Raw genomic sequence first — 52361 nt, forward strand, 5'->3', positions numbered from 1 at the left:
GCATCCGAGGAGACCACGTCGCCGGCACCCCTCCGTCTGGATCCCGTGTTCGGACCGCTTCTTCCTCACATCGACGACGCGGTGACCGATGTGTTCGTGAACGGTGCGGGCGGGCTCTATGTCGACCGGGGGAATGGCGCCGAGCCGGCTGCCGCCTGGAGGGCCTCGGAGCGTGAGGTTCGTGACCTCGCCGTCGCACTGGTCGGGCTCGGCGGACGCCATCTCGACGACCAGGCGCCCTGCGTCGACGTCCGCCTCGACTCGGGCGTCCGTGTGCATGCCGTGCTCTCTCCGGTGTCGACGACAGGAACCGCGCTCTCGATACGCATCCCCCGGGTGCGCGCCGCGGACCTTCGATCCCTCTCTGCGCTCGGCGCGTTCGATGCGCGCCAAGAGGCCTGGCTTCTCGGCCTGGTGGCCGAGCGGGCGAACATCCTCATCACCGGGGGAACGGGAACGGGCAAGACCACGCTGCTCTCCGCTCTGCTGTCCGAGGTCGCGCCGGGGGAGCGCATCGTGACGATCGAAGACGTCGCCGAACTGCGGCCGAGGCATCCGCACCACGTCGCTCTCGAGGCGAGGCAGCCGAATCTCGAGGGCGTCGGCGGCATCACGCTGAGCCGCCTGGTCCGTGAGTCTCTGCGCATGCGGCCGGATCGCCTGGTGGTCGGCGAGTGTCGCGGAGAAGAGGTCCGCGAGCTGCTCACCGCACTCAACACCGGACACGATGGCGGCGCAGGCACCCTGCACGCCAGCGGGCTCCGTGACGTTCCTGCCCGCCTCGAAGCCCTGGGCGCCCTCGCCGGCATGGATGCGGTGGCACTCGCGCGACAGGCAGTGAGCGCATTCACCATCGTCCTCCATCTCGACCGTGCCCCCGGCGGCATCCGTCGGATCCGCCAGGCGGGCCGGCTCGTCATCGCAGCGGATCGGCTCGACATCGAGGAGGTGCAGCCGTGGCGGTGAGGCGATCTCCTCGCGCGGCGCAGCGGCGGGATGTGACCTCAGCGGACGCTGCGACGTCGGTGCAGACGCTGGCTGTGCTGCTGCAGGCCGGAGCGGTCCCCCTCGTCGCGTGGCGGCATCTCGCCGCCACCGACGACGTGCCAGCACGCGCCGTCGTCGATCGGCTCGATCGTGGCATCCCGCTCCTCGACGCCATCGAAGCAGAGGGCGGGGCCTGGGTCGATCTCGCCGCGGCCTGGGAGGTCGCGACAACGGTCGGGGCCCCGCTCGCCGAGGTTCTCCGCATGATCGCGGAGACGTTGCGGGATGCCGCCGCTGCTGCCGATGATGTGCGCATCGCTCTCGCGGAGCCGGCCGGGACGGCGCGTCTGCTGCTCTGGATGCCCATGGCCGGGCTGCTCCTCGGTTTCGCGCTCGGCTTCGACACCCTCAGTGTCATCTTCGGGAGTGTGCTCGGGGCCGCCTGCGTGATTCTCGGCCTCCTCCTCGTGGTAGCGGCGCGGCTGTGGACATCGCTGCTCCTGAGGAGAGCGGCGCCGGAACCCGGCACCCCCGGCATGCGGGCAGAACTGGTCGCGATCGCGCTCGCCGGTGGCGCCTCCATCGACCGCGCGCTGCACCTGGTCTCGCAGACATCCGTCTCCGGAGGCGGCGACGAGCGGGTCGCCGCCGTGCTCGAGCTGTCCCGCGCTGCAGGGGTGCCTGCCGCAGAGCTCCTGCGGGCAGCGGCCGCCCAGGACCGGCATGCCGCGAGGGTCCAGGGGCAGCTCCGTGCGGCGAAGCTCTCGACACGGCTCTTGTTCCCGCTCGGTATCTGCACGCTGCCCGCCTTCCTGCTCCTCGGCGTCGCGCCTCTCCTGCTCAGCGTCCTCGCATCCACTCCGATGCCCCTGTGACCGCCAACAGTCCATCAGCACCATCCGATGCCTACGCATCGCCCAGAGAGAAAGAAGGAACACCATGAAGAACATCCCTGCGCTCGACCGCCGACGCGCGGCCATGCTGTTCGGCGACGACACCGGGGCGGCCACAGCCGAATACGCGATCACCACGATGGCCGCGGTCGCCTTCGCCGGGCTCCTCGTCGTCATCATGCGCTCCGATGAAGTCCGCGGCATCCTCACGGACCTCGTGCGGCGCGCGCTCACGGTGTCGTGATGTGGGCAGGGAGACGCGCGATGACCGAGCTTGGCGGTGGCGATGCGGCGCCGACGCCGCGACATGCGGACGAGCGCGGATCCGCCGCAGCGGAGCTGGCACTCGCGCTTCCCGCCGTCGTGCTCGCGCTCCTTCTCGGGGCAGGGGCGCTCGGAGCGGCGTCTCGCCAGGTCGCGCTGCAGGACGCCTCCGCGGACGCGGCTCGTCTTCTCGGACGTGGCGAGGGACACGGTGCGGCAGAGCGGGTGGTGCATGCTGCCGTGCCAGGGGCGGGGATGTCGTCCTCGCCCCGGGGCGACCTCGTATGCGTCACCACCTCCGTCGATGTCTCCGTCGGCGCGCTGATCCGCATGCCGCTGCGGGCCTCGAGCTGCGCACTCGAGGGAGGACTCTGATGGCCGGTTCGGCGCTGGCGGCTGGCATGCTCGCGGTCGCGGCCACCATTTCCCTGGGTCTCGCCGCTGTCGGAGGTGCGGCCGTGACGGCGCAACGAGCGGCGGGTGCGGCCGATGCTGCGGCGCTCGCCGCTGCCGATGCGGCGAGCGGTGCCGTGACCACATCCGAGCAGCCCTGCGCACTCGCCGAGAGGGTCGCGCTCGCTGCCGGCGCGACCCTCACCGGCTGCGTCCTCGAGGGCTTCGTGGCGACCGTGGAGGTGCAGGCGGCGTACGCTGGACTCGCAGCCGTCTCCCGAGCCCGTGCCGGGCCACCCGAGGGATAGCGACGGCAGCGCGACCTCGCTCACTGTGAACGACCCCACACAGTGGTGTGTATGGTGTGCTTCGAAGAAAGGACGCACCCTTGGCTGAAGGCAAGAAGCTCGTCATCGTCGAGTCCCCGACGAAGATGCGGTCTATTCAGGGATACCTCGGCGACGGCTATGAGGTGCTCAGCTCCGTCGGCCACATCCGCGACCTCGCTGACAAGAAGGACATCCCGGCTGCGGACAAGCAGGCGTACGGGAAGTACTCCATCGACATCGACAACGGGTTCGACCCGTACTACGTCGTCTCCGATCGGAAGACCAAGACGGTCGCCGAGCTCAAGCGTGCGCTGAAGAGCGCCGACGAACTCCTGCTCGCCACTGATGAGGACCGCGAAGGCGAGGCGATCGCCTGGCACCTGCTGGAGACCCTCAAGCCCAAGGTCCCGGTCAAGCGCATGGTGTTCCACGAGATCACCAAGGACGCGATCCAGGCCGCCGTCGGCAACACCCGCGAACTCGACCACGACCTCGTCGACGCGCAGGAGACCCGCCGCATCCTCGACCGCCTGTACGGGTGGGATGTCTCGCCCGTGCTCTGGTACAAGGTCAAGACCGGGATCTCGGCCGGTCGTGTGCAGTCCGCCGCGACGCGCCTCATCGTCGACCGCGAGCGCGAGCGCATGGCGTTCACCTCTGCCGAGTACTGGGACGTCGATGCGGCAGCCGCGGCGACGGGTACCTCGTTCAAGATCCGACTCGTCCGCGTTGACGGCGGCCAGCTGGCACGCGGCTCGGACTTCGACGACGACGGCAAGCTCAAGAAGGCCGTCGTCATCCTCGACGAGGCCGCGGCCACCGCGCTCGCCGCGGCTGTGGACGCCGTCGGCACCGGGAACGTCACCAAGGTCGAGGCCAAGCCGGGAACGCGCAGCCCCTACGCGCCGTTCACGACCTCCACGATGCAGCAGGAGGCGGGCCGCAAGCTGTCGATGGGAGCCAAGCAGGCCATGGGTGTAGCCCAGCGTCTGTACGAGAAGGGCTACATCACCTATATGCGTACCGACTCCACGTCGCTGAGCACCCAGGCGGTGCAGGCGGCACGGAGCCAGGCGGTCTCGCTCTACGGCGATGCAGCGGTGCCGCTGAAGCCGCGCGTCTACAAGTCGAAGAGCAAGAACGCCCAGGAGGCCCACGAGGCCATCCGCCCCTCGGGCGACAACTTCCGCACGCCGGCTTCCCTGTCATCCGAGCTGGATCGCGATGAGCAGCGCCTCTACGACCTCATCTGGAAGCGCACCGTCGCCAGCCAGATGTCCGACGCCAAGTACGAGACCACGACGGTCACCATCGCCGTCGACGCGGGGGAGAGGAAGGCCGAGTTCACGGCATCCGGAACCGTCTACACGTTCAAGGGCTTCCTGGAGGCGTACGAGGAGGGTCGCGACGAGAAGCGCGGAGATGCCGACGCCGCGGAGAACCAGTCGTTGCCTGCCGTCGCGGTCGGCGACCAGCTCGCCGTGTCGGATGCCGAGGCCAAGGGCCACCGCACCACGCCGAAGCCGCGCTACACCGAGGCCTCGCTCGTGAAGGTCCTCGAGGAGAAGGGCATCGGACGTCCTTCGACGTTCGCCTCGATCCCCGAGACGATCCTCGACCGTGGATACGCGGTCAAGCGCGGGCAGGCGCTCGTGCCGACCTGGCTCGCGTTCAGCGTGGTGCGTCTGCTCGAAGAGCATTTCGCCGACCTCGTCGACTACGACTTCACGGCTGCGCTCGAAGACGACCTCGACACGATCGCCCGTGGCGAGCAGAACCGCGTCGAGTGGCTCAAGTCGTTCTACTTCGGCTCTGACGCCCACGTCGGGCTGCGCCAGGTCGTCGACAACCTCGGCGAGATCGATGCCCGCGCGCTGAACTCCACGCGCATCACCGACACCGCCACGCTGCGCTTCGGCAAGTACGGCCCGTACCTCGAGGTGGCCGACCCGGCGAATCCCGAGGCAAAGCCGCGCATCGTCAACGTTCCGGAAGACCTGGCGCCGGACGAGCTGACCGCCGAGAAGGCGCAGGAGCTCATCGACGCTCCCGTCGCCGGTGACCGCGTTCTCGGGGAGAATCCCGAGAACGGCAAGATCATCGTCGTGAAGGACGGCCGGTTCGGGCCGTACGTTCAGGAGAACGATCCCGTGTCGGAGGATGCCGCTGTCGATGAGGCGACCGGCGAGGTCGTCGACAAGCCGAAGCCGAAGCGGGGCGCGAAGAAGGAAGCGGCTCCCAAGCCGCGCACCGCGTCGCTGTTCCGTTCGATGTCCGTCGACGAGATCGACCTCGAGACGGCGCTGCAGCTGCTGAGCCTCCCGCGCGTCGTGGGCGTCGACCCCGAATCCGGCGATGAGATCACGGCGCAGAACGGGCGGTTCGGACCGTACCTGAAGAAGGGCACCGATTCGCGATCGCTCGAGTCGGAGTCGCAGATCTTCGACGTGACGCTCGAGCAGGCGCTGGAGATCTACTCCCAGCCGAAGTACGGCGCCGGACGCAGGGCCTCCAGCGCGCTCGCCGAGTTCGAGGCCGACCCGGTCAGTGGCAAGCCGATCCGGATCCGTGACGGCCGCTTCGGTGCGTACGTGACCGACGGCGAGACGAACGTCACGATTCCGCGTGGGCAGAAGGTCGAGGACATCACCTTCGAGATCGCAGTGCAGATGCTCGCCGACAAGCGCGCCAAGGGCCCCGCCCCCAAGCGCGGTGCCGCCAAGAAGGCACCCGCGAAGAAGGCACCCGCGAAGAAGCCCGCAGCTAAGAAGCCCGCAGCGAAGAAGACACCGGCCAAGAAGCCTGCAGCGAAGAAGACGACGGCCGCCACGTCCGCTGCGCGTTCCGCGGCGGCGAAGAAGGCCGCCGCGACGCGTGCCGCGAACGCCGCGGCGAAGGCAGCGGAGAAGGCGGACTCGTGACCTCAGGCCGCGGGGTGTGGATCACTCTCGAGGGCGGCGACGGCTCGGGCAAGACCACACAGTCGAACCTGCTCGCGGACTGGCTCGAAGGGGCCGGACGTACGGTCGTCCGCACCCGTGAGCCCGGCGGCTCGGAGGTCGGTCAGCTCATCCGCGACATCGTCCTGCACCATCGCGGCGACATCGCACCGCGCGCGGAGGCTCTGCTGTACGCCGCGGACCGGGCGCACCATGTCGCCACCGTCGTACGCCCGGCGCTCGGTCGGGGCGACATCGTGCTGCAGGATCGCTACCTCGATTCGTCCGTGGCGTATCAGGGCGCTGGCCGGGTGCTCGATGCGGCGGAGATCCGCGACCTCTCGCTCTGGGCCGCCGAGGGTGCGCTGCCCGACCTGACGATCCTGCTCGACCTCGCCCCCAGTGAGGCGCGGGCTCGGCTGGACTCCGCCGACAAGCCGTTCGACCGGCTCGAGGCGGAGCAGTCGGACTTCCACGGACGCGTCCGCGACGCCTTCCTCGACCTTGCGAGAGCCGAGCCGGACAGGTTCCTCGTCGTCGACGCCGCAGCGGCCCCGGATGCGATCGCGGAGCAGATCAGGGCGAGAATCGGCGCCCTTCTCGACTGACCAGCGCGGCGGCACCTCTCCGTGCTTCCGACGTCGGTGGTCACGATTAGGCTGAGTGCATGCCCCAGACCGTTCCGGCCCCTTTCCCGTGGGCGGATGTGTGGGGGCAGGACGCTGCCGTCGACACGCTCCGTGCCGCGGCAGCCGATCCGTCGGCGCTCTCGCACGCCTGGCTGATCACGGGACCGCCCGGCTCCGGCCGTTCGACTCTGGCGTACGCCTTCGCAGCCGCACTCATCGCGGATCGGCCGGACGACGAGACCGTCATGCGGCAGGTGCTCGCAGGTACCCATCCGGATGTCACCGCCTTGCGCACCGACAAGGTCATCATCACGATCGCCGAGGCGCGTGGTCTCGTCGAGCGCTCTTACTTCGCCCCCTCCGCCGGCCGCTATCGGGTCATCGTCGTCGAAGACGCCGACCGCATGGTCGAGCGCACCTCCAACGTGCTCCTGAAGGCGCTCGAAGAGCCTCCGGAGCAGACGGTGTGGATCCTGTGCGCGCCGAGCGAGGCCGATCTGCTGCCCACGATCCGATCGCGCGTGCGATCGCTGCGGTTGCGGGAGCCCGATGTCGCCGACGTGGCCAGGCTCATCAGCCTTCGCACGGGGGTGGATGAAGCCGTCGCCGAGCAGGCGGCACGGCATGCGCAGCGCCACATCGGCATGGCCCAGCGGCTCGCCACCGACGATGCGGCCAGGCGCCGGCGAGACGAGACGCTCCGCTCGGTCCTCGGCGTCAGAGGAGTGGGCGATGCGGTCGAGGTCGCCGGACGGATCATCCAGGCGGCCACGGAGGACGCGAAGGCTCTCACCGCCGAGCGCGACGCTCAGGAGCGCGCTTCGCTGCTGCGCACGATCGGCATCGCCGAGGGCCAGGCGGTGCCGCCGGCGCTGCGGACACAGCTCTCGGCGCTCGAAGAGGATCAGAAGAAGCGGGCCACGCGGAGCCTGCGCGACGGGATCGACCGCGTGCTCACCGACCTTCAGTCGCTGTACCGCGACGTCGTGATGCTGCAGTTCGGGCAGAGCGAAGGTCTCATCAACAGCGAGTTGCGCACCGAGCTGTCCGACCTCGCTTCCGCCTGGCCCGAGACCCGTACTCTTGTCGTACTTGACCACCTTGCCGAGACGCGGCAGTCGCTGGAGCGCAACGTCGCCCCGCTGCTCGCCCTGGAGAGCTTGCTCGTGACGATCACGAGCGGGAGGAAACCGTGAACAATCGATCGACTTCCCGCCTGCGCCGCGCCGCCGCGGTCATCGCAGGGCTCGCCGCCGCTTCCGTCGCCCTGTCGGGTTGTCTGTACGCGATGATTCCCGAGCAGTCGTCACGGCCGTCGACGACGAGTGCGCCGGACACCGAGGGCGTCGCCGAGGACCTGCTGCCCTTCTACTCGCAAGAACTGACCTGGACGGAGTGCGGTGTCGGCTTCGACTGCACCGATGTCACCGCTCCACTCGACTGGGAAAACCCGGGGAAGGGTGAGATCACCCTCTCGGTCGTCCGACACCGCGCCGAGGGCACCCCCGTCGGCTCGTTGCTCACGAACCCGGGCGGTCCGGGGGCCAGCGGTGTCGACCTGATCCTGAACAGCCTCGACTTCGCGGTCGGCGCCGACCTCATCGAGAACTTCGACGTGATCGGGTTCGACCCGCGCGGCGTCGGAGATTCCACCGCGGTCACCTGCTACGACGCGCCGCAGATGGACGACTACCTGTACGGCATTCCCTCGGCAGCACGAGGCACGGCCGAGTGGGAGGCCGAGCTGCTCGACTCGCACAAGAAGTTCGCCGAGGCGTGCGATGCCAACAGCGGGGGGATCCTTCCGTACATCACCACGGTCAACGCCGCCAGGGACATGGATCTGATCCGCGCGCTGCTGGGCGACAAGCAGCTGAACTACCTCGGCTACTCGTACGGCACGTTCCTCGGTGCGACCTACGCGAAGCTGTACCCCGAGAAGGCCGGCCGCCTGGTGCTCGACGGCGCGATCGATCCCGCTGTCCCCGGGCTCGAGGTCGGCGCGACGCAGGCGCTCGGGTTCGAGTCCGCGCTGCGCGCCTACATGCAGGACTGCCTCGACTCGGGGGAGTGCCCGTTCAACGGCAGCGTGGATGAGGCCATGGCCGATCTGGGGGCGCTGCTGGCGAGTGTCGACAGCACCCCTTTGAAGAGCGGAGACGGCCGCATGTTGGGTGCGGACTCCCTGATGACCGCCATCATCGCCGCGCTCTACTCGCAGGACAGCTGGGGCTACCTCACGCAGGCGCTCGATGAGGCACTGCAGGGCGACCCGACCTCGGCTCTGTTCCTCGCCGACTTCTACAACGGACGCGAGAACGGCACCTACACCGACAACTCCACCGAGGCCTTCCGCGCCTACAACTGCATGGACTACCCGGTCGAGGATGACCCGGCGGCTGAAGCCGCGACGAACGCGAAGATCGCCGAAGGCGCGCCCACGATCGCGCCCTACTGGGCGGGGCCTGACTCCTGCTCGGTCTGGCCCTACCCGCCCACGGGCACGCGAGGTGAGATCAAGGCTGAAGGCGCCGGCCCCATCCTGGTGATCGGCACGACGAACGACCCGGCGACCCCCTACGAGTGGTCGGAGTCGCTCGCGAACCAGCTCGAGGAAGGTGTTCTCATCACGCGTGTCGGCGAGGGGCACACCGGATACAACAAGGGCAACGCCTGCGTGGACGACGCGGTCGAGGCGTTCCTGCTCGACGATGTCGTACCGGAAGACGGGCTCCGCTGCGAATGAGGAGGCCTCGATTCGCGAGTGAGCGCGAGACAGGGTAATATCGGTGATCGCGCCGCTCACACGTCGCACGCCGCTTTAGCTCAGTCGGCAGAGCATTTCACTCGTAATGAAAAGGTCGTCAGTTCGATTCTGACAAGCGGCTCCATCAAACCCCCGGAATCCATTGAGATTCCGGGGGTTTTGGCGTTTCTGTCGGTAGCACCTGCAAACATACGTTTTGCAGGTGCATGTGTGCATCCATGTGTGCACCGTTCCGAGGAGAGATGATGCCAAAGGTTCGCAGCAACGGCGACGGCGGTCTGTACGAGATCAAGTCGCGGGGCCACTGGCGTGGCGTGATCGACGTCGGCTTCCACCCAGACGGACGCCGCAAGCAGAAGTACGTCACGGGGCGCACGAAGAAGGAGGCGCGGGACAAGCTCGACGCCCTTCGGGCAGAAGTGAACGAGCACGGCGCCCCGCTCGACAAGACGATGACCGTCGAGAAGTGGGCCGAGCACTGGCTCAGGACGATCTGCGAACCGAAGATGAAGCCCGCAGCTCTCGCCGGGTACGAGTCGGCCGTGAACAAGTGGATCGTGCCGCCGCTGAGGAAGAAGCGGATCTCCGCACTCAGGCCATCTGACATCCGTGCCGTCACGCTTGCCGTGACCGACGCAGGCAGGGCGATCTCATCCGCACAGAAGGTACACGCGGTCATGTCGTCGATGCTCGATGCCGCTCGCTTGGATGGCGTCTGCTCCAAGAATGTCGCCGCCGACGTCACGCCGCCTGGGGTTGGAGACGGGGCGCGTGGCGCTCTGGACACAGATGTGGCTCTACGGGTGCTGCAAGCCGCCCTGCGGCGCCCGGATGGTGTGCGCTGGTGGTTCGCTGTCCTGACCGGAATGCGGCAGGGAGAGCGGCTAGGGGCGACGCTGGACAGCATCGATCTTGTGCGACACGAGTTCACCGTCCAGTGGTCGCTCTCGGAGGTGCGGTTCAAACACGGGTGCGCGGGGACGTGCAGCAAGGAGCGCGCCGGCTCATGCCCCAGTAGACGGCTGATGGTCGGCGCCGGGCTCACGCACCGTCAGCTCGACGGTCGGCTCTGCATCGTCCGTCCGAAGTCCGGCAGGCCGAGGACGTTCCCCCTGATCCCCGCACTGGAAGCGGAGCTGACGAAGTACCTCGCCGCCGACGCCCGCCCGAACCCTCACGGACTCGTCTGGCACAACGACGATGGCTCTCCCATCACGGCCGAGCAAGACCAGGTTGAGTGGAGGTCGATTCTTCTCGAGGCTGGTGTGATCACCGCAGAGCAGGCGTTGCCACCGAAGGACCGGCCGAACGGGACTCCACCAACGCCCACGACGCACTTCGCGCGCCACACCACAGCCACAGTGCTGATGGAACTCGGTGTCGACGCGAAAGTCATCGGCGAGATCGTCGGCCACGTCAACGTGCGAACCACCCGCGGATACCAGCACGTATCGTCCGCAGAGGCACGCAAGGCGCTCGAAGCGATCGGAGCCCACTTCCAGGCCGCGTTCGACAAGTAGGCAGACGAAGCCCCCGACACGTATATGTCGGGGGCTTTTCTGCGTCAACGGGTCAGGCCGAGACCTTGGCGGCCCACTGGCCCTCACCCATCCGTGGGCCGACATAGACAGTCTCCCCGATCCGCAGGAGCACTCGCTGATACGCGGTCAAAATGTCATCGACGACGTCGAGAGTCTGCGCCATGAGCTGCACGTTTCCATCGTGGTGATCCTCGGCCAAGCGGTAGTCGTCGTGATCGATGAGTCGGAGCGCTGCCCATTCGTCTGCCCGCCGCTCTTGCTTAGCGTTCACCGGGCCGAACTTCGACGTGACGTCACCGAACACCGCGTGGCAAAGCTCGTGTGCGAATACGCACCGTAGAAGGCGGGACGCCATCCCTTCCTGAAGTCGGATCGTGTTCGTCTTCAGGTCGTAGTCACCGTCACGTCCCAGGTGGGAGAGGTCTGTGTGCTCGACGGCGACGCCGAGCATGTCAGCCATCTCGTACAGTTGCTCGACCTTCACAGCAGGTCCTCCCCCCGATCCCTTGAACGTGCGCGTGCCGCTCTGGCGTACTCAGCCTGCTGCCTCTCGCGCTCCTCCACATCATCGGCGGAGTCACCGACATCACCGGCAGGTTGGCCGACATCGGTCCGGTAGCGGCTGCGAAGAGCACGCTCTGCAAGGTACTGAAGGATCAGATAGTCCGGGTGTTGATCGAGCTCACGGAAAAGCTCAAGCCGAGTAAGCGACGGGGTTCGCTCCTGCCGATGGGCAAGGGTCATGGTTCCGCCCGCCCCGAACTGGCGATCGATCTGAGCGAGCGCTTCATCGAGATCCTTCTCGCGTTTCGAAGACTCCGCAGTGAAGCCGGCGGCTTCAAGAGCCTCCTCATGCGGCAGGTCGAGGGTGTTTGCAACGACAATGGCGAGCCTATGGCTCGGGCGCTCGTTCCCGCTGAGCCATTTGCTAGCGCGATCGCGCTTGATCAGGCCTCCTGACTCGCGGACGAGGTCGGCCTGTCGCCACTCGCGCTCATCGAGCTTTGTGGCGAGCCATGCTCCCCAGCTGTTTGCCTGATCGGTTTCGGTCATGCACCAAGTGTTGCGCGCACGCAACGTAAAGTCAAGCCGCGTGACTGTTGCGAGCAACAGACAAGGTGTGTATGTTGGACGCAACAGGTTGTATCGAACGGAAGACAAAGGAGGTTCCGATGCTTCGCATCAGCCCCGTGGTCCTTGAACGGATCGCATCAGAGAACGGCTGGATGCACGAACGGGGTCGCCTCAAGGGGACGCTCAATGCAACCGCGATGGCAGAGCATCTGCAGGTTGCTGTCTCGACCGTAACCCGCGCCTATGACACGGGTGCACTCGGCACCGTGTTGCTCTCGAAGCTGGCGCTTCTTACCGGATGGTCTCTGGATATCCTCGCGACGGTCGAGGCGGAAGCGGCATGAGCTCCGTCGACATCGCGATCATGAGCGAAGCCGATGCCCTTCGCATCACTGAGAGGATCCGCTACACGGCGATGTCTGTCCGTGATGGCGTAGACAAGTTGCAACGACTGGTCGCCGAGGCGCAGGACGGCAAGGCGCACGTCGCTCTGGGGTATGCATCCTGGACCGCATACCTCGCTGACGTCATGGGGGAGGAGCCGCTGAGGCTAGCCCGAGGCGACCGCCGCGAGGTCGTGCAGTGGCTTTCCGGCCAGGGCATGACCACCCGCGCCATCGCCAGCGTCACGGGGGCGTCGAAGAACACGGTCACGAGCGACCTTCGTCAGGTGTCCCAAATTGGGACACCTGACGCGCCGCCTCGGGTACCCGTGCGGTCCGCCGAGGATATCCAGCGGGAGATGATCACCGCGGGAACCCTTGACCCTGAAACCGGAGAGATACTGCCGCTCCATGTCGACGCGGTTCGCGATGCTCTTGGCGACGAGATCGCGGACGGTTACCAGAGGTTCGCTGAACAGTTCGAATCGGCTACGCCCAAGCCTCATGCGCGCACGGGCCTTGATGGCAAGACCTATAGCAAGGCGGCCCCAAGCGCTCCCCGACGCAAGCCGCTCACTGACAGCGCCCGCAACGTGGGATGGGACCTGCGCAAGATCGCTCAGCGTCTGCAGAACATTCGTGAAGACGACCGTTTCAGCCGCAACAAAGAAGAGGTGGCCGGGCTGATCCGTGGCCACCTCATGTTCACCGTCGAGGTCTGCCAGGACCTGCTCGACGAAATCAACCAGGAAGAGAGCTGATCGAAATGAACACTGCCATCGTATCCGAGCTTAAGTCGCCGCGCACTGCAACCGGCCCCACCCTCGAGATCATCGACGTCAGCCCAGACCTCGCACAGCGTTGGCTCGGTCTCAACGTCGCCAACCGTGATCTCAAGCCACACGCGATCGCTGCGTACGCCCGCGACATGCTCGCCGGCCGATGGGCTCTCAACGGCGATGCGATCCGCTTCTCTGGTGACCCGACCGGACCCGAGAAGCTGCTCGACGGTCAGAACCGGCTGCACGCGATCCTCCGGGCGAACATCACCGTGAAGATGCTGGTGATGTTCGGCATCAATGAGTCGGCGCAGATGACGATGGACTCTGGCGCCAAGCGAAGCGTCGCGGACAACCTCAAGATCCAGGGACACAAGAACAACGTCATCACAGCGGCTGCTGCGAACATCGCAATGCACGTCACGACCGGGCGCACCGCAGGCGGGGGGAAGTTCACAAACGCAACCCTCCAGGCCTGGATCGATGCCCACCCTGAGGTGGAGGCATCCGCGTCGGTGGCCTCCAAGTTCGCGAGGCGCACCGACGTGGCACCATCGATGGTCGCCTACACTCACTGGGTCTTCGCGCAGCTGAGCCCCGAGGACGCCGACGCTTTCTGGCGTGACGCTGCTGAGAAGATCGGACTCCGTTTCGGGGACCCCGTGATCGCCCTCACTAACCTCTTCTCCGACGCGCGGCGGAACCGTCGAACCATCGATCGTCGAGCACAACTGTCCGCCATTTACCGCGCGTGGAACTCGCGTCGAGCGGGCAAATCCATGACCGTGGTCAAGCTCAACTCGCCCAAGGGCGGGCTCATCGAGATCCCGGAGCCGAAGTAATGAGCGCCGGCGTTGTGCAACGGATCGAGTTCGCACCCGCGCTGTTCACCCGCGAGCTTGCGGCCTACTACCTGTCTCGTTCGGTGAGGGACATCGATGACCTTCGCAAGACCGGGGAGCTCATCCCCGTGGGCAAGGGCAAGAGGGTCTTCTTTCTGAAGGCCGATCTCGACCGGTACGTCGACAAGCTCCCCGAGCGGGACCAGGCGGTGGCGTCATGATCCGCTGGATTGTGAAGCGCGTTATCGACGCGATCGAAGCAGAGGGTGTCCATGTGCGGCCGATCAGGTACGACATGGGGCACATCGACTGGGAGCGCACCGAAGACCAGGAGGTTTCGTCATGAGCGTGTCGGAGGAGCGTATCCGCGAGATCGTGCGTGAAGAGATCGCGGCGGCGTCTGCCTCTCAGTCGTCAGTCTTTCGCGGACGACGCGTCGATGTGGTCGGCGATGGCGGTGATGGCATCCCAGACGGCATCCATCTCGTCTCTGACCATCTGGACGAACTCGAGGGAGGGGTCAGCGTTGCGAACGTCGACGTTGGCGTTGTAGATGGCGAGGATTCGCGCTCTGAGAGTGTCCATAACCCGATCGTAGGGGGTGCGTCATGATCGACTCCCTGCCTCTCTGGTTCGCGATCGGTGGCGCCGTGTTCGCACTGATCGGCTGGCTCGTTCTGGAGTTCCGTGCGTCGGCCCAGTACTGGGCTGAGCGTGATGCAACCGATCCGGTCGTGGTGACTGGTTCTGGTCACCGTCGTGACAGTCGTCCGTGCGCATGCAAGAGCGCAGGAGGTGCGCGATGAGCAACGCCGCACGCAAGGCCAGGAAGCGCGCGGGCGTCAAGTTCGAGCACAAGGCGAAGATTCCGACCGGACGTTCGGGCAAGCCGTACTACGGGCTTCCCGTTCTCCCGCTGGGCGTTCTGGACTTCGCGCGCGAGATCTGGGAGTCGAGGTCTTTCCGATGACTCAGTTCGCTTCCACCCTGTACCCGCAGACCAACCCCACCAACCCGATCCTGATGCAGATCCGCGACGATGCCGCTGGCGATCCGATCGACTACCGCGACGAGGTTCTGCTTCTGGTGGTCGATGAAGCCGCCGGCATTCCCCTGCCTCAGATCGATCATGCGCGTCGTGTGCTGAATCGTTTGGCGAACTTCACCGGCTGATCCCCGAAACAGGATCCGGCTCTACTCCCGTCGCTGGGGGTAGCGCTACTCGGCGTACCCGGAAACAGGTGCGCGCTGATAACTCAACACACACAACCGGTGAAGATATGCCGGCCCCACGCCAACGGGGTCGGACACCCCCAGATGGGGGCTACGGGATCAGGGAGAACCCACGACAAGACGTGTGGGGGACCGGTGAACCTGTGGTGCACGAGGACGGATGGACCGTAGGGCAGGCAGCCCAGGCCCCTCAGGAACGCAACCGGGTGGAGTCGAAGGAAACAACATCGACAGTTCGCCGCCATAGCTGTACGGGCGGAACCAAGGCGCGGGGTGATGCGTCGACTTGGCCGGGGTTTGGTCGCCCGGAACCATGCCACAGGGTTAGTGGCCGTCCCCGAGCCGTATGGGGTTGCGTGCGTTCGAATCGCACCGGGGACTCAGGAGGCTGGCATGGAATCAGATCCCTTCTGCGCTGTGACGGGCTGCACTCGTCGCCGCTATCAAAGAGGTTGGTGCAGGGCGCACCTTGGCAGATACAGACGGCATGGGGATGTCCAAGCATCGATCCCCATCTTGGAGCGACTCCCAAGAGAGAGACCTTGCAGCGTCGATAGGTGCGATCGGCCGAGCTACAAGGGCGGCGTGTGCTCTGGTCATCGGCAGAGGATGAGGAAGCACGGGTCGTACCGCGAGGATGAGCCGATTCGTGATCAAACACCACATCGCTCGCCGGTCGTTGACCTGCCAGGCGGGTTGAGAGTGTGCCCAGGATGCTCGACGCCCAAGCCGTTGGACAGCTTCCCGCTTCGGACTGATGTAGAGGGCGGACGCAAGACGCGCTGCGACCAGTGCAGGGCGGAGTACGCCGCGCGGTGGCAGGCAAGCAACCCTCAGAGAGTCCAGGCCTACATGGCGCGGACGCGTGCGCGTAGGCAGGGCTACGCGTGTCGCCCTCATGACAGCACTGTGACCAAAGCGGCGCTGAGGAGCGTGGATGGGGACCTCTGTTGCTACTGCGGGGTTGAGATGTACTTCACCAAGATCGGGCAGCGGGACACCCGCCCTCGCAACATGGCGACCCTGGAGCACATCCTTCCCGTTTCGCGAGGAGGCCTGCACGAGTGGGGAAACTGCGCATTGGCCTGTTGGAGATGCAACACGTCCAAGGGAGCGCGCCAAGGCCCGAAGTGGGTCATTCGAGAGGGGCATCGCCTAGCTCGAAAGCCCTCCTAGTTCTTCCCACTCCTGGGGGTGTGGGAACGGTGGACAGTCCTGGGGGACTGCCACCACCAAACCGGCATGTGGGGTGCCGGACCAGTGCAGGGCCGGGCGATCTGGGGATCAGCCCGGCCCTCACCCATTTCTAGAGGGGGAGCGATGAACCGAAGACCGAACCCGGCCATCCATGACTACTGCCGTTCCTGCTTCGGATACGGCTTCCACACGGTCCGCAAGGGGACCGACTACCAGGACGAAATCGAATGCCTCGACTGCAACGGCAGCGGGGTTCGAACGAAGGAGACGACATGATGATCATTCACGGCGAAAGCCTCACCCTCGATTCCCGATCGATGCTCCCGGTCGCGTCGGGTACCTGTGATGGTGGTGACTGCGACCGCCGCGCAGTCACTTTCGCGTACTGCTCGACTGGCTACGCCGAAGGTCGAGACGGACTGATCCCGGTCTGTCGCCGCCATCTGCTCGTGTATCGCATCGGCAAGGGCGGCACGGGGCCTTGGCAGGCGGAGGATGAGTTCGCGCAGCTGCGCTTCTGCCGCCGCTCGCGGTGGCGTTGGCTTGCGCAGTGGCGCATTCTGCTCGACCAGCGCGCGGCCGTGGCTGGTCGCGAGTCTCGCGGTCAGCGTCGGTTGAGGATCGCCCGCGACACGGGGGCGGCATGACCATGAATAGCATCCCTCCTGTCCTGGTGGAGCGTGCCGACACCAGACCCATCCGCCTCGTACCCCTCCGTGACATTTATGACATCGATCGCACCGACTGATCCCGACTGCCCCATGTGCGCGAACCCGATTCCAGGGCAGCCACCACACACCCCCACACCGGCGTGCACGCGTCGGCCCATCACCGTCCCCCACTGCGCCTGCACGGCCTGCTATGGGTGAAAGGAACCAGACATGACATCGATCGCCGAGCTCGAGCACAGACTCCAGGTCGCACAGGAAGAGAAGTTCGCCGCCGAGCTCCACTACCGGTACGTGGAAGCGAAGGAGACGGCAGCGCTCAACGCGCTCACCATCGCCCGCCTTCAGCAGGGAGAGATGTGATGGCCGGAACCGCGCACCTCGCCGGGCGCGAGCGCTGGCCCGGAATGCCGACATCTGGACGCTACGTCTACAAGACAGCGAGCGGGTGGTACTGGCAATGCGACCTCTGCGGGGATTCGCAACCGGGGTCGAGTGACGCCATGACCGACGCCTTCAGCCTCGCCGTCGTTCACGCGCGCGCGTGCGTCGGCTACTACTCCGAGGATGCCTCGTGACCCCCTGCCAGCTCTGCCATGACCACGGAGAAGTGGTCATCACCCACAACCCGACCGTGTGGATGGACTGCCCCCACACCTACTGGAAGGACCAGACATGACCGTGTTCGACGCAAGCAACGGGATCGGCATCCTCATTGATGAAGACGGAGATCTCGATTTCCGAAACAGAATCGGCTGGTCGGGGCTATGCGGCGGGACGGTCGTTCATGCTCTCCGCGAGTTCTTCCAGCACGAGCGTGACAAGGAGCTCGGACGGTGGCGGTGGCCGGAGAACCCCGACTACGTCGTCTACTCGAACCCGGACGAAGCGTTCGAGCGCATGTTCGGCCCGAACCTCGATCTTGTGATCCTCCGTGATTCAGACGGCATGACCAAGGGGTATGTCCGCGAGGAAGACCAGGGCGGACCCCCGATGGATCATCGCATCGACCACATTCTCGCGGCCCGCGCCTACTTCGAGGCTCACCCGGAGCGAAAGCCCTGGGAAGACGCAACCTACAAAGACGTGTGGGTCTGGACCACCGCCGACAACACGCAAGAAGCACTCGGATGGGTCGCAGGAGACGGAACCTGGGACATCATCACCCCCAAGGGTGACGGCATCAAGGCCGCCGAGAAACCGATGGTGGCACTCGTCGACGCGGGGTTCGAGAAGTTCTCCGGCACCGTCACGGGCGTCCGACGCACACCGGAGGACGCATCGTGACGGACTACAACGGCTTGGTCTACGGACTCGACGAGCAGATCTACCACCGCCAACCGGGGCTGAGCTCGACCGGGGCGAAGAAGATCCTCCAGTCCCCAGCCCACTACCGCCACTACGTCGAGCACCCGGAAGAGCCCAAGGCCGGTTTCGACCTTGGGTCCGCGGTCCACTCGAAGGTGCTCGGTGTGGGCGCACAGATCGCGGTCTACCCGGACGGGAACGGCCCCGAACGGTTCGAGTACGACGGCAAGGAGCTCGACAACGTGCTCGACAAGACGGGCGGCCTCCGCACCGCGGCTTCGAAGGCGTTCGAGGCCGACGCGCGCGACCGTGGACTTATCCCCGTGAAGCGTGTCACGGCCCGGGTGGTGGACATCATGGCCGAATCGGTCCTGTCGAATCCGACCGTGAAGGCGCTCCTCGCATCGGGCGACCCGGAGGTGTCGATGTTCGCCACCGACCCCGACACAGGGGTCGCGCTGCGGGGTCGACTGGATTGGCTGGGACCGCGGATCGTGGACCTGAAAACCACGGCAGGGGACGCGTCCGAATCGGAGTTCGCGATCCACGCGTTCCGGTTCGGATACGACATCCAGCAAGCCATGTACGAGCACACGTACAACATCATCACCGGCGACAACCTCCCATACCTGTTCGCCGTGGTTGAGGCGCACGCGCCCTATCTCACCGCCGTGCACGTCCTCGGTGCCGACGAACTCCTCATGGCCCGCAGACGGGCACGTGAGGCCCGCGAACGGTACGCCCGTGCGATCGAGACGGGGGAGTGGCCCGGGTACAAGACCCGCAGTGGTGGGCCTATCGGCATCCTCCAGGCACCCGTCTGGAACGTGAACCAGTACATCGACGAATTCGAAGGAGCAACAGCCTGATGTGGACATGGACCTGCACCGCCTGCGGCGAGACTTTCGACCGCGAAGACAAGGCGGAAGCGCAAGCCGCATTCAACGAGCACGCCACCGTCAAGCACAACGCCAAGATCGTGCTCTCAGTCGAAGGAGACACTGGTGACTGACCACATCGACATCCCTGAGGACAAGAGGAGATCGCGTCTCCCGAAACCTCACACCCAGGTCATGGATGAAGAGTTCGTGACCGCTGCGGAACGGTTCGCCGCATTCCGAGAGGCGTACCCGAACGGGTATGTGGAGGCGACGATCGACCGGGTGATCGAACACCCAGACGGTCATGTCACCTACGTGATGAACGCCGCCGCCTACCTCGTCAGACCCAGCCTCAGCGTCCCCGCGCGACCGGATGCGACCGCGTGGGCGCAAGGGTCCACGAAAGACGACAACGCGATCATCGCCGGGGCACCCCTCGAATCAGCCGACACCATCGCGAGGTCAAGGGCACTCCGCAACCTCGGCATCCTCGACGGCGCCAAGCCAGCCAAGATCCGCACTCCTCAGACCGAGGAACAGATCGGGGCCGACGTCGCCACCGCACGCGAACGTGCAGGGCTGTCGCAGAAGGAGCTCGCGGCCGCGATGACGGATCGCGGGTTCAAATGGGCGCAGGCCACCGTCTCCCAGATCGAGAAGGGCGAACGGCCGCTGCGCCTCACGGAGTCCGACCACCTGGCCGAGCTCATCAGGTTCCGGACGTGAACGCGGCGTCACGGAGAGCCTATGAGGCTGTTGCGGAGCGTGCCGGTGGGCGCTGTGAAGGCTGCGGAGAACGCGTAGCCACACAGATGCACCACCGGCAGTTTCGTTCACGGGGCGGGAAGGACACGCCCGCGAACCTCGTGCACCTGTGCCTCTGGTGCCACGCGACCGCTCACTCCGCCGAACCACCACAGGGCTGGGCCGTCCACTCGTGGGACGACCCCGCCGAAGAACTGTTCCTGCACCACTGGGGACTCATCTACCTGAAGGACTGACCATGAGAATCCTGACTGTTCGCCAGCCCTGGGCTTGGGCGATCATCCACGGCGGCAAGACCGTCGAGAATCGGAGCACGAACATCGCGGGTGACTACCGCGGCCCCGTCCTCATCCACGCGGCGATCGGCAAGACCGCCACGCTCAACGAGAGGCAGGAGCGCCTTCTGCTCGACGCCGACGAGGACGGTCGTGGGGGCATCGGTGACTGGCTCGACGGGGAACCGATCGTCGGCGGCGTCATCCTCGGCGTTGTCGACCTCGTAGACGTGCACCGCGCCGAGGGCAACGAGAACGGGATCACCGCCGACATGATCCGCGGCGATGGTCGGTACGCGCTCAACGGCTCGTGCTCGCCGTGGGCGGAGGCGAACACGCACCATCTCGTCCTGGCGAACCCGCGGCCACTGAGCGAACTGATCCGCTACCGCGGCGCGCTCGGACTCCGACGTCTGGACGACGACATGATCACTCGGATCAACCAGGGGCTGTCGTGACTCCCGGTCAGGTGTTCCCGGCCCGCTACGACGGGACCTGCGCCGCGGAGTGCGGGTCTCGCATCCATCCCGGAGACGCGGTGAGGTACGACGATGACGACGAACTCCGGCACGACCAGTGCACCCCGAAGCGGTCCAAGTTCGATATCGGACCCCGTGAGGTTGTTTGCCCGGACTGCTTCTGCATCAGGCCATGCCGATGCCTCGACTGAAAGGAGGGTGAAGCGTGGCACGCGATAGAGCGAACATCAGCATCGACATCTGGTCGGATGCTGACTTCCGCGACCTGACACCCCAGGCGCAGGCGCTGTACTTCAAGCTCGTCTCACACCCCAAGCTCGACTACTGCGGGTGCGTCGAGTTTCATCCTGGTCGCCTCGCTGCGATGTCTCGAGAGATGACATCTGGTGACGTGATGGTCGCCGCTCAGGAGCTCGCCGACAAGTGGTTCTGCGTCTTCGACCAGACCACCGACGAAGTGCTCGTCCGGTCATGGGTGAGACACGACGGACTGATGAGACAGCCCCGCCTCGCTGTGTCGATGGCGAAGGCTTACGGGGCGATCGCGTCCAACAAGATCCGGGCCGTCGTGGTGCATGAGCTGCAGCGCTACAAGAAGGCGAACAAGGATCTCCCGGCGTGGGAGAAACCACAGGTGATGACCGTCCTCAAGCAACCGGCGGTCGCCGTGCGCGAGACGAAGACGGAACTCACGTGGGACTTCCCAGGGTTCCTGCCCTTCGCCGACATGGCTACGACCGACGCTACGGGCAACGTTTAGCCCAAACGTCGGGCAAGCCTACGACCGGCGCTACTACATCTACATCTACATCTACATCTACAGCTACATCTTCTATCGAAGATGCGCTCTGCGGAGCGAAGAGTTATCCACAGGCCACTACCTCCCAGCAACACGGGTAGTGGCCTTTTCCCATTGAGAGGAGAAGTCTTCGATGATCCCCGTGACCATCAACCTCCCACCAGCCACGTTCAACCGGCTCGAGAAGATCGCCGCAACTCGAGGCATCAGCATGCGCGAACTGATCGTCGCAGGTCTGGAGCCGAAACCCATCACGAAGGTAACCGGGAGCATCCCGTCAGCACACCCGAATGGCTACACGCAGCTCTCCGATGACCAGTGGGCCGAGATCCTGCGTCTACGTGCCGCGAAGTGGACCGTCCCGCAGCTCGCCGTGAAGTTCGGGTGCTCGAGCTCCACCATCTACAAGCGACTCCAGAAAAGAGCAAACTCATGAACGCCGATGTGATCACGAACCTCGACTACCCGCACAGCACCGTCGAGGGCTTCCATGGCGGCTGCAACACCGCCCACTGCCCTGCAGAGGTGTCCTGCCGCACCGTCCACACCCGCTACGTCGGCGACTGGGCGTTCAGGAGACAGGTCAACGCAGGGCAGACTCCTGCCGAGATCGTCGCCGCCGAAGAGGAACAGGCACGGGAAGCCGCACGCGCCGATCTGGCAGCCAAACGAGCCCGCCCAGGTGTACGCGCCGGGGCAAGCCGAGAAGACCGCCGTGCAGCCGCCAACAGGGCACGCTCAGACGGCCTCGCACTCATCCCACGCCACACACTCCGCGAACTCCTCAACGCGGGACTCACGGACCGGGAGATCGCCGAAAAGCTCGGACTCCACCGTCGTCAGGTCACCGGGTCGCGCCGCAACGCCGGGTACGAACGCAACCCCGACCGCAACCGCCGCCCAGCCCCCGCAACCACGGGGGCTTCTTCAATGGAGGCCGGGTGAACGTCCTCTCCCTGTTCTCGGGGATCGGAGGCATTGAGCTCGGGCTTGAACGCGCGGGGATGCGCACAGTTGGCCAGGTCGAGCTCAACGCATGGTGCCGAAGTGTCCTTGCGAAGCACTGGCCAAACGTGCCACAGCACGACGACGTCCTAACGGCGCCGGAGTGGTGGGCAAGCGAAGAACGACCTTGCGTCGATGTGGTCGCGGGTGGCTTCCCGTGCCAGCCGTTCAGCCAAGGCGGGCTGCAGAAGGGAATGGATGATGAACGCTGGATGTGGCCAGCAATGGCCGATGTCGTACGCGCAACTCGACCCCGCTACGTCGTGGTGGAGAATGTCGCAGCTCTCGTTCGAGATGGATGGGCTTGGGGAACTGTCCTCGCCGACCTTCACAGCCTCGGGTTCGATGCGGAATGGGCGACTCTATCCGCGAACCAGTTCGGCGCACCGCACATTCGCGAACGGGTCTACCTCGTGGCCTACGCCCCGCGCGGTGATGGCCAGGATCAGGACGAATCCACAACGCCCTGGACGCTCGAACTTGAACCTGGAGGAGGCCGTGGGGAACACGGGGGAAGGGATTGGATACCTGAACCCTCGATGGATCGAGTGGCTCATGGGGTTCCCCGTCGGCTGGTGCATGACGAGCTCCACGCTCTCGGCAACTCCGTTGTCCCGCCGATCTTCGAGCACATCGGACGCCAGATCATGAAGCATGCGAAAGCGGTAGCGGCATGACCTGGACTCTCGAGCTCCCATACGAACGCCCACCCAAGGGGTTGCACGCGAACGACCGATGCCACTGGCGGGTGAGGGCACGGTCGACGGTAGAGCTCCGTGAACGTGTCGCTGTGCTGTGTCGGGTGGCGAAGATCCCGAAGCTGCAGCGCATCTCCGTGCAGGTGGTGTGGGTGGTCCCCACCCGTCACAAGCGGGATGAGGACGGCCCAGACCCGTTCTGCAAGGTCATCTACGACGCGATCGGTTCAGACCGCGGCGTGTCCGCACGCATCGTCCAGGACGACACGAAGGAGTTCATGGACAAACCCCGACTGGTCATCGAACACCAGCCCGGTGAGACCGCCCACTTCCGCGTCGAAATCACCGACGTATCCCACCCGTTCCGGCCCGAACAGGTCGATCAACTCACGAAGGAAAGACTCACATGAGCACCCAGACCTACCACCACGTCGAACTCAAGATCGAGAGCGGGGAACTGCACCACGGGTTCACCTGCACCGCACCCGAAGATGCCCCGTGCCGGCGCCGACCGAAGGACCACGAACAGCGCGACTCGTGGAGCTGCGACGAATCGACCGAGATCGGGTTCCCGTGCTGGGCCGTCGACTGGGTGAACGCCGTTGGCATCGAGGACGCCATCTTCGGCTACCCCGATCAAGTCCTCGCAAGAGTCCCGGTCACGATCAGCTACGAGGAATGCGTGAGCATCGAGCCCATCACCCCTGAGCTGTCCGGACCCGAGCTGGGCGAGGTCACCCGTTTCGGCATTCACGAAGAAGACCAGGAGGACGAACAGTGACCGAGCAGACCGGCAACAGCAAGCCAAACGAGGCCGAGGGTTTGGCTTTCCCCCTCTCCGGCAACGAGAAGCTGATCGAGTCGGTGCGGGACTGGCCGACGATCACGCGCATGTCGCACAGCACCCAGCTGGAGAAGCTGGTGGAACTTCGCGATGCACTCGAAGCCGCCGAGAAGGCTCTCACCCCTACAGACGACGAGGTGGAAGCGCTGAGGATCGCGCATCTTGACGCTCGACAGGCCGCGTACCGGAAAGAACGCGAGGACTGGTACGTCGATCATGAGGCGGAGCCTGAGATCGCGAGCAACGCGTTCTTCCGGGGCTGGGATGCGGCTGTGGATGGTGGCTTCCGCCGTTCCGAGGTCACCCCGACCGACGACGAGCGGAAGGCGATCGCACAGGTGATCCTTCCGGTATTCGACCAGTTGGCATCTGCGGTGTATGGCGATGGTCCGTACTCCGAAGCTGAGTCAGCCCTCGAAGCTGCTGACCTCCTGAGCGCTGCTGGCTTCCGTCGTTCCGTGGTTCCGGAGCCGAGCGCCGAGGTGCTGAGCGACTGGTTCACGTCGTCTCACGGTGTCGCTGTTGCGGCGGTGAAGCCGATGACGGATCGCGGCCCGTCCGTGATGGTCGACGGGCGAGTGATCTCACCCAACGACGTCGCAGCGCTCATCGAGTTCAAGGCGCAGCCCGAACCGTCCGACGCGCAGGTAGAGGCGGCATGGTCTGTTCTTGAGCAGAACGGGCTGACTGTGCTGGAGCGTTCGAACGTTCGCGCGGCTCTGCGTGCTGCTGGTGTCGTCACACAGGAAGGGGAGCCGAATCGTGCCTAGGCCGCTCAGTACCTCCTACGTCGCAGTGCACCAGAGGGTCGCCGCGCAGCGAGGGAGCGCAAGCAACTACGAGTGCGTTGCTCCCGGATGTGCGAAGTGCGCCGCCTGTACGGGCGACGCATGGAACGACACCACCGATCGACCATGTGCCTGTGAGTGCGCATGCCACGACACGAAGGAGGGGGATTGATGGCGATCGTTACGCACTACACCGACGAGCAACGCAAGAACATCGCTGAACGAATCGGTGCACTGTTCGAGCTTCCCAACGCGGGCATGAAGATGACCCGCGAAGGATGGCGCATGGAGGGCTGGGGCGACGAAGTGCAGCTGACCGTCGAACTCGTGACGTTCATCACCCCGGAGGAAGCCGAAGCCATCCTCAACGCCAAACCGATCGAGGGAGCCGCAAAATGAGCGATCATGCACACGTCGGCTACCTCACCTGGGAAGAGTTCGACCGGTTCCAGAAAGCCGTGCACAACTCACAGAAAGTCGTCCCATGGTTCCGCGTCGCCGGGTACATCAAGGGCGGAGTCGAGGAAGTGCGCGCCCCGTCATCGAACCACCCAGTCGGCATTCCGCCGACGTGGCTCGCGGCCGAAGAGATCACCAGGCTCTCCCGCGAGCTCCGATACTGGGCGAACCTCGAAGACATCGCCAACGACGACATCGGCGCCATGACCGCACGAGACTTCACCCGTGAGGTCGAAACCGCGATGGCACGCTGGCCGATCGAGGACAAGCCTCGCAAGGTCCGCCACGTTCGCTGCCAAGGCTGCGCCGGCGAGACCATCCGCTACACACCACCCGTAGGCATCTGGCAGCCCGTCAAGATCGCGTGCACCGAATGCGCACGCACCTACACCGAGGACGAGTTCAAGACCCTCGTCGAACTCGTCAACGCCGAGATCAAACGAACGGAGGAAGCCATTGGGCGCACTAGACGACTGGGTGCAGCTTGACGAAGCCACCACAATCACCGGCAGATCCACCCACACCATCTACCGGTGGGCCAGAGAAGGAACCGTCCGCACCGTCAGACCCGGTGACGTCATCTGGTACAACATCCGAGACCTCCGAAACGCATCCAAGAAAACACCGGGACGCCCACGAAAGTAATCTGCAAAACCTGCTACAGTAGCCGCGAGGCTCAAGAACTATGTTCCCAGCCCACCACTAGCCGCCACTCACGCGAGGGCGGCTTTCTTCGTACTCCCGGTCAGCTCAGTGAACACTCCTGGCGAGCATCGGTGAGAAGCCGCTAGGCAAAGCGGCGCCAGGCCCGTGTTCAAGGGCCGCCAACTCCACACGCCCGAGCCAGTTCGGCTGCGGCGGGCACACCGGGAACTACGCTCAACGGCAGAGCGGCAGGGTCGCGCCCTGAGTTGGTGGTTCGAGTCCACCCGTCCCGACCATTCCTTTCCTTCGACTCCACCCCACTTCAACGGGGAACGCTGATCGGCGTACACGAATAGCCAATACGGCTATTAATCCCGACTCATGCAGGGAGAGAGCATGAAACTCACGCTCGGCATCGTCGCCGGCATCAGCCTTTCGATCCTCGCCCACATCATCTGGAAACCCGCCCTCGGATGGGCACTCTCGAGAGGCGACTAATGCGAGAGGGCTGCTCCTGCAACGCCTGGGTGCGCGGCAGCACACGCCAAGTCCTCCGATGGCGAGCAGAGCACCGCTGTCCCGACCGCCCCGAACCCGAAGGCGCAGACCACATCGTCACTGGTGCCTACATCGAGAACTCTGCACGCCGCGAATACGACGGCATGGAAGCGCGCATCGGATTCCAGAGGGAGACATCGTGACGGAGCTATGGTCTTGGGCGCTGACTCTCGTCGGAGTCGCATGCTTTTGGCTGGCGGGACGCAAGGTCTGGTGGGCGTGGTATGTCGGGCTCGCAGGTCAGATCACTTGGGCCGCATACTCACTCCTCACCCAACAGTGGGGATTCCTCGTTGGAGTAGTTCTCTACACGGTCGTCTACTCGAAGAACGCCACGGCCTGGACGCGCGAGCATCTGCGCACGAAGCAGATGGAGACGGATGAGCATGTCTGACATTCGCGAAGTGCACGACGCAGTGCGCACCAACCTCCAGCGCCGCCGCGAACTCACCGCCATGACCAAACCCGAACTCATCGACTACATCGTGAACATCGAGGACAACCTCGCTGCCCTCACCACACGCATCGAGCACGCCTACGGGAACGAACCATGACCGGGTATGTCTGCGAGCTCTGCGGAATCGACCGGGGCACCTACTCTGCCATGATGGCCTGCGAGACCGAATGCGAAGCCGAGAACACCGCAGCCCGCAAGAACCACGTCAGCCCCCGAGTCATGCGCCCCATGCGCAACTGGGAAGACGACTAGGGGGAGAGATGGCCTGGGAGAACAACCGGCCTACCCACGTACCCACCGCCGTACGGGAAGCATGCCTCGCACGCGACGGCAACCAATGCACACAGACCCAACGCAACGGTCAACGATGCCCCGAAACCACACGCCTCGAAGCCGCACACATCGGCCAATGGCGAGAGGGCGAAGTAACCACAGTGCACATGGTCCGCACTCTCTGCCACTGGCACCACAACAGAGAGACCCAAGCTCAAGCCGCAACAGCACGAGCCAACACACCAAAACCCAACCTCGAACACCCACGCGAACAACACCCAGCACTCCGATAACCCCCGGCCGGACCCCCACCCACCCCCTCGCCACCGCGGGGAGGAGCTGTGGAAAATCCCGCGTACGAGTCTGGGGGATTTCGTGCTCCTGCCCGGAACGGGCATCCCGAAACGGGCTGGAGGCTCACATGGCTGGCAACGGTCCTGCCCCGAAGAATCCGAGCAAGCGGGCGCGCAAGAACGCTGATGTTGCGCCTGTCCGGTACATCACGCCGGCGCGTGCGGTCACTCAGCCGGATCTTCCGGAGTTCGAGGTGGAGATCCGGCCGAAGGATGGCGAGCCGTACATGGTGCCGTTCAACTGGCCGGATGCGACTCGTGGCTGGTGGGACATGCTCCAGCATCACCCGCTGGTGAACGAGTTCTTCGACACGGACTGGGCGTACCTGCTGGACACCGCGATGATCCATGCGGCGTTCTGGAAGGGCAACCTTTCGATGGCGGGCGAGCTGCGGTTGCGTGAGGCGAAGTACGGGTTCACGCCGGAAGATCGGGCCAAGCTTCGGATCTTCTCTGCTGCTGCGGTTGAGGGTGAGTCGAAGGCTACCCTCGGCGCGGTGAAGGTGTTGTCGGCGCGTGACCGCTATGGGGCGACGAAGCGACTGGAGGCGTAATGCCTTGGGTTGTCCGCGGTGAGCGTTAGAATGAGATAAACCCCGGCGAGGACGGCAATCCTCCCGGGGCATGACCGAGTTGTTAGGAGCAACCCGATATGTCTCATCGTACCTGTCGCGCGTGCGGCGCTGATATAGCCCACCGGCATAGCAAGGCCATCTTCTGCTCCCTCGCGTGCAGGAAGTGGGCGGCGAACGGGAACACCGAACCGCGCATCCGTGCGGTGGAATCGTGCCAGGTCTGCGGCGGATCACTTGATGGCAAGGTCATCACGGCAATCTACTGCTCGCGTAAGTGCAAGAACCGCGCGGTGCAAATGCGGCGCGTGCGAGATGATTCGGCGCGCTACCGCAGGGAGCGTGATCGCCGGATCGCCTATGCGACGGCGTACGCGAAAGCCAACCCGCACGTCGGGCAGGCCACGAAGCGCAAGAGGCGTGCTCTCTTGGCCGATGCTGGTATGTTTCAGTTCACGTCTAGGGACTGGATGCGGATGCAGCGTCGGTTCGGCGGGCGGTGCGCCTACTGTGGCGTGGTCGCCGTCGCTCTAACGATGGACCACGTTGTTCCTATCGTCCGCGGCGGAACACATTCAGCCGGAAACATCGTTCCCGCGTGCATGAGTTGCAACGTGCATAAGCAGGGGCGATTCATAACCGAATGGAAGTACGGCAGGAGCCGTCGAGTCGCGTAGGGGGTGATTTCCATCCCTTGGGCACCAGCATACGAAGGTGACTTTCCTACGCTTGGTTGGCACGTTGCCGATCAGATGGCGGAATATCTGGGTCGGCCTGATGCGGGCGACGACGAACAAGCAGATCCGTTTGTCGTGGTCCGTGAGCAGCAGGACTATCTCAATGAGCTCTACCGGCTCGACCCCGTGACTGGCAAGCGCGTGATCCACCGATCCGTGCTGATGCGCCCCCGTGGATGGGGTTAGCAAGTCTCCGTTCGTGGGCGGCATCATGATCGCCGAGGGGCTGTTTGACGTCGTTCCCGATGGTTGGGATGCGGACGGGCAGCCTGTTGGCAAGCCGTGGTCGTCCGTACGGACTCCGTATGTGGCGATTGCTGCGGTCACGGAGGAGCAGACCAAGAACACATGGGAGCCTCTGCTCGAGATGCTGCGCAACGGCAGCGCTCCCGACGAGTTCAACTGTGACCCGATGGACTCGTTCGTCGCGCTCGAGCGTGGACGCATCGCCCCCATCACCGCCTCGCCTCTATCGATCAAGGGATTCAAGGCCGTCGCGGCTTCGATGGATCAGACCGAGACGTGGCTGCGGTCGAACAGTGGCGTGAAGCTTGCGCAGACGCTCCGCAACAACGCGACGAAGCTTGGCGGGGTCACGATCGAGACACCGAACGCCTACACGCTCGGTGAACGGTCAGTGGCCGAGGCGTCGTTCGAGTTCTGGGACAAGATCAAGTCGGGCAAGCACCCGGCGTTGGAAGACGTGCAGTCGATCTACTTCGATCACCGCGTCACTCCCACGACGGACATCGGGGATCGGGAGTCACTGATCAAGGGCTTGCGCGTCGCCTACGGCGACTCGTCCAAGGATCCGCGTGGGTGCGTCCTGCACGACCCGCCGTGCGAACCAGGGTGGTCCGATCTCGAACGCATCGCTGACGACTTCCTGGACACGTCGAATGATCCGGCGCAGATGCGGGCAGACTTCCTCAACCAGGTCGACGCCGCTCGTGACGCATTCGTCACCGACCCCGAGCTGCGTGGTGTCATCGCCGACAAGGTGATCACGAAGAGCGAGCCGGTCACGCTCGGCTTCGACGGTTCCTCCGGTCGCAAACGCGGCATCGCTGACTCGACGGTCCTCGTCGGCTACTCGGTTACGCAGAAGCACCTGTTCAAGGTGGGCCTGTGGGAGCAGCCTGAGGGCCCGAAGGGCGACGGGTGGAAGCCATCCAAGCTCGAGATCGAGCAGGCAGTCGCTCAGGCGTTCAAGGACTACAACGTCGTCGGTTTCTACGCTGACCCCTCCGATGGGTGGGCCGGCGAGGTCAAGCAGTGGGAAGCCACGTACCATAAGCGGCTCAAGGCGAAGATGACCACGGCGGAGCCGATCCGGTGGGCACAGAAGAACGTGACACGCACCTGCGAGGTGTTCGAGCAGATGTACCAGTCGATTTCCAATAGGGAAATCACGTTCGATGGTCACCCCGACATGGTTCGCCACTTCCTCAATGCGCGACGCGATCCGCGGCGTGCTGGGTATGTGTTGAAGAAGCCGGATGACGACCAGGACTTCTCGAAGATCGACCTCACATGGGGGTCGATGATGGCTCTCGCCGCTGGGCTTGATGCTGTGGGCAAGGGCGTGAGCGGTGCGCGGAAGCGGGCTGCCCGTCGAATCAGGTAGGAGGTGGTCAAGTGACACCCGAGGAGTATCTACCGGTTCTGTTGGCGGCTCTTGGTGAGCGTCTGCCGGAAGTGAAGCTGTCACGGCGGTACGTGGACGGGGATGCGCCGCTGCCCGAGATGGGTGCGAACCTCCGCGAGTCGTGGGTTGCATTCCAGCGCAAGTCGCGCACGAACTTCGGTGGCCGAACCTGCGAGTCGCTCGCTGGCCGCATCATCCCGCTGGGAGTGCGGGTCGGTGACAACACTGGAGCCGCCGCTGAAGCAGCGCGACGTTACTACCGGGACAACCGTCTGGGGATCGTGTTCGCGGACGCCGCCTGGAATGCCCTGACGACGGGCTTCGGGTATCTGCTCACACAGGATGTCGGTAGGCGCGCTGTCACGACGAGCGAGCGTCCCGAGCAGATGATCACCATCGCTGACCCGCTGCAGCCCTGGCGTGCGATCGCCGGCGTGAAGGCATGGCGCGACAAGATCAAGGGCATCGACTATGCGACTGTCTGGGTTCCTGGGCTGGAGCAGCGCTTCACGCGCGGCGCCAAGACCGAATACGGTTCGTACCGCCGTCTCAACGCAGACGGGTGGGATCCGGGCGATCTCGTCGAGTACGAAGGCGGCGTCCCGATTCAGGTGCTCGAGAACCCGCATGGCGTCGGCGAGGTCACGCCTCACCGTGACGTGATTGATCGCATCAACCTTGGGAAGCTTCAGAGGTTGGTCACCGTCGCCATGCAGGCGTACAAGCAGCGTGTTGTCGAAGGTCTCCCTGAGCCCGATGAGGAAGATCCTGTCGACTACGGCAAGGTGTTCGACCCGGCGCCGGGTGCGATCTGGGATCTTCCCGAAGGCGCGAAGCTCACTGAGCTCTCTGACGGGTCTGCGGGCATCCAGGCGATGCTCCAGGGTGAAGAAGCGGACGTCCGCGAGTACTGCGGCGTCACCGGCACTCCGATGTCGAACTTCCTGTCCGACTCTCAGAATCAGTCGGCCGAGGGGGCGATGAACGCGAAGGAAGCGGAAATCTCGAAGGCGGAGAAGCGCATCGAGTTGTTCCGCCCCGCGTTCGAGGGATCGATTCTGGACGCCATGCGGGTCCAGAATGTCGATGCCGGCGAGACGATCGAAGTGGAGTTCGCTCCGACTGCTTTCGTCTCGTTCGGCGAACGGGCGCAGGCGGCAAACCTCGCCAAGACGGCGGGAATGCCCACGCGCTGGATCGCGCGCAACATCTGGGGCCAGTCGGCGGATCAGATCCGTGAGATCGAGACCGATATCGCGTTCGAGCAGCTGACGTTGTTCGGAGCAGCCGATGGTAACGCAGCGTAGCTATCAGCAGGCGGTCGAGCAGGTCAGGAACCGCCTGCTGGTGGCGTCCAATCGGCTCTGGTCCAACCTGGGTTCGTATCGGGACTCGGACATCGACCGTCTCGTGGCTCTCGTCGTCCCGCATGTGCAGGCCGGACAGATCCATATCGCCAACCTCACCGAGGCCTACTTCCAGGCGGTCGGTGCGCGGGCGGGGATCGACGTCCGGTATGTGACCGGCGGACGCGGTGTCCCCGCCGAAGAGGTCTATCGGCGTCCAGCCGCCACAGTGTATTCGGCCCTGGCCGACGACAAGCCGATGGCACTCGCGGTCGAAGAGGGAGCGACGCGGCTCGCGTCCCTGATCTCCACGGACATGCAGATGGCGAAGGTCAGGCAGGCGCAACGCTCGCTGGAGTCCGCCGGCATCACAGCGTTCGTCCGAGTGCTGACCGGGAACGAGAACTGTGCCCTGTGCGTCATCGCATCAACCCAGCGGTACCTCACCAGCGAACTGAGCCCGATACATCCTGGGTGTGATTGCTCCGTCGACCGCCTACCGCCTGGGTTCGACCCCGACCGGCAGATCGTCAACAGTGACCTGCTCGAGCTGACCCACGCGACCATCGAGCAGAAGCTCGGCGCCACCGATCGGGGAGCGCGCGATCTCGGCCTGGGCAAGACCATCCGAGACACACCGATCTCCGACTACACGGACCTGATCGTCACGCGCACCCACGGCGAGTACGGTCCGACTCTCGCATGGCGGGACGAGAAGTTCACCAGCAAGGCGCAGATCGAGGCGCTCCAGTAAACGACCGCACCGAGCGGTTCTGAGCCCTGCCGAACGGTGGGGCTATTTCTATACCCCGAAACGGGAGAGGAAGAGATGTCAGACATCACCGATGAGGAACTGGAACAGCAGCGTCCGGCCGACGACGCCCCCGAGTCTGAGTGGAAGAAGTACGCCCAGACGTGGGAGAAGCGCGCCAAGGCGAATGCCAAGGCCGCGCAGGGCGTGACTGCCGATGAGCTCGCAGAGCTTCGCGCGAAGGCGCAGAAGGCTCAGGACCTCGAAGACGCCCAGAAGTCCGACCTCGAGAAGGCGCAGGCTCGCGCCGAAGCTGCAGAAGCCAAGATCGCGGAACGCGAGAAGGCCGACGCGGCACGCGCTCTCGCGGATGAGGTGGCGAAGGAGAAGAGCGAGGGGCGCCAGACGCCGATCTCCGCTTCGATTCTTCGCGGCTCGACCCGCGAAGAGCTCGAAGCGCACGCCGACGAGATCTTGGCACTCCTCCCGGAGAAGCCGAAGGCCGCCACCGATGGAACCGGTGGACCCCGCGGCAGCGACATCGAAGAAGAAGAGGCCGACGCGAAGGACATCGCGGCCAACGTTCGCCTCTAGCTCTCCCGCCTCAACGTCCGTTGGTGGCGGCTATCCATACACAGAAAGGTGCTACCAATGGCACACATCTTTGAGAAGGCGGAGAAGATCGCGGGCGTCGCCCTCGGCATCCTCCAGCGGACCATCGTCCTCCCGAACCTGTTCTCGAACCGGTACGGGATCGCAGACTTCAAGGGAGCGAAGGGCGACGTCGTGAACGTCAAGCGCCCGGCGATCCTCGTCGCACAGGACGCGGGATTCCGTGACCGCAACCCGATCGTCTACCAGGATCTCGTGCAGTCGCGCATCCAGGTGAAGCTCTCCCGCTACCCGATCGTGCCTGTGCAGCTCTCCGACGAAGAGCTCACGCTCGACATCGAGAACTACTCGCAGGACGTCACCGTCCCGCAGGTGCGCGCACTCGTCGAAGACTTCGAGAACACGATCGCCGACACCCTCGGTGCGGCCAACTTCGTGCACGAGGTGAACTACACGCCCGGCGCCGATCCCCGAAAGATCGCGATCCAGGCGCGCAAGCTCCTCAACGACTCCAATGTCCCGGCGAGCGGCCGCTACTGGATCGTCGGATCCGAGGTGTCGGCAGAGATCGCGTCGTTCGACAAGCTCCTTGACGTTGACACCGCCGGCCTCCCCGAGGCCGTCCGCGAAGGTGTCGTCGGACGCCTGTCCAGTTTCACCATCGTGGAGTCGAACGCCCTGGACGGCGACGAGTCCTACTTCGTGCACAACTCGGCGCTGGCCCTCGCGTACGTCGCCCCGGCCGCACCGAAGGGCGCAACGTCCTCGGCCATCGCGATCGAAGGCGGACTCTCCGTCCGTCAGCTCTTCGACTACGACAGCGACACGCTGCACGACCGGTCGATCCTGGGCGTCTTCACCGGCGGATCGGTGGTCACGGACCCGCAGATCGGCGATGACGGTCTGGTCGTCCAGTCCGGCGGCGAGGTGCAGATGGAGTTCATCCGCGCGGTCAAGGTCAACTTCGGAGCCGCGAACACGGCCGAGTCGGACACCTGGACGCTGGCGAACACCGGAAGCGTCACGGGCGGAACGTTCACCCTCTCCGTTGACGGCGAGGCCACCGAACCGATCGCATTCGACGCGACCAACCCGGTGATCCGCGATGCGGTCAACGACCTGGATGGTGTGGCCGGCGCCAACGTCACCGGCACCACTACCAAGACGATCAACTTCCAGAAGACCGTCATCGTGACGGCCAACTCGGCGGCGATCACCGGCGGCGGTTCCAAGACCGTCACCAAGGTCTAAGTAACTCGCGAAGGGGTGAGGTCATGGCAGTAGTGCAGCTCGCATCCCAAGAGGATGTGGAGGCCGCGTTTGGTCGCGACCTCACCCCCGAAGAGGAAGAGCGAGTCGGGGCAATTCTGGACAAGGCGTCAGAGTTGTTCCGGCTCGCCTCCGGTCAGCAGTTCACACCCGGTCGATCCACGTCACGAATCAAGGTCAACGGCGGACGGGCATTCCTCCGACAGAAGCCGGTGACCGTGATCCACACGGTGACAGATGATCGCGGAGATGACGTCCCCTTCGAGCTCTCGCCGCGGTGGCTCACAGTCCCGCGGATCTCTCACGAATTCGTGAACGTGGACTACTCGCACGGCGGGGATGTTCCCGATCTCGTACGGCTCACGATCGCGGACGTCACACGCCAGGTGCTGAGCATCAACCCGAACGCTGCCGAAGGCGTGACCCAGTACTCGGCCACAACCGGTCCGTTCACCGACCAGTACACGTACGCGACGTGGGCACAGGGCGGCGCGACACGCCTCGCGCCGGACGACCTTGCCGTCGCACATTCCTTCCGCCTTCGCGTGCCGAACGTGTGGGTGCCATCATGAGGCCCATCAGCGAGTTCGTCGACCACGAGGCCTTCGAAGCAGGAGCGGTAGATGCGACGGGCAACGCTGTTGAAGCGTGGCTTCCCGCAGTAACAGTGGGCGTGTACGCCTTCGATCCCGGCTCGTCTTCTGAGCCGCGCGAAGGTAACGATCGAGTGATCGTCGAGCCCACGCTCTATATGCCCTTCTCCGTGGTGCTGGGTCATCGTGATGTCGTCTGGGCGCGAGGCAAGCGCTACGAGGTTGAGGGAGAGACCCGTGAATGGGTTCACCCGACCGATCCGACGCGTCGCGCGAACGTAGCAACTCTCCGAAGGGTGGACGGCTGATGGCTGACGTCCGGGTACAGATCAAGCTCCGTGGACTCAACACGCTGATGACTTCACCTGAAGCGATCGCGAAAGTCGTCGGTGCCGCGAACAAAATCCAGGCTGCTGTCGGCGAAGACTTCGAGGTCAAGGTGGTCCCGCACCGTTGGACAGCTCGAGCATACGTTCAACCCAAGAATGCCCGCGGAATGCGTGAGGAAGCTCGGAACAAGGTGCTTACTCGCGCGTTGAACGCCGCGAAGGAGTCCTGATGCCTGCCGTGGAGCTCCCCGACCTGCCCGTGATAGCTATCAACTTCATTCGTACGAAGACGTCCTGGACGGACGTGTCCACGAAGGTGAAGAACCCGCGGCCGGCGAAGTACGTTCAGGTCATCGACGGGGGTGGGCCAGCGAATCGTGTGTTCGTCGAAGCGCTTCTGACCGTCACAGTCGGTGCGATGTCAGCAGGCGGGGAGAACGGGGACACGATCGCTCGTCGTGAGGCGCGTCAGCTGCATCACGCGTTCCTCAATGACTCGTCTGAGATGCGACTAGTGCGCGGGGTGAAGTCGGTGTCGTCACCGTACTTCGATCCTGACCCCGATGACGGCTCCGATCGGTACTCGTTCACCATCCGGTGGAGGGTGCGAGGTGCCCGCGTCTGACCTGACCAACATTCGAGCCTCTGACAGCCCGTCAGGGGCTTTTTCTATGCCCTCTCGGGCGGAAGGAGGCCGTTCATGACGGTCAACAGCGAGCTGGCCCGGATCTGGGGCAGCGACAACAACTCAATCAGCCTCGCACCGATCGGTACGACCCTGCCGGCTGACCTCACCACCGCACTCAACGCGGCATTCGAGGATGTCGGCTGGATCCATTCGGACGGTCTCACCGAGGCGCTCACGGGATCCCCGGAGAAGATCCGCGGATGGCAGGGCAACGGCGTTGTCCGCACCCGCATGAACGAGCCCGGCACGACCGTGTCGTTCACCGCGCTCGAGACGAAGGGCCAGACGCAGGCACTCCGCTACCACGAGAAGAGCTTTTCGACCACGGCAGGCGTTCGCACTGCGAACCGTGGTGCTGGTCAGCGGATCTCGGCACGTGCCGCGGTGATCGACCTGTTCGACAGCGACGACGACGAGATCCGGATGCGCATCGTCATCCCGCGTCTCGAGATCGCGCCCAACGGTGATCTCGTCTACGCGAACTCGGACATTGCCGGCTACCCGTTCATCGGAGAGATCATCGGCGACTACACCGCGATCTCCACCGACCTCGAGGCCGAGTGATGGCGGGCCTCGAAGAAGGCGTGCTGTACCGGACTGACCGGAACGGGAATGTGAAGCGCGTGGAAGACACCAATTCGTCGAAGAAGTCTCGGAAGAAGTCGACGGCTGACGACAAGTCGGAGCCGGTCGCTTCCGACTGAAAAACCGGTGGCGGGTTCTGACCCCAGGCCCGCCACCCCTCAATCCATGGGGTCAATTCGTTTCACAGAATGGGGTCAACCATGGCAGCACCGAAGAAGCCGCAGGATCACAAGCCGAAGTCGCCGAAGGCGGAGAAGATCAAGATCTCCATCGGCGAAGGTGACGATGCTCGCGAGGTCGAGGGATTTCGCATCACCGTCAACGAGATCACGGTCGAGGTCGAGAAGGACGCTCTGAACGACTGGGAGTTCCTCGAGGACGTCGCCGACCTGCAGAACGGCGACGGTGCGAAGTCAGTATCGATGTCTCGCCGACTGTTCGGCGACCAGTACAACACCGTCAAGGAGAACTTCCGGGATGAGAAGACTGGGCGAGTGAGCTCGGCAGACTTCCAGGAGTTCGTGCAGGCGGTGCTCGAGGCCGTCCCAAACTCGTAACCCTTGTAGGGGCGCTCAACGAGCACGAAGATGCTCTGCGAGCGTCCCTGCAGGCCGTGTACGGGATTCGGCTATCCCAACACGACTACGGGGTACTCGAGCTAGCCGACTACGTGGCACACCTTCCTCCGGGCTGTGCACTATGGCGTGCTTCGGGCGGCCCGCTCGCATGGTCCGACGAAGTGCACATGCTCGCCCGTGTCGACTACGGCGTACGGGTGCTCGCATGGATGAAGACCGAGGACGGGTCCAAGGGGCGGAATGCTCCCAAGCCGGAAGAGCCTCCGACACCCGGTAATCAGGTCAAGGCAGAGGAAGCCCGTATGAACGCCCGCGCAGAAGCGTGGGCTGCGCGTCAAGAGCAGGTCAGAGCTCGGCCAGAGCCGACTTAATCGCGGCGCCGAGCGCGATGAACTCGGGCTCCTGCTTCTTGAGGAACAACACAGCATTCTCGTCGGCTGCGGCATCCAGTCCGCGGCCGCCCTTCTGGGTCTTGGACGAGATCTCACCGGGAACGGTGAACTGGATGAAGCCCGTCGTCATCAATGACACGGGCTTCATCTGCACCGCCGCAATCTGACGCAGCGGGATCGACTTCTCTCCGCGGCCGTGGCTGATGCGCGCCGCGAATCCCTCGCGCGTGATCGTGACGGTCTTGCCATCGAACGAAACGTGCCCATTGCGACCTTGAGCCGCGATCACCTCTGCCATGCCTTCATGATGACAGGCCGCAGCGGATCGCTCCACCTTTCTGGAGGTTCCCATGGCGAACGCAACCGAGATCGCCAACGCATATGTCGCACTCACTGTGCGCGCACCTGGGATCAAGCGAGAGACCGAGCAGATGCTTGGTTCGTCCGGCGTTGGCGGCGTCTTCGACCGGGCAGGAACTGATTTCGGGCAGCGGATGACGAGCTCGATCAACAAGGTGTTCAAGGTCGGGGCTCTCGCTCTCGGCGGCGCCCTTGCTGCCGGCATTGGAACGGCGCTCGTGAAGGGCTTTCAGCGCCTCGATGCCATTGACACTGCCCAGGCGAAGCTTCGAGGGCTTGGCCACGATGCGGGAAGCGTCACGACGATCATGCAGAACGCCCTTGCCTCCGTGAAGGGGACGGCGTTCGGTCTTGGCGACGCCGCGACTGTAGCCGCTCAGGCAGTAGCAGCTGGCATCAAGCCAGGTCAGAATCTCGAGGGAGTCCTGAAGACCGTTGCCAACGCTGCTGCGGCTGCGGGCACGGATCTTGGCGACATGGGTTCGATCTTCTCGAAGGCCATGACTCAGGCGAACGGCATCCAGAACGACGTGATCGGTCAGCTTGCCGACAAGGGCATCCCGATCTATCAGGAACTTGCGAAGGTGCTCGGCGTCACAGCCGGCGAGGTCTTCAAGCTGGCGTCAGACGGAAAGATCAATTTCGACCAGTTCGCACAGGCCGCGCAGGCCGCCACGGGCACTGTCGCATCCGAGATGGGTACGACGTGGTCGGGCATGTGGAACAACGCTCTAGCTGCGGCTGGTCGGTTCGGGGAGAAGCTCCTGAGCGGGGTGTTCCCACAGCTGAAAGGCGGACTTGGCAACCTGACGGGATGGCTCGATTCAGTCGGGCCTGCCGCCGAGGAGATGGGCGCCAAGCTGGGCGCTGTCATTTCCGCAGTGTTCCCGAAGCTCATCGACGGCTTCATGCTCGCGGGCGAGGTTGTCAGGGACGTCTTCGGATGGATGAAGGCGAATAGCGACTGGCTGGTTCCTGTAGCCGTTGCGCTTGGCACCTTCGTTGCCGGAATCTACGCATGGGTGACGGCCACGAACATCGCGAAAGCAGCCCAGATAGGACTCAACGCGGTCATGAGCGCGAACCCGATCATGCTCATCGTGACTGCGATCGCGGCTCTTGTTGCTGGGCTCGTGTGGTTCTTCACGCAGACAGAGCTGGGCAAGGACATCTGGGCGAACTTCACCCAGTTCCTCGGCGAGGCGTGGACGAACATCACTGGTTTCTTCACCTCTGCGTGGGAAGACGTGATCCAGCCTGTGTTCAAGGCGATCGGTGATATCGCGACGTGGCTCTACGAGAACGTGCTGAAGCCCGTCTTTGACGGCATCAGCACCGTTGTCGGTTTCGTCGCGGGCATGTTCAAGCTGCAGTTCGACCTGATCGTGAATGCGTTCCGTCTCGTGGGCGCGATCGCGAACTGGCTCTGGGTCAACGCCATCCAGCCGGCGTTCCAGGCTATCGGCGCAGTTGTGTCGTGGCTGTGGACGACGATCATCCAGCCGTACATCAACGGGTGGGCCACACTGTTCAAGTGGCTCTGGGAGACGGTCCTGTCGCCCGTCTTCGGCTTCATAGGTTCTGCCGTACAGGCGATCGGAGCCGCCTTCGACTGGCTTTTCAAGAACGTCGTGCAGCCCGTGTGGAGCGGCATCTCGAACGCGATCAAGTCCGCCTGGGACTGGATCAACACGTACGTGTTCACGCCATTCAAGATCGGCATCGATCTGATCGGCCAAGCGTTCGCGAACACGGCGAAGGCGATCGGGACCGCTTGGGAGGGCATCAAGAAGGCCGCCGCTGTTCCGATCAACTTCGTGCTCGACACAGTTTGGAACAACGGCCTTCGGTCCTTCTGGAACGACATGGTGGGCACGCTTGGGCTGAGTGACATGAAGCTCCCGAAGGCGCCGTTGGTGAAGTTCGCCTCTGGTGGTGTCATGCCTGGGTACACGCCCGGTCGTGACGTTCATCAGTTCTGGTCTCCGACTGCTGGTGGGCTCGCGCTCTCCGGTGGTGAGGCGATCATGCGCCCGGAGTTCACTCGACTCGTCGGTGGGCCTGCTGGGGTCGATGCCCTGAACACTGCCGCCCGCAACGGCAGGCTCCCGATCGGCGACGGGGAGGGGAACTTCTTCGGCGACGCTTGGGATGCGATCTCGAAGGCTGCGTCCGTGGCTTGGGAGTTCCTGAGCAACCCTGCGCAGGCGATCAAGTCGCACGTCATCGACGGGATCATCCGCCCGATGATGGGCGATCAGAACATCTTCGGCAAGACCGTTGGCGGGCTGGCTGAGAAGACCGTGATGGGCTTCGTGGACCTGTTCAAGCAGGCCGCTCCGAAGGGCGTCGGCACCAAGGGCATGGGCTGGGAAGCGATGTGGAACGTCGTCCGCAGCCAGGTTCCTGGTGCGGTGAAGACGTCCGACTTCCGTCCTGGCGCGAAAACCGTCAACGGCGGTCAGTCGTACCACTCCCTCGGGCGGGCGATCGATATCGTGCCGGCGTCTATGGCGACGTTCGATGCGGTCGCGAAGCTCTTCCCTAACGCGTCGGAGCTCATCTACACCCCTGCTGGAAACCGGCAGTTGCAGAACGGGAAGCCGTTCGCCGGGTGGTCCGATGCGGTGAAGAAGCAGCACTACAACCACGTGCACCTGGCGATGGCTTCGGGCGGTGTCGTTCCGAAGCTGTACGACCAGGGCGGGTGGCTCCCTCACGGGGGCATGGGGTTGAACCTCACCGGAAAGCCCGAGGCGGTACTGACTCCGGATGAGTCGGCCGCGTTGCGGGGTGGGCTCTCGGGCATCCGCCCGGGGGATCGCGTCGTGTTCGAAATTGAGGGGATGCCGCTCACGGCGGTGGCGAAGCGCGTGATAGGCGCGAAGTCGACTGCTGATGCTGTGGCGTTCTCGAGTGGAAGGACTTCGGCATGACTGTGGTTCTGACGCCTCGTTTCGACATGACGCCTGTTCCTCGTGTGGAGATGGTGGTTGAGTCGGCTGACATTCCTGCGGGGACGAACCGGGTCACGTTGTGGCGGGTAGCTGATGGGCGTGAGTTCAAGGTGCGCGGCGGGGTCGACCGCACGTTTACGGGTGGGTCTCCTCTGGAGGTCCGACGGAACGTGGATGTCGACCCCGCCGGCACCGGGACCTCGGCGCATTCGGCGTCGCAGTCGGGGGCTGGTTCTCCGACGTTTACGGCGACGTCAACGCTGGGAATGAACGTTGGCGGGATGGGCATAGACACGTTCGTGCGCGTGGAGGCGACGACGGCTTCGACCTACTTGGATGTTCGTGGCACCGCGACGAACAACGTGCTGAAGACCCCTCTGGGGCCAGACATCGCGGCATCCGCGTGGGTGCGCCCATCCTCGATCGCCGATCCCATCGGCAGGGTCTATATCCAGCAGTACAACTCGTCGAACACGTTGCTGGGCACGTCGGATATCGTCACCGGCTCGATCAGTAGTGGATGGAACCGGGTAGGTTTCTCCGTCCCACGTCTTGCCGGGGCTGTCCGTGCTGTTGCGATCTTCCGCATCGCCGGAACGGTGCCGGTGGGGGCGCGACTGGATGTCACGGGGTTCCTCACGGAGTCGGCAAACAGTGTCGGCCGGTGGTTCTCTGGCTCGTCCACGCCCTACCTGGGGTACGCGCCGTCATGGTTGAGTGCGGTGAACGCGAGCGCGTCGATCGAGTCGGCCGGCACCGGGTCGCTGTCGCTGATCGACTACGAACCTCCTCTGCGTGGATCGTTCACGTACGAGGCCGAGTGCTGGGCAGGGTCAGAGTCGAAGGGACGCGTCAGCATCGGCACGGTGACATCACCGTGGGTCGATGGCCCTGAGGTGGTGCTCGTGCAGCAGCCACTAGACCCCAACCTTTCGTTGGAAGTGCTGAACCTCTCCGGATCCTGGCCGTCATTGAGCCAGGAAGCTCCGGGCGAGCTCGTGTTCGCTGAGGGAGCCGCGCGGGGGACGTTCGTTGGGTTCGGGCCGCGCCGAGGGCTTTCAGGTGTGCAGATCGACTTCGGTGTCTCAAGTCGCGAGCAGGCGGCATCGTTGCGGGCCACCCTTGGAACGGAACGGCAACCGCAGCTCCCGATCTGGCTGATCCGGAGCACGGGGGAGTTCTTCCCGAAGGTGGTCTTCTGCGTCGTGAAGACCCTCGTCGAGGTAGATATCGACACCGCGATGGGTGACGGATGGTCGCGCTTCCAAGCGACTGTGACGGAGTGCGAACCACCCGCGCCGGCGCTCGTGATCGCAACGCTGTCCTACTCCGACCTCGATGCGGGGTATGCCTCGTACACGGCTCGAGATGCCGCCTACGCGTCGTATGACGCACAGGATCGCGACTACTCCCTGGCGGGGCTTGCTGGGTGAAACGGGGGTGCGGGATGCGTGATGTTTCCGCCCGCACCCTCGATCTCATCCGCAGCGGTGGTTTCTCTCGCGTCTGGGTCGCAGACCTGATGTATGACGGTCAACGTCGGCTCGCGAACCTGAACATCTCCGACCCGGACCTGTCCTGGGATGGGAACCAGTTCGTCGCGGGGTCTGGCTCCTGCACCGTGGTGTGGGCGGACGATCATGCTACGTCGATGATTCCGAAACAGGTGGGGGACTGGTTCTCGCCCTTCGGGTCCGAGCTCCAGATCGACTGTCTTGTGGGAGCGGGAGAGTTCTCCGAGCGCATTCCGATGGGTCGGTTCGTGATCGACTCCGTGCCGACGTCGGTCGAGTCGCAGATGCCGTGGGAAGGCCGGGTCATCCACCCGGGGGAGTCGTTCGAGCTGACGTTGAAAGACGGCTTGCAGCGGGTCATCCGTGACCGGTTCGCGGTGCCTACCCAGTCGGTGTCGACATCGGTATGGGGCGAGATCCAGGCAGTCACGGGTCTTCCCGTGGTCCGGAACATCGCAGACGCCGCGATCGCGACCCCCGTCACGCACGACGAGCAGAAGGATGCTGCCGTGTCGAAGCTGTTCGACCGGTTGGGCGCATGGCCGGCGTTGAACCCTTCCGGTGTTCTGACAGCCCGCCCGAAGGCATGGCCTGCTCCCGTCGACGACCTGACCGGGTATGTGTCCGCACCGCGCACGCTCACCGCAGAGAAGACGTACAACCGGGTCGTCGTCACCGGCAAGAGCCCCACCGGAGAACCGGTCTACGGCGTCGCCAGCGTCACGGATGGTTTCCTGCGGGTCGGGAACGCTGACGGGTCCGCGTCCCCGTTCGGTGTCGCCACATACACGTACTCGTCAGACTTCCTCACCACGACAAAGCAGTGCTACGACTACGCGGCCGAACTGCTCCCGCGGGTATCTCGAGTGCGCGGTGTGACGCGTGAGGTGACGGAGCGGTTCAACCCCTTGCGGGAGGTCGGCGACGTGTTGCGCTTCGAGGGATCACGAGTCCGGGTGCTCAAGGTGTCCCACGGCGATGCGACCACCCAGCTGACGGTGGAGGTGGCCGATGAATGACACCGATCGGCTCCTCGACCTGATCGCGAAGAAGTCGAAGGTCATCACCCGGGTGGGAACGTTCGCGGGTATCTCGGCCGGTCAAGCGCTCATCGACATCGACCAGTCCCGTTTCCCCGCCGCGTTCCTCACCGCCTACGTGCCGTCCGTGAACGAACCCGTCCACGTGTGGTCGGTCGATGGTTCCTGGTTTCTGCTCGGTCCCACGACGGGCCGGCCGGGAGTGGGGGTTGTGACGACGGTCGGTTCCGGGGTCGTGAACGTGACGACCGACTTCGGCGAGTTCTCGATGCCTTCGGTCGGCACGGCTCCCACCTCGGGGCAGACGGTCGGGATCTCGTGGCCCGGTCCGGTGTGCCTTGGTGCGCTGTCGGTTCAACCGGCGTCCCCGACGCCTCCTCCCACCCCTGGCGGGGGTGGCGCGACGGTGAAGGAAGCCACCTTCCGAGCCATCGATGCAGGCTCCACCGACAGGGGATCGACACGATGGTGGACCGCGCAGCCGTGGGCGTCGAACTCGACCTACGGGGCATGGTTCTACGGCACGCAGATCAAGGACACGATCCCTGCCGGTTCTCAGCTCGTGTCGATGGAGATGTTCGTCAACCGGGTGCAGGACCAAGGCTCCTCACCGAACTTCGCGCTCCACACCTCACCGGGGAAGGCGGGCGTTCCGGCGATGGGAAGCCTGTTCCCCTGGGATCCGCCGAACGGGTGGAACCCGGTACCGAACAATGCATGGTTCGCCGCGCTCATCGCGGGCGGCTCCTTCTACGGTGTCGGGCTCAACCAGGGCGGGTACTCGAAGTTCGCTTCCCTCGCTCAAGACGGCCTCTCTGGTGCGCTGCGCATCAAGTGGCGTTGAGCCTCCCTCTTCCGACGACTCTCGCGTGAGCTCAGCCGCGCGCCAACAGAAACGAGGTAGCTCATGGGCTACACCCTTGACGCTTACGGCAAGCCGGTTGTCTCCCCGACACCCACCCAGACCGTGGTCGACCTGCAGGCAATCGCCGACTTCGCGGCGTCGTTCGCCAACGTGCGAGTGGGCACAAGCACGGAACGTCAAACTCTGCCCGCCGCGAAGCACCGCAACGGCATGCTGTGGGTGGAGACGGACACCGGCCGCATCTATCGGTCGAAGGACGCCGCCTGGGTTCTCGCAGCGCCCGGAACTGACTGGGTGACCCTGACTCCCGCATCCGGGTGGGCGGTCAGCAGCGGGGCGATCCGCTACCGGCTCACGCCGGGCAGTGCGGAGATCTCCGCGTTCGAGGTCACCCGCACAGGATCCAACCTCGCTGTGAACGCCGGCGCCGCAGTCGTCGTCGGAGTCCTCCCCGCAGGTGTGCGCCCACCCGGCAACGCACCCCTGGGCTCCGGGACGATCGGTGTCGGCGGGAACCTCGGCGCGTCCCGCTGGTACGTCGGCTCAGACGGAAGCATCTTCTTCCAGTCGATGGTCGTCAACGGCACCATGACGACCGCTGGCGGTGTCGCCAACCACGCCTTCTTCGGCACCGGCCGATTCGAGTTCTAGGAGTCGACATGGGCGGCACATTCAGCACGACCGACATCGGTCACGGCCGTGGATGGCTCGAGGCCGAAGCAGCGAAGAGTCAGGCGCGGATCGACCGTGTTCTCGGGCATCCGCAGCAGATCACCGAAGCCGGTCGATCGTGGGAGCAGCAGAACGCGCACTGGCTCACGTTCCTGAAGTACGGGAAGCCGATCGCGCTGCACCCGGACACCCCGAGCGTGCACCAGAAGGGGCGCGCGAAGGACACCGACGAGCGCAACGTCGCCCTGATGAACGAGCACGGGTGGTTCCAGACGGTCTATCGCACCGTCAACGGTCGCCGAACGCTCGTCGAACCTTGGCACTTCGAGTACTTCCCGGAGCGCGACAAGCACCGCAACGACCCGACGCCAGCCGGCGAATCGACCAGAACACCTATGGAGGAGGACGACATGCTCGCACTCAGGATCAATGCCGGTACGCGGGGAGAGCATCTGTGCACTCTCGCGCCCGGCGTGTTCAGCCACATGATCGGGGCTGACAACCCCGAGTGGATCAAGAACGTCGTCCGCGCTGACGACGCGTGGGCGGATGTACCCCTCGACAGGCTCCCCGCGCTCCTGCACCGCTTCGGATGCGACCTGCACATCTGGGACATTCGCAACGGAAAGTTCGTCGTCCTCAACCCGCTGACCGGCCAGGCGACAGAAGGCGGCATGTGGTCCGCCGTCAACGCGGGCCGCGCCGGCATCGAGCAGGTCAGGATCACGTCGGAGGAGACGGCCGCATACATCGCAGGCTTGCCGAGCTGATGTCTGAGGAGCTGCCGCCCTCCCTGTTCAACATCCTGCGCGGCGACCTCCGCGACACCCGGTCAGAGATCAACGGACGGCTCGACGGCCTCGCACGCGACATGGTCACCTCGGCGATGCTCGCGCAGGTGCAGGCGAACCAGAAAGAACGCGACGACCGGCAGGACGCTCGCATTCGTGCCCTCGAGACGGATGCCGACGACCGCGAGAAGGAACAACGCCGCATCGCGGAGGAACAGCGCAAGGGCAAGGCCCAGCAGTTCTTCTCGATCGGTCTCGCCGCTTTCGGTTCCGTGCTCGCGATCATCGGCGGCGTTGTCACGTGGACCGTCACATCTGGACTGCAACAGCTTGTAGGAGGCTCCCCGTGAACATCTCTACCAAGGCGTGGACGGTCGCGTACAAGATCATGGGCGCAGCGATCGTCCTCATGGTGCTCGGAGCGATCGTGCTGGTGTCGCTGAACAACGCGCAGCTCCGTGCTGAGAACCAAGACATGTATGCCGATCTGCAGGCGTCGCAGGAGAACGCGCAGAGCCTGTACGAGCAACTGCTCGCGGAAGGCGTCGAGCCGGAAGGCGAACCGCCCGCCGAGGTCGCGCCCGGCCCAGCAGGACAGAAGGGCGACCGCGGTCTACCCGGTCAGGACGGCGAGGACGGCACCGACTCGACAGTGCCAGGGCCAACGGGTGCGCCCGGCCGCGACGGACAGGACTCGACCGTCCCTGGCCCAGCCGGCGCCCAAGGCCGCGACGGGAAGGACTCCACGGTCCCCGGCCCTGCCGGGCCTGCTGGACCCGCTGGCAAGGACGGCGCAGATTCAACCACCCCCGGCCCGCAAGGCGAACAAGGTCCAGCCGGACCTGCTGGCGCTGATGGTCGCGGTATCGAGTCGCTGTACTGCGACGACACCACGGGCCGCTGGACCGTCACCTACACCGATTCCACGACCGCAGATGCGGGCGTGTGCAGGACACCACTCATCGAAGGAGTAACCCCATGACTGACCCCATCATCCCCGCCGCGACGAAGCTCGCCGCGAAGCGAGGTTTCATCCGCACCGCCACCCAGTCGCTCGCGTCGGTGATCCCGATCGCAGCGATCACGATCCCCACAACTGGTGATGCCCTTCTCGGTGTCGGCCTCGCTGCGGCTGGCGCGGTCGCCACGGCGGTTCTCGCTGGTGCCGCGTCCGCGCTTTCGATCGTGTCGAACGGCATCCCGAAGGACTACGCCGACGTGACGCTGGTGCGCCAGGCCGTACTGGACGCCCCCGAAGCTGAGGCCTCCGTCGAGATGGCCGTGCAGCGAGTCACTCTCCGCCGCGACCGGAAGCGAGGCTGACCATGGCTTTCACGAACGACTCGAAGGAAGCGGCGGCCCTCGCCGTCACTGCGCGCGGTAACTGGATCAGCCTGCACACGGCTGACCCGGGCGTCACGGGCGCTTCGGAGGCCACCGGGGGTACTCCCGCGTACTCGCGGAAGCAGACCGCATGGGCTGGCGGCGCGGTCGACGGTGTGGTGTCCGGATCCAGCGTGGCCGTGGATGTCGCCAGCGGCAACTACTCGCATGGGGGCATTTGGACGGCTGCTACCGGCGGCACGTTCGTTGGCGGCTTCGCGCTCTCGTCCCCGACCGGGCCGCTTCCCAGTCAGACAGTGGTGAACGTGGTTCCCATGGTCAACGTCACCTCGGTCGGCTGATCGATCTTCCTGGGCATCGGAGGTAGTCATGGCTGATGCCGCAGTGCTGGGAACCGCGTACACCCGTGTGAATGACTCTCTGAGTCCCGCGGTGAGCATCGCTGACGTGCCGGTGGGGGCATGGGTGATCGTGTCACTCATGTCCGCATCGTCCACGGCGACGTTCACCGCACCTGCCGGGTGGGAGGTGCTGAAGGCTGTCGAGACGACGGGCACGCGCCGCAACCAGATGTGGGGGCGGGTCAAGCAACTCGGTGACGGCAACACGGCCACGTTCACCACGTCGGTGTTAAACGCGATGACGTTCGGTGTGGTCTGGGGGACTGGCGACTGGGCGAACCGTGTCGTCGGTGCCTCACGCAGCCGATCCACGGTTGGCGCGTCGCCACGCAGCCAGAACATCGCCCCGTCACTTACGGCGCCGGCGAGCTCGGTCGTCGTCGCGATCACGCAAGAGGCGACGAGCGCACAGGTCGCCACCGATGAGATCACCGGCACGTCACCGGCAGGGTGGACGCGGGCACGGTGGGTGGAGCAGATCCCCAACTACCTCGAGACCATCGGTATCTACCAGAAGTCGATGACGACGGCGGGCGCATCGGGTGACCTGACGGTCACCTACTCGTCGGCACAAGACTCGAACGGCTGGGCGATGCAGGTCGCCATCCCGAGCACCGCACCTGTCGTCACCCCTCCGGGCTTCTCGTCGGTGTCGCAGATGCTCGCCACGCCCGGAGCAACCTGGGCGCACCGCGGCGGATCGACCAACTGGCCCGAGATGAGCAAGTACGCCTACGAACAGGCCGCGCTGGCTGGATATGGCGCGTTGGAGTTCTCCGCGAATCACACCAGTGACGGCGTGTGGGTGGGCGTGCACGACGCATCCCTGAACCGCACGTCGCAGACCACGGGCCTCCCGGACATCTCGACGATGACGTGGGCTCAGGTGCAGACGTACCAGAACTCGTTGAACGCGGCTGGGACACCCCGCCCGTACTATCGGCTCGATCAGTTCCTGGACGACTTCACTGGCACGCATGTGGTGATCGTTGATCCGAAGCACGCGATCGGCACCTACAACACCGAGTTCCTGAACCTGCTCGACGCGCACGGTGGCAACACGAAGATCGTCGTCAAGTTCTACGGTGTCGGCGCAGGTGCCACAGGACTCGCGGACGCCGCCACCGCCCGCGGGTATCAGACGTGGGGGTACTTCTACGACACGGACGTGACGAGCGGTGGACTCGCGGCGGATCAGTCCCACTGGTCGATCCTCGGCATGAACTACGACGCCGCACAGTCGGCGTGGGATGCGGTCCTCTCCTACGGGAAACCCGTGGTCGGGCACATCGCCGCATCGCAGGCGAACTACAACACGGCGATCAGTCGTGGCGCCCGCATGGTGCAGTGCGCCAACGTGGCAGGGATCGCCGCTGTCGGCGCGTCCACGCTCACCGGAACGGGCACCCTGCAGCTCTCCGGAACGGCTACCCGCACTCTGTCCATCACGCGGACAGGAGTGGGAACGCTCGGCATCGACGGCTCAGCCACCCGCACCGTTTCCGTGACACGTGCCGGCGCCGGCGAACTCGCAGTCACCGGCACCGCGGTCGCCGGTCTCGAGGTCAACACGCACGGCGCGGGGGACCTGGGCCTATCCGGCTCGGCAACAACAACGGTCGAGGTGCAGCGAACCGGGGAAGCCGTCGTGGTGCTCGACGGCGCCGCGTCTGTCTCTGCAGAGATCACGCGCACAGGCGTCGGCGAACTCAACATCACCGGACAGGGTGTCATCGATGCCCCGCCCGTCGACTGGCCTGCACGCCTGACCTTGGAAGCGTCGATCGACGCGCTCAACCTGACGGCCACCGTGCCGGAACTCACATTGGAGGCCACATGGTGAAGCAGGGCGACAAGTTCCCGGTGACGTTCACCGTGAACCATGACATCACAGGGGCGACCGTACGACTCCTCGTGCGCCACCTCTCCCGTGAGGGCGTGTTCGAGGAGCTCGACCACACGGTGACCGACGCGACGAACGGGGAAGTGACGCACACCCTCGACGGGACGTGGGCCGAGGGAAGACACTACCTCGAACTCGAGATCACCCAGGCGGGAGAGACGCGCACGGCGCCGACGAAAGGCCAGTGCCTGATCCGCATCGAACCCGACCTCGACCAGAACTGACAGAAGCCCCCACTCGGACTCGCGCCGGGTGGGGGTTCTTTGTCGTTGGCTCCCCTCATCATGGGGGCATGACCCAGTGGCACCCGATCTTCTGGACCGACGAGCCGCAACCTGCCCTGTGGGTGATGAAAGCACCGCACGAGGTGGAAGCGTTTGGCCGGATAGAGCTGCGGCGTGTGTCAGGCGTCGTCCGCTACAAGGTCACACTGCGAGGCGAACTCATCGGATGGTCAAACACCCTGTCCCACGCCTGTGAACGGCTGTATGCCGCTCACAAGAAGCAGCAGGACGAGGTTCACAGCGGGCCACCAAACGGGCGACGCTAGTCCTCGTCCTCGTCGGGTTCGCGCTTCCGAACGGACGATGTGACGGTGGCGCCGATGACTTTGAAGACAGGCAGAGACAGGAAGGCTATCGACAGCAGGGGGTACTGGAACAGCGCGTAACTGCCGAGTGCACCCGCGAATGCTCCGAAATACATCAAGAGAGTGACCCATTGCGACCTCTGGGCTACCTTGGTCGAAGACTCCACGATTGCGTCACGTCGCCGCGACTCATCGGACGAACCAGCCTCTGCCATCCGCAAGATGCGTTCGCGCGTGTCGGCGTCGTACGCAGCGAAGAGCTCGGGCGATGGGATAGGGCCGCGGACTGAACGGCTCAACGTACGCGTGACCCTAGACGTTACCTCGTCTACGATCTCTGCGGTCAGTGGTTCGTCGCCACCATGTTCGAGTTGATTACCGGGTTCTCTGGGATCGACCGGTTCATCTCGCGGAGCAAGTGCTGAAACTGCTCCTCCGGTTCCATCACGATCAGCTCGTCGGGCGTGAGCATCCTCGGGGTGTGGGGGAGGCCCACTCGGGTACGATGTTGCTTGCGACGCAGCATGTTCATCATCTCCCTCTTGTTCGTGCATACGTGCCACTGTAGTGGTCAACAGTCGCGAGTCTACGCGTATTTCTTATGAGCGGTATGGGGTTTTCTAATCGCTAGCTGAGGTTTGGATCTTCTACAGCCCGGCCCCCTTTTCGCGGTCGCGCGGCGTTCCAGGTGTCGATCGTCTCGGCGGTCCATCCGCGCGTGCTCCCGATCATGGCGTCGGGTTCGGGGAGCTTGTAGCGGGAGAGGGTGCCGGTGAGCACCCCGATGCGTTCGGCGAACTCAGCGCGTGACAGGTAGCGCTCCATCAGTCTTCCCGATCGCGGATGATGGACACGACGATGAGCCCGGCCGCAATGACTGCGAGCAGTCCGGGCCAGAAATTGCCGCTGGCGAATGACCAGGTGGCGGAGGCGAGAGCGAAGACGCCGGCGCCGTATTTGAGTGTGTTGGTGTTCATGATGATCCATGGATACTGGAAGGTGGGGGATCGGAGCTACTAGTTCTAGTTCCGATCCCCTCCTCTTACTTCTTCGGTCTTCGTTTCCTCTTCTTTCGCTTCCGGTCTGTGAGGGCCGTGATTGCGAGGATGAGGGCTGCGAGTCCTGTGAAGAAGGTTCCGAGGGCTTCCAGCAGGTGATCCATGTGTCACCTCCTCTCTCTGTGTTGTTGTGATTCCAGTATACATACAATGTATGTATAGGGCAAGGGTGGATGTCTGAACCCGGGTGCATCATGACCCCATGCACCAGATCACCGACCTCAGCGCGGACTACGACCGCAACGACCGCCTCCGGGTCAGCTGGGCGTGCGAGTGCGGGAGCAAAGGGTCAGGTCTGACCCGGCAAGCCGCGCAGACCGCCTACAAGCGACACGTGCGCACCGCGAACCGGAAAGAGGACGGACGATGACACCCGCCGTGCTCCTCGCCTTCGAAGCGAGACACCCGCGCCACACGCCCACCAAGGCAGCGCGCATCCGCCACGAGCTCGGGATCACCGAGGTCAGGTACTACGTGCTCCTCGCCAGGGCCGCACGATCGACTGAGGGGATCGCGGCCGACCCCACGACCGCACGCATGATCAGGGAACGCGCCACCCGGCGCGCTGGTGAACGTGAGCGCCGAGCGGCCTGATCTGAATGTGTGCACCTCTGTGTGCACTTCGTCACAGCCTTCGAGGTATGCTGGCTAGAAATCAAGGGTTTGTGGGTGCGATTTGGGCTACACCATTTCACTCGTAATGAAAAGGTCGTCAGTTCGATTCTGACAAGCGGCTCCGAAGGCCCCGTGATGCGAAGAACATCACGGGGCCTTTCCCGTTCCTCACCGCGTACTCTCGAAACATGAGCAGAGCGCTTCTCATCGTCGATGTGCAGAACGATTTCACCGAGCACGGCGCCCTTGCCGTCGCGGGCGGTGATGCGGTGGCTGCTGCCGTCACCGAGTTCCTTGCCCTCCACGCGGCCGACTACGACGTGATCGTCGCGTCGAGGGATTGGCACGATGCCGATGGCGACAACGGCGGGCACTTCGCGGAGGACCCCGACTATGTCGACTCCTGGCCTGTGCACTGTGTCGCGGGGACCGAGGGTGCCGAGTACGACCCTCTGTTCGTGACCGATGCCGTCACGCACCATGTCCGCAAGGGGCAGGGGATACCGGCTTACTCGATGTTCGAGGGGCGGACGGAGGCGGGGGAGACGGTCGGCGCGATACTTGCGGAAGCAGGCGCGTCGAGCGCCGACGTGGTCGGCCTCGCGACCGATCATTGCGTGCGGGCGAGCGCCCTCGATGCGATCGCT

General features: G+C 64.6%; 74 protein-coding genes and 2 tRNA genes (2 of these 76 running past the window's edge). 69 read left to right on the forward strand and 7 right to left on the reverse strand.

From position 1 onward, the window contains the following. From ILP86_RS04440 to ILP86_RS04490, 11 genes are all read left to right on the forward strand, one after another. Window positions 1-966: the 3' portion of a TadA family conjugal transfer-associated ATPase gene (locus ILP86_RS04440; protein ID WP_227750907.1), read on the forward strand. Its footprint begins 45 nt before the window's first position; only the last 966 of its 1011 coding nucleotides appear in the window; its start codon lies off the left edge, out of view; its stop codon occupies window positions 964-966. Window positions 967-998: 32 nt separating this feature from the next. After that, window positions 999-1862 carry a type II secretion system F family protein gene (locus tag ILP86_RS04445; RefSeq protein WP_308431884.1) on the forward strand — a complete coding sequence of 288 codons (864 nt, stop codon included), beginning with the start codon at window positions 999-1001 and terminating at the stop codon, window positions 1860-1862. A 64-nt stretch (window positions 1863-1926) separates the two neighbouring features. Further along, complete coding sequence (locus ILP86_RS04450; RefSeq protein ID WP_046746461.1) at window positions 1927-2124, forward strand: DUF4244 domain-containing protein; 198 nt, start codon at window positions 1927-1929, stop codon at window positions 2122-2124. Between the two features lie 20 nt (window positions 2125-2144). Beyond that, window positions 2145-2519 carry a TadE family type IV pilus minor pilin gene (locus tag ILP86_RS04455; RefSeq protein ID WP_058632085.1) on the forward strand — a complete coding sequence of 125 codons (375 nt, stop codon included), beginning with the start codon at window positions 2145-2147 and terminating at the stop codon, window positions 2517-2519. Then, window positions 2519-2845: a hypothetical protein gene (locus tag ILP86_RS04460; protein WP_046746463.1), complete on the forward strand. Its 327-nt coding sequence runs from the start codon at window positions 2519-2521 to the stop codon at window positions 2843-2845. Before ILP86_RS04455 ends, ILP86_RS04460 begins: the two co-directional genes overlap by 1 nt. 80 nt (window positions 2846-2925) lie before the next feature. Continuing rightward, a complete protein-coding gene (topA, locus tag ILP86_RS04465; RefSeq protein WP_193761435.1) occupies window positions 2926-5787 on the forward strand; it encodes a type I DNA topoisomerase in 2862 nt (953 codons plus the stop codon). Beyond that, window positions 5784-6413, forward strand: coding sequence for a dTMP kinase (gene tmk, locus ILP86_RS04470; protein ID WP_193761436.1), 630 nt, complete (start codon window positions 5784-5786; stop codon window positions 6411-6413). The genes topA and tmk overlap by 4 nt, the downstream gene beginning before the upstream one ends. Before the next feature lie 59 nt (window positions 6414-6472). After that, window positions 6473-7630, forward strand: coding sequence for a DNA polymerase III subunit delta' (locus ILP86_RS04475; RefSeq protein WP_193761437.1), 1158 nt, complete (start codon window positions 6473-6475; stop codon window positions 7628-7630). Continuing rightward, window positions 7627-9180, forward strand: a complete 1554-nt coding sequence (locus ILP86_RS04480; protein WP_193761438.1) for an alpha/beta hydrolase — start codon at window positions 7627-7629, stop codon at window positions 9178-9180. Before ILP86_RS04475 ends, ILP86_RS04480 begins: the two co-directional genes overlap by 4 nt. Before the next feature lie 69 nt (window positions 9181-9249). Further along, window positions 9250-9325 (forward strand) — tRNA-Thr (locus ILP86_RS04485). Window positions 9326-9446: 121 nt separating this feature from the next. Further along, entirely contained in the window at window positions 9447-10721 is a 1275-nt protein-coding gene (locus tag ILP86_RS04490; protein WP_193761439.1) for a tyrosine-type recombinase/integrase, read from the forward strand. 52 nt (window positions 10722-10773) lie between these two features. On the opposite strand, the gene ILP86_RS04495 is transcribed toward ILP86_RS04490, so the two are convergent. Beyond that, window positions 10774-11226 (reverse strand): ImmA/IrrE family metallo-endopeptidase, encoded by a 453-nt coding sequence (locus ILP86_RS04495; RefSeq protein ID WP_193761440.1) that lies wholly within the window; start codon window positions 11224-11226, stop codon window positions 10774-10776. After that, a complete protein-coding gene (locus ILP86_RS04500; protein ID WP_193761441.1) occupies window positions 11223-11795 on the reverse strand; it encodes a hypothetical protein in 573 nt (190 codons plus the stop codon). The genes ILP86_RS04495 and ILP86_RS04500 overlap by 4 nt, the downstream gene beginning before the upstream one ends. Window positions 11796-11914: 119 nt before the next feature. On the opposite strand from ILP86_RS04500, the gene ILP86_RS04505 reads away from it, so the two are divergent. Genes ILP86_RS04505 through ILP86_RS04520 form a run of 4 tightly spaced genes read left to right on the forward strand, consistent with a single transcriptional unit; the run spans window position 11915 to window position 14041 of the window. Beyond that, window positions 11915-12160: a hypothetical protein gene (locus tag ILP86_RS04505; RefSeq protein ID WP_193761442.1), complete on the forward strand. Its 246-nt coding sequence runs from the start codon at window positions 11915-11917 to the stop codon at window positions 12158-12160. Then, the gene (locus ILP86_RS04510; protein WP_193761443.1) at window positions 12157-12960 is read left to right on the forward strand and encodes a hypothetical protein; all 804 of its coding nucleotides are present in this window, start codon (window positions 12157-12159) and stop codon (window positions 12958-12960) included. Before ILP86_RS04505 ends, ILP86_RS04510 begins: the two co-directional genes overlap by 4 nt. A 5-nt stretch (window positions 12961-12965) precedes the next feature. Continuing rightward, entirely contained in the window at window positions 12966-13820 is an 855-nt protein-coding gene (locus ILP86_RS04515) for a hypothetical protein (protein WP_193761444.1), read from the forward strand. Then, a complete protein-coding gene (locus tag ILP86_RS04520) occupies window positions 13820-14041 on the forward strand; it encodes a helix-turn-helix domain-containing protein (RefSeq protein ID WP_193761445.1) in 222 nt (73 codons plus the stop codon). The genes ILP86_RS04515 and ILP86_RS04520 overlap by 1 nt, the downstream gene beginning before the upstream one ends. Window positions 14042-14234: 193 nt before the next feature. On the opposite strand, the gene ILP86_RS04525 is transcribed toward ILP86_RS04520, so the two are convergent. Beyond that, window positions 14235-14405, reverse strand: coding sequence for a hypothetical protein (locus ILP86_RS04525; RefSeq protein ID WP_170224227.1), 171 nt, complete (start codon window positions 14403-14405; stop codon window positions 14235-14237). 217 nt (window positions 14406-14622) lie between these two features. On the opposite strand from ILP86_RS04525, the gene ILP86_RS04530 reads away from it, so the two are divergent. The 38 genes from ILP86_RS04530 to ILP86_RS20005 all read left to right on the forward strand — a co-directional run bounded on the left by ILP86_RS04530 (window position 14623) and on the right by ILP86_RS20005 (window position 37584). Then, window positions 14623-14790 (forward strand): hypothetical protein, encoded by a 168-nt coding sequence (locus ILP86_RS04530; RefSeq protein WP_193761446.1) that lies wholly within the window; start codon window positions 14623-14625, stop codon window positions 14788-14790. Further along, a complete protein-coding gene (locus ILP86_RS04535; protein WP_193761447.1) occupies window positions 14787-14993 on the forward strand; it encodes a hypothetical protein in 207 nt (68 codons plus the stop codon). The genes ILP86_RS04530 and ILP86_RS04535 overlap by 4 nt, the downstream gene beginning before the upstream one ends. Window positions 14994-16022: 1029 nt before the next feature. After that, entirely contained in the window at window positions 16023-16229 is a 207-nt protein-coding gene (locus ILP86_RS19990; RefSeq protein WP_193761448.1) for an HNH endonuclease signature motif containing protein, read from the forward strand. 293 nt (window positions 16230-16522) lie between these two features. Continuing rightward, on the forward strand, window positions 16523-16897 hold the full coding sequence (locus tag ILP86_RS04545) for a hypothetical protein (protein ID WP_193761449.1): 375 nt from the start codon (window positions 16523-16525) through the stop codon (window positions 16895-16897). A 234-nt stretch (window positions 16898-17131) separates the two neighbouring features. Then, window positions 17132-17281, forward strand: a complete 150-nt coding sequence (locus ILP86_RS04550; RefSeq protein ID WP_193761450.1) for a hypothetical protein — start codon at window positions 17132-17134, stop codon at window positions 17279-17281. Next, the gene (locus ILP86_RS04555; RefSeq protein WP_193761451.1) at window positions 17281-17496 is read left to right on the forward strand and encodes a hypothetical protein; all 216 of its coding nucleotides are present in this window, start codon (window positions 17281-17283) and stop codon (window positions 17494-17496) included. Before ILP86_RS04550 ends, ILP86_RS04555 begins: the two co-directional genes overlap by 1 nt. Before the next feature lie 97 nt (window positions 17497-17593). Next, window positions 17594-18205, forward strand: a complete 612-nt coding sequence (locus ILP86_RS04560) for a hypothetical protein (RefSeq protein WP_193761452.1) — start codon at window positions 17594-17596, stop codon at window positions 18203-18205. Next, window positions 18202-19095, forward strand: coding sequence for a PD-(D/E)XK nuclease-like domain-containing protein (locus tag ILP86_RS04565; protein WP_193761453.1), 894 nt, complete (start codon window positions 18202-18204; stop codon window positions 19093-19095). The genes ILP86_RS04560 and ILP86_RS04565 overlap by 4 nt, the downstream gene beginning before the upstream one ends. Beyond that, window positions 19095-19238 (forward strand): hypothetical protein, encoded by a 144-nt coding sequence (locus ILP86_RS04570; RefSeq protein WP_193761454.1) that lies wholly within the window; start codon window positions 19095-19097, stop codon window positions 19236-19238. Before ILP86_RS04565 ends, ILP86_RS04570 begins: the two co-directional genes overlap by 1 nt. After that, window positions 19231-19833: a helix-turn-helix domain-containing protein gene (locus ILP86_RS04575; RefSeq protein WP_193761455.1), complete on the forward strand. Its 603-nt coding sequence runs from the start codon at window positions 19231-19233 to the stop codon at window positions 19831-19833. Before ILP86_RS04570 ends, ILP86_RS04575 begins: the two co-directional genes overlap by 8 nt. Continuing rightward, window positions 19734-20108 (forward strand): HNH endonuclease, encoded by a 375-nt coding sequence (locus ILP86_RS19995; RefSeq protein WP_227750908.1) that lies wholly within the window; start codon window positions 19734-19736, stop codon window positions 20106-20108. The genes ILP86_RS04575 and ILP86_RS19995 overlap by 100 nt, the downstream gene beginning before the upstream one ends. Window positions 20109-20110: 2 nt before the next feature. Beyond that, complete coding sequence (locus ILP86_RS04585; protein ID WP_193761457.1) at window positions 20111-20605, forward strand: ASCH domain-containing protein; 495 nt, start codon at window positions 20111-20113, stop codon at window positions 20603-20605. A 226-nt stretch (window positions 20606-20831) separates the two neighbouring features. Beyond that, window positions 20832-21386 (forward strand): hypothetical protein, encoded by a 555-nt coding sequence (locus tag ILP86_RS04590; RefSeq protein WP_193761458.1) that lies wholly within the window; start codon window positions 20832-20834, stop codon window positions 21384-21386. Between the two features lie 172 nt (window positions 21387-21558). After that, on the forward strand, window positions 21559-21861 hold the full coding sequence (locus ILP86_RS04595; protein WP_193761459.1) for a helix-turn-helix domain-containing protein: 303 nt from the start codon (window positions 21559-21561) through the stop codon (window positions 21859-21861). Next, the gene (locus tag ILP86_RS04600) at window positions 21858-22370 is read left to right on the forward strand and encodes a hypothetical protein (RefSeq protein ID WP_193761460.1); all 513 of its coding nucleotides are present in this window, start codon (window positions 21858-21860) and stop codon (window positions 22368-22370) included. Before ILP86_RS04595 ends, ILP86_RS04600 begins: the two co-directional genes overlap by 4 nt. Continuing rightward, on the forward strand, window positions 22367-23107 hold the full coding sequence (locus tag ILP86_RS04605) for a DNA cytosine methyltransferase (RefSeq protein WP_193761461.1): 741 nt from the start codon (window positions 22367-22369) through the stop codon (window positions 23105-23107). Before ILP86_RS04600 ends, ILP86_RS04605 begins: the two co-directional genes overlap by 4 nt. Before the next feature lie 125 nt (window positions 23108-23232). Continuing rightward, window positions 23233-23538, forward strand: coding sequence for a hypothetical protein (locus tag ILP86_RS04610; protein ID WP_193761462.1), 306 nt, complete (start codon window positions 23233-23235; stop codon window positions 23536-23538). Next, the gene (locus ILP86_RS04615) at window positions 23535-23909 is read left to right on the forward strand and encodes a hypothetical protein (RefSeq protein ID WP_193761463.1); all 375 of its coding nucleotides are present in this window, start codon (window positions 23535-23537) and stop codon (window positions 23907-23909) included. Before ILP86_RS04610 ends, ILP86_RS04615 begins: the two co-directional genes overlap by 4 nt. Beyond that, entirely contained in the window at window positions 23906-24742 is an 837-nt protein-coding gene (locus ILP86_RS04620) for a hypothetical protein (protein ID WP_193761464.1), read from the forward strand. The genes ILP86_RS04615 and ILP86_RS04620 overlap by 4 nt, the downstream gene beginning before the upstream one ends. A gap of 189 nt (window positions 24743-24931) precedes the next feature. After that, window positions 24932-25159 carry a hypothetical protein gene (locus tag ILP86_RS04625; protein ID WP_193761465.1) on the forward strand — a complete coding sequence of 76 codons (228 nt, stop codon included), beginning with the start codon at window positions 24932-24934 and terminating at the stop codon, window positions 25157-25159. Then, complete coding sequence (locus tag ILP86_RS04630) at window positions 25156-25707, forward strand: hypothetical protein (RefSeq protein WP_193761466.1); 552 nt, start codon at window positions 25156-25158, stop codon at window positions 25705-25707. The genes ILP86_RS04625 and ILP86_RS04630 overlap by 4 nt, the downstream gene beginning before the upstream one ends. Window positions 25708-26086: 379 nt before the next feature. Continuing rightward, window positions 26087-26160 (forward strand) — tRNA-Ala (locus ILP86_RS04635). Between the two features lie 401 nt (window positions 26161-26561). Further along, window positions 26562-26816, forward strand: coding sequence for a hypothetical protein (locus tag ILP86_RS04640; protein WP_193761467.1), 255 nt, complete (start codon window positions 26562-26564; stop codon window positions 26814-26816). Further along, window positions 26809-26976: a hypothetical protein gene (locus ILP86_RS04645; RefSeq protein WP_193761468.1), complete on the forward strand. Its 168-nt coding sequence runs from the start codon at window positions 26809-26811 to the stop codon at window positions 26974-26976. The genes ILP86_RS04640 and ILP86_RS04645 overlap by 8 nt, the downstream gene beginning before the upstream one ends. A 597-nt stretch (window positions 26977-27573) precedes the next feature. Next, window positions 27574-28059, forward strand: coding sequence for a hypothetical protein (locus tag ILP86_RS04650; protein ID WP_193761469.1), 486 nt, complete (start codon window positions 27574-27576; stop codon window positions 28057-28059). A 494-nt stretch (window positions 28060-28553) separates the two neighbouring features. Next, on the forward strand, window positions 28554-28754 hold the full coding sequence (locus ILP86_RS20000) for an HNH endonuclease signature motif containing protein (RefSeq protein WP_227751056.1): 201 nt from the start codon (window positions 28554-28556) through the stop codon (window positions 28752-28754). Window positions 28755-29013: 259 nt separating this feature from the next. Next, window positions 29014-30441 (forward strand): hypothetical protein, encoded by a 1428-nt coding sequence (locus ILP86_RS04660; RefSeq protein ID WP_227750909.1) that lies wholly within the window; start codon window positions 29014-29016, stop codon window positions 30439-30441. Window positions 30442-30452: 11 nt separating this feature from the next. Then, on the forward strand, window positions 30453-31769 hold the full coding sequence (locus tag ILP86_RS04665; protein WP_193761471.1) for a phage portal protein: 1317 nt from the start codon (window positions 30453-30455) through the stop codon (window positions 31767-31769). After that, window positions 31753-32562, forward strand: a complete 810-nt coding sequence (locus ILP86_RS04670; protein ID WP_193761472.1) for a hypothetical protein — start codon at window positions 31753-31755, stop codon at window positions 32560-32562. Before ILP86_RS04665 ends, ILP86_RS04670 begins: the two co-directional genes overlap by 17 nt. Window positions 32563-32637: 75 nt before the next feature. Further along, the gene (locus ILP86_RS04675; protein ID WP_193761473.1) at window positions 32638-33153 is read left to right on the forward strand and encodes a hypothetical protein; all 516 of its coding nucleotides are present in this window, start codon (window positions 32638-32640) and stop codon (window positions 33151-33153) included. A gap of 57 nt (window positions 33154-33210) precedes the next feature. Further along, window positions 33211-34422 (forward strand): P22 phage major capsid protein family protein, encoded by a 1212-nt coding sequence (locus tag ILP86_RS04680; protein ID WP_193761474.1) that lies wholly within the window; start codon window positions 33211-33213, stop codon window positions 34420-34422. Between the two features lie 23 nt (window positions 34423-34445). After that, window positions 34446-35012 (forward strand): hypothetical protein, encoded by a 567-nt coding sequence (locus ILP86_RS04685; protein WP_193761475.1) that lies wholly within the window; start codon window positions 34446-34448, stop codon window positions 35010-35012. Continuing rightward, window positions 35009-35341 carry a hypothetical protein gene (locus ILP86_RS04690; RefSeq protein ID WP_193761476.1) on the forward strand — a complete coding sequence of 111 codons (333 nt, stop codon included), beginning with the start codon at window positions 35009-35011 and terminating at the stop codon, window positions 35339-35341. The genes ILP86_RS04685 and ILP86_RS04690 overlap by 4 nt, the downstream gene beginning before the upstream one ends. Next, a complete protein-coding gene (locus tag ILP86_RS04695; RefSeq protein ID WP_193761477.1) occupies window positions 35341-35592 on the forward strand; it encodes a hypothetical protein in 252 nt (83 codons plus the stop codon). The genes ILP86_RS04690 and ILP86_RS04695 overlap by 1 nt, the downstream gene beginning before the upstream one ends. Continuing rightward, on the forward strand, window positions 35592-35987 hold the full coding sequence (locus tag ILP86_RS04700) for a hypothetical protein (RefSeq protein ID WP_193761478.1): 396 nt from the start codon (window positions 35592-35594) through the stop codon (window positions 35985-35987). The genes ILP86_RS04695 and ILP86_RS04700 overlap by 1 nt, the downstream gene beginning before the upstream one ends. A gap of 75 nt (window positions 35988-36062) precedes the next feature. Further along, window positions 36063-36614, forward strand: a complete 552-nt coding sequence (locus tag ILP86_RS04705) for a hypothetical protein (protein ID WP_193761479.1) — start codon at window positions 36063-36065, stop codon at window positions 36612-36614. A 221-nt stretch (window positions 36615-36835) separates the two neighbouring features. Next, complete coding sequence (locus ILP86_RS04710; RefSeq protein ID WP_193761480.1) at window positions 36836-37192, forward strand: hypothetical protein; 357 nt, start codon at window positions 36836-36838, stop codon at window positions 37190-37192. A 182-nt stretch (window positions 37193-37374) separates the two neighbouring features. Continuing rightward, window positions 37375-37584, forward strand: coding sequence for a DUF5361 domain-containing protein (locus tag ILP86_RS20005; RefSeq protein WP_374706392.1), 210 nt, complete (start codon window positions 37375-37377; stop codon window positions 37582-37584). Here ILP86_RS20005 and ILP86_RS04715 read toward each other — a convergent pair. Continuing rightward, window positions 37559-37903: a DUF4429 domain-containing protein gene (locus ILP86_RS04715; protein ID WP_193761481.1), complete on the reverse strand. Its 345-nt coding sequence runs from the start codon at window positions 37901-37903 to the stop codon at window positions 37559-37561. The genes ILP86_RS20005 and ILP86_RS04715 overlap by 26 nt on opposite strands. Before the next feature lie 52 nt (window positions 37904-37955). Here ILP86_RS04715 and ILP86_RS04720 point away from each other — a divergent pair, with 52 nt between their 5' ends. The 13 genes from ILP86_RS04720 (at window position 37956) to ILP86_RS04780 (ending at window position 50002) form a co-directional block, all read left to right on the forward strand. Then, window positions 37956-40901: a tape measure protein gene (locus tag ILP86_RS04720; RefSeq protein WP_193761482.1), complete on the forward strand. Its 2946-nt coding sequence runs from the start codon at window positions 37956-37958 to the stop codon at window positions 40899-40901. A gap of 302 nt (window positions 40902-41203) precedes the next feature. Beyond that, on the forward strand, window positions 41204-42355 hold the full coding sequence (locus ILP86_RS04725) for a hypothetical protein (protein ID WP_193761483.1): 1152 nt from the start codon (window positions 41204-41206) through the stop codon (window positions 42353-42355). A 14-nt stretch (window positions 42356-42369) separates the two neighbouring features. Next, the gene (locus tag ILP86_RS04730) at window positions 42370-43455 is read left to right on the forward strand and encodes a hypothetical protein (protein ID WP_193761484.1); all 1086 of its coding nucleotides are present in this window, start codon (window positions 42370-42372) and stop codon (window positions 43453-43455) included. Beyond that, window positions 43448-44320: a hypothetical protein gene (locus tag ILP86_RS04735; RefSeq protein WP_193761485.1), complete on the forward strand. Its 873-nt coding sequence runs from the start codon at window positions 43448-43450 to the stop codon at window positions 44318-44320. The genes ILP86_RS04730 and ILP86_RS04735 overlap by 8 nt, the downstream gene beginning before the upstream one ends. Window positions 44321-44383: 63 nt before the next feature. Next, the gene (locus ILP86_RS04740; RefSeq protein WP_193761486.1) at window positions 44384-44992 is read left to right on the forward strand and encodes a hypothetical protein; all 609 of its coding nucleotides are present in this window, start codon (window positions 44384-44386) and stop codon (window positions 44990-44992) included. 8 nt (window positions 44993-45000) lie between these two features. Continuing rightward, a complete protein-coding gene (locus ILP86_RS04745) occupies window positions 45001-45783 on the forward strand; it encodes a hypothetical protein (RefSeq protein WP_193761487.1) in 783 nt (260 codons plus the stop codon). After that, complete coding sequence (locus tag ILP86_RS04750) at window positions 45783-46154, forward strand: hypothetical protein (protein ID WP_193761488.1); 372 nt, start codon at window positions 45783-45785, stop codon at window positions 46152-46154. The genes ILP86_RS04745 and ILP86_RS04750 overlap by 1 nt, the downstream gene beginning before the upstream one ends. Further along, window positions 46151-46786, forward strand: coding sequence for a collagen-like protein (locus ILP86_RS04755; RefSeq protein WP_193761489.1), 636 nt, complete (start codon window positions 46151-46153; stop codon window positions 46784-46786). The genes ILP86_RS04750 and ILP86_RS04755 overlap by 4 nt, the downstream gene beginning before the upstream one ends. Beyond that, entirely contained in the window at window positions 46783-47127 is a 345-nt protein-coding gene (locus ILP86_RS04760) for a hypothetical protein (RefSeq protein ID WP_193761490.1), read from the forward strand. The genes ILP86_RS04755 and ILP86_RS04760 overlap by 4 nt, the downstream gene beginning before the upstream one ends. Before the next feature lie 2 nt (window positions 47128-47129). After that, window positions 47130-47489 (forward strand): hypothetical protein, encoded by a 360-nt coding sequence (locus ILP86_RS04765; protein ID WP_193761491.1) that lies wholly within the window; start codon window positions 47130-47132, stop codon window positions 47487-47489. A 28-nt stretch (window positions 47490-47517) separates the two neighbouring features. Further along, on the forward strand, window positions 47518-49392 hold the full coding sequence (locus tag ILP86_RS04770) for a glycerophosphodiester phosphodiesterase family protein (protein WP_193761492.1): 1875 nt from the start codon (window positions 47518-47520) through the stop codon (window positions 49390-49392). Further along, complete coding sequence (locus tag ILP86_RS04775) at window positions 49386-49676, forward strand: hypothetical protein (RefSeq protein WP_193761493.1); 291 nt, start codon at window positions 49386-49388, stop codon at window positions 49674-49676. The genes ILP86_RS04770 and ILP86_RS04775 overlap by 7 nt, the downstream gene beginning before the upstream one ends. 68 nt (window positions 49677-49744) lie before the next feature. Next, on the forward strand, window positions 49745-50002 hold the full coding sequence (locus ILP86_RS04780; RefSeq protein WP_193761494.1) for a hypothetical protein: 258 nt from the start codon (window positions 49745-49747) through the stop codon (window positions 50000-50002). A gap of 382 nt (window positions 50003-50384) precedes the next feature. On the opposite strand, the gene ILP86_RS04785 is transcribed toward ILP86_RS04780, so the two are convergent. The 3 genes from ILP86_RS04785 to ILP86_RS04795 all read right to left on the reverse strand — a co-directional run bounded on the left by ILP86_RS04785 (window position 50385) and on the right by ILP86_RS04795 (window position 51018). After that, window positions 50385-50576, reverse strand: coding sequence for a hypothetical protein (locus ILP86_RS04785; RefSeq protein ID WP_193761495.1), 192 nt, complete (start codon window positions 50574-50576; stop codon window positions 50385-50387). 92 nt (window positions 50577-50668) lie between these two features. Beyond that, window positions 50669-50866 (reverse strand): XRE family transcriptional regulator, encoded by a 198-nt coding sequence (locus tag ILP86_RS04790; protein ID WP_227750910.1) that lies wholly within the window; start codon window positions 50864-50866, stop codon window positions 50669-50671. After that, window positions 50866-51018: a hypothetical protein gene (locus tag ILP86_RS04795; RefSeq protein WP_193762037.1), complete on the reverse strand. Its 153-nt coding sequence runs from the start codon at window positions 51016-51018 to the stop codon at window positions 50866-50868. Before ILP86_RS04795 ends, ILP86_RS04790 begins: the two co-directional genes overlap by 1 nt. Before the next feature lie 283 nt (window positions 51019-51301). Between ILP86_RS04795 and ILP86_RS04800 the strand changes: the two genes are divergently transcribed. The 3 genes from ILP86_RS04800 to ILP86_RS04810 all read left to right on the forward strand — a co-directional run. Next, on the forward strand, window positions 51302-51469 hold the full coding sequence (locus tag ILP86_RS04800) for a hypothetical protein (RefSeq protein ID WP_193761496.1): 168 nt from the start codon (window positions 51302-51304) through the stop codon (window positions 51467-51469). Then, entirely contained in the window at window positions 51466-51693 is a 228-nt protein-coding gene (locus tag ILP86_RS04805) for a DUF3263 domain-containing protein (protein ID WP_193761497.1), read from the forward strand. The genes ILP86_RS04800 and ILP86_RS04805 overlap by 4 nt, the downstream gene beginning before the upstream one ends. 209 nt (window positions 51694-51902) lie before the next feature. Beyond that, a protein-coding gene (locus tag ILP86_RS04810; RefSeq protein ID WP_058632080.1) for an isochorismatase family protein crosses the window boundary here: on the forward strand, window positions 51903-52361 show its 5' portion. It continues 123 nt past the right edge of the window; 459 of the gene's 582 nt are visible here — the first part of the coding sequence; its start codon is at window positions 51903-51905; the stop codon falls past the right edge of the window.

This window comes from Microbacterium sp. R1, from assembly GCF_015159725.1.
Classification (GTDB): Bacteria; Actinomycetota; Actinomycetes; order Actinomycetales; family Microbacteriaceae; genus Microbacterium; species Microbacterium oxydans.

Coding starts and splice junctions, on each gene's coding strand:
- ILP86_RS04450 (WP_046746461.1), top strand. CDS start 1,927: ATGAAGAACATCCCTGCGCTCGACCGCCGACGCGCGGCCATGCTGTTC.
- ILP86_RS04455 (WP_058632085.1), top strand. CDS start 2,145: ATGACCGAGCTTGGCGGTGGCGATGCGGCGCCGACGCCGCGACATGCG.
- ILP86_RS04460 (WP_046746463.1), top strand. CDS start 2,519: ATGGCCGGTTCGGCGCTGGCGGCTGGCATGCTCGCGGTCGCGGCCACC.
- ILP86_RS04475 (WP_193761437.1), top strand. CDS start 6,473: ATGCCCCAGACCGTTCCGGCCCCTTTCCCGTGGGCGGATGTGTGGGGG.
- ILP86_RS04490 (WP_193761439.1), top strand. CDS start 9,447: ATGCCAAAGGTTCGCAGCAACGGCGACGGCGGTCTGTACGAGATCAAG.
- ILP86_RS04500 (WP_193761441.1), bottom strand. CDS start 11,795: ATGACCGAAACCGATCAGGCAAACAGCTGGGGAGCATGGCTCGCCACA.
- ILP86_RS04505 (WP_193761442.1), top strand. CDS start 11,915: ATGCTTCGCATCAGCCCCGTGGTCCTTGAACGGATCGCATCAGAGAAC.
- ILP86_RS04510 (WP_193761443.1), top strand. CDS start 12,157: ATGAGCTCCGTCGACATCGCGATCATGAGCGAAGCCGATGCCCTTCGC.
- ILP86_RS04515 (WP_193761444.1), top strand. CDS start 12,966: ATGAACACTGCCATCGTATCCGAGCTTAAGTCGCCGCGCACTGCAACC.
- ILP86_RS04520 (WP_193761445.1), top strand. CDS start 13,820: ATGAGCGCCGGCGTTGTGCAACGGATCGAGTTCGCACCCGCGCTGTTC.
- ILP86_RS04525 (WP_170224227.1), bottom strand. CDS start 14,405: ATGGACACTCTCAGAGCGCGAATCCTCGCCATCTACAACGCCAACGTC.
- ILP86_RS04530 (WP_193761446.1), top strand. CDS start 14,623: ATGAGCAACGCCGCACGCAAGGCCAGGAAGCGCGCGGGCGTCAAGTTC.
- ILP86_RS04535 (WP_193761447.1), top strand. CDS start 14,787: ATGACTCAGTTCGCTTCCACCCTGTACCCGCAGACCAACCCCACCAAC.
- ILP86_RS19990 (WP_193761448.1), top strand. CDS start 16,023: ATGTACTTCACCAAGATCGGGCAGCGGGACACCCGCCCTCGCAACATG.
- ILP86_RS04545 (WP_193761449.1), top strand. CDS start 16,523: ATGATGATCATTCACGGCGAAAGCCTCACCCTCGATTCCCGATCGATG.
- ILP86_RS04550 (WP_193761450.1), top strand. CDS start 17,132: ATGACATCGATCGCCGAGCTCGAGCACAGACTCCAGGTCGCACAGGAA.
- ILP86_RS04555 (WP_193761451.1), top strand. CDS start 17,281: ATGGCCGGAACCGCGCACCTCGCCGGGCGCGAGCGCTGGCCCGGAATG.
- ILP86_RS04560 (WP_193761452.1), top strand. CDS start 17,594: ATGACCGTGTTCGACGCAAGCAACGGGATCGGCATCCTCATTGATGAA.
- ILP86_RS04570 (WP_193761454.1), top strand. CDS start 19,095: ATGTGGACATGGACCTGCACCGCCTGCGGCGAGACTTTCGACCGCGAA.
- ILP86_RS19995 (WP_227750908.1), top strand. CDS start 19,734: ATGGGCGCAGGCCACCGTCTCCCAGATCGAGAAGGGCGAACGGCCGCT.
- ILP86_RS04585 (WP_193761457.1), top strand. CDS start 20,111: ATGAGAATCCTGACTGTTCGCCAGCCCTGGGCTTGGGCGATCATCCAC.
- ILP86_RS04595 (WP_193761459.1), top strand. CDS start 21,559: ATGATCCCCGTGACCATCAACCTCCCACCAGCCACGTTCAACCGGCTC.
- ILP86_RS04600 (WP_193761460.1), top strand. CDS start 21,858: ATGAACGCCGATGTGATCACGAACCTCGACTACCCGCACAGCACCGTC.
- ILP86_RS04615 (WP_193761463.1), top strand. CDS start 23,535: ATGAGCACCCAGACCTACCACCACGTCGAACTCAAGATCGAGAGCGGG.
- ILP86_RS04625 (WP_193761465.1), top strand. CDS start 24,932: ATGGCGATCGTTACGCACTACACCGACGAGCAACGCAAGAACATCGCT.
- ILP86_RS04630 (WP_193761466.1), top strand. CDS start 25,156: ATGAGCGATCATGCACACGTCGGCTACCTCACCTGGGAAGAGTTCGAC.
- ILP86_RS04645 (WP_193761468.1), top strand. CDS start 26,809: ATGTCTGACATTCGCGAAGTGCACGACGCAGTGCGCACCAACCTCCAG.
- ILP86_RS04650 (WP_193761469.1), top strand. CDS start 27,574: ATGGCTGGCAACGGTCCTGCCCCGAAGAATCCGAGCAAGCGGGCGCGC.
- ILP86_RS20000 (WP_227751056.1), top strand. CDS start 28,554: ATGCAGCGTCGGTTCGGCGGGCGGTGCGCCTACTGTGGCGTGGTCGCC.
- ILP86_RS04670 (WP_193761472.1), top strand. CDS start 31,753: ATGGTAACGCAGCGTAGCTATCAGCAGGCGGTCGAGCAGGTCAGGAAC.
- ILP86_RS04675 (WP_193761473.1), top strand. CDS start 32,638: ATGTCAGACATCACCGATGAGGAACTGGAACAGCAGCGTCCGGCCGAC.
- ILP86_RS04680 (WP_193761474.1), top strand. CDS start 33,211: ATGGCACACATCTTTGAGAAGGCGGAGAAGATCGCGGGCGTCGCCCTC.
- ILP86_RS04685 (WP_193761475.1), top strand. CDS start 34,446: ATGGCAGTAGTGCAGCTCGCATCCCAAGAGGATGTGGAGGCCGCGTTT.
- ILP86_RS04690 (WP_193761476.1), top strand. CDS start 35,009: ATGAGGCCCATCAGCGAGTTCGTCGACCACGAGGCCTTCGAAGCAGGA.
- ILP86_RS04695 (WP_193761477.1), top strand. CDS start 35,341: ATGGCTGACGTCCGGGTACAGATCAAGCTCCGTGGACTCAACACGCTG.
- ILP86_RS04700 (WP_193761478.1), top strand. CDS start 35,592: ATGCCTGCCGTGGAGCTCCCCGACCTGCCCGTGATAGCTATCAACTTC.
- ILP86_RS04705 (WP_193761479.1), top strand. CDS start 36,063: ATGACGGTCAACAGCGAGCTGGCCCGGATCTGGGGCAGCGACAACAAC.
- ILP86_RS04710 (WP_193761480.1), top strand. CDS start 36,836: ATGGCAGCACCGAAGAAGCCGCAGGATCACAAGCCGAAGTCGCCGAAG.
- ILP86_RS04715 (WP_193761481.1), bottom strand. CDS start 37,903: ATGGCAGAGGTGATCGCGGCTCAAGGTCGCAATGGGCACGTTTCGTTC.
- ILP86_RS04720 (WP_193761482.1), top strand. CDS start 37,956: ATGGCGAACGCAACCGAGATCGCCAACGCATATGTCGCACTCACTGTG.
- ILP86_RS04725 (WP_193761483.1), top strand. CDS start 41,204: ATGGGCATAGACACGTTCGTGCGCGTGGAGGCGACGACGGCTTCGACC.
- ILP86_RS04730 (WP_193761484.1), top strand. CDS start 42,370: ATGCGTGATGTTTCCGCCCGCACCCTCGATCTCATCCGCAGCGGTGGT.
- ILP86_RS04735 (WP_193761485.1), top strand. CDS start 43,448: ATGAATGACACCGATCGGCTCCTCGACCTGATCGCGAAGAAGTCGAAG.
- ILP86_RS04740 (WP_193761486.1), top strand. CDS start 44,384: ATGGGCTACACCCTTGACGCTTACGGCAAGCCGGTTGTCTCCCCGACA.
- ILP86_RS04745 (WP_193761487.1), top strand. CDS start 45,001: ATGGGCGGCACATTCAGCACGACCGACATCGGTCACGGCCGTGGATGG.
- ILP86_RS04750 (WP_193761488.1), top strand. CDS start 45,783: ATGTCTGAGGAGCTGCCGCCCTCCCTGTTCAACATCCTGCGCGGCGAC.
- ILP86_RS04760 (WP_193761490.1), top strand. CDS start 46,783: ATGACTGACCCCATCATCCCCGCCGCGACGAAGCTCGCCGCGAAGCGA.
- ILP86_RS04765 (WP_193761491.1), top strand. CDS start 47,130: ATGGCTTTCACGAACGACTCGAAGGAAGCGGCGGCCCTCGCCGTCACT.
- ILP86_RS04770 (WP_193761492.1), top strand. CDS start 47,518: ATGGCTGATGCCGCAGTGCTGGGAACCGCGTACACCCGTGTGAATGAC.
- ILP86_RS04775 (WP_193761493.1), top strand. CDS start 49,386: ATGGTGAAGCAGGGCGACAAGTTCCCGGTGACGTTCACCGTGAACCAT.
- ILP86_RS04780 (WP_193761494.1), top strand. CDS start 49,745: ATGACCCAGTGGCACCCGATCTTCTGGACCGACGAGCCGCAACCTGCC.
- ILP86_RS04785 (WP_193761495.1), bottom strand. CDS start 50,576: ATGATGAACATGCTGCGTCGCAAGCAACATCGTACCCGAGTGGGCCTC.
- ILP86_RS04790 (WP_227750910.1), bottom strand. CDS start 50,866: ATGGAGCGCTACCTGTCACGCGCTGAGTTCGCCGAACGCATCGGGGTG.
- ILP86_RS04795 (WP_193762037.1), bottom strand. CDS start 51,018: ATGAACACCAACACACTCAAATACGGCGCCGGCGTCTTCGCTCTCGCC.
- ILP86_RS04800 (WP_193761496.1), top strand. CDS start 51,302: ATGCACCAGATCACCGACCTCAGCGCGGACTACGACCGCAACGACCGC.
- ILP86_RS04805 (WP_193761497.1), top strand. CDS start 51,466: ATGACACCCGCCGTGCTCCTCGCCTTCGAAGCGAGACACCCGCGCCAC.